The sequence below is a fragment of the Ensifer sp. ENS02 genome (genome assembly GCF_014851885.1).
Classification (GTDB): domain Bacteria; phylum Pseudomonadota; class Alphaproteobacteria; order Rhizobiales; family Rhizobiaceae; genus Ensifer; species Ensifer adhaerens.
Genome location: NZ_JACVAO010000015.1, coordinates 110,730 through 165,160, shown reverse-complemented (window position 1 = coordinate 165,160; position 54,431 = coordinate 110,730). Strand labels below are relative to the sequence as shown.

Sequence of the window (54,431 nt, the reverse complement as noted above, 5' to 3'; positions counted from 1 at the left end):
TCGAACACAATCGCAAATACCAGCTGGAGATGGGCGGCAAGAACCCGTTCGTCGTGCTTGACGACGCCGATCTTGCGGTCGCGGTCGAGGCGGCGGTCAACTCCGCCTTCTTCTCGACCGGCCAGCGTTGCACCGCATCTTCGCGCCTCATCGTCACCGAGGGCATTCATGATCGGTTCGTGGCGGCCATGGGCGAACGGATGAAGGGGCTTGTGATCGACGACGCCTTGAAGGCCGGCACCCAGATCGGCCCAGTGGTCGATGAGAGCCAGCTCAACCAGGACACCGACTATATCGCCATCGGCCGCCAGGAAGGCGCCAAGCTTGCCTTCGGCGGCGAGCTTCTGAAGCGCGACACGCCCGGCTTCTACCTGCAGCCGGCGCTGTTTACCGAAGCGACGAACGCCATGCGCATCAGCCGGGAAGAGATCTTCGGGCCGGTCGCGTCCGTCATCCGCGTCAAGGACTACGATGAGGCGCTCACGGTCGCCAACGACACGCCCTTCGGTCTGTCCTCGGGCATTGCCACCACCAGCCTCAAGCACGCGACCCATTTCAAGCGCAATGCCGAAGCCGGCATGGTGATGGTCAACCTGCCGACGGCGGGCGTCGATTTCCACGTGCCCTTCGGCGGGCGCAAGGGCTCGTCCCATGGCTCGCGCGAGCAGGGGCGCTACGCCGCCGAGTTCTACACCACCGTCAAGACGGCCTACACGCTCGCCTGAAGCACGCCGTCATCGGGCCCGCGTGAACGGTGCGGGCCGCATAAGGAAGGAAGAGATGAAGAAGAAAGCTGAATGGCCGCGCAAGCTGCGTTCGCAGGATTGGTTCGGCGGTACCGGCAAGAATGCCATCATGCACCGCTCCTGGATGAAGAACCAGGGCCTGCCCGCCGACACCTTCGATGGCCGGCCGATCATCGGCATCTGTAACACCTGGTCGGAGCTGACGCCGTGCAACGCGCATCTGCGTGATCTCGCAGAGCGGGTGAAGCGCGGCGTCTACGAGGCCGGTGGCTTCCCGGTCGAATTCCCGGTGTTTTCCGTTGGCGAAAGCACGCTGCGGCCCACGGCGATGATGTTCCGCAATCTTGCGGCCATGGACGTCGAAGAGGCGATCCGCGGCAATCCGGTCGATGGCGTCGTGCTGCTCGGCGGTTGCGACAAGACCACGCCGAGCCTGCTGATGGGGGCTGCCAGCGTCGACATCCCTGTCATCCTCGTTTCTGGCGGCCCGATGCTGAACGGCAAGTGGCGCGGCAAGGATGTCGGCTCGGGCACGGCGATTTGGCAGTTTTCGGAAATGGTGAAGTCCGGCGAGATGTCGCTCGCCGAATTCATGGATGCGGAGCAGGGCATGGCCCGCTCGGCCGGCAGCTGCATGACCATGGGCACGGCCTCGACCATGGCCTCGATGGCCGAAGCGCTCGGCATGACCCTGCCCGGCAATGCGGCGATCCCTGCCGTCGATGCCCGCCGCCGGGTGATCTCCCAGCTCTCCGGCCGCCGCATCGTCGACATGGTCAAGGAGGATCTGAAGCCTTCGGATATCCTGACGAAGCAGGCCTTCGAGAACGCCATTCGCGTCAACGGCGCTGTCGGTGGCTCGACCAACGCCGTGCTGCACCTCTTGGCGCTTGCCGGCCGTGTCGGTGTCGACCTCAGTCTCGACGATTGGGATCGCCTCGGCCGCGACGTGCCGACGATCGTCAACCTGCAGCCGTCGGGCAAGTACCTGATGGAGGAGTTCTATTATGCCGGCGGCCTGCCGGTCGTGATCAAGGCCGTGGGCGAAATGGGCCTCCTTCACAAGGATGCTGTGACCGTCACCGGTGACACGATCTGGAACGACGTCAAGGATGTCGTCAACTACAATGACGACGTCATCGTGCCGCGCGACAAAGCGCTGACCAAGTCCGGCGGCATCGCGGTGCTGCGCGGCAATCTTGCGCCCAAGGGCTGCGTGCTGAAGCCGTCCGCCGCATCGCCGCACCTGATGCAGCACAAGGGCCGGGCGGTCGTGTTCGAGAGCATCGAGGACTACCACGCTCGCATCAATCGCGATGATCTCGACATCGACGAGACCTGCGTGATGGTACTGAAATATTGCGGCCCGAAGGGTTACCCGGGCATGGCCGAGGTCGGCAACATGGGCCTGCCCCCGAAGGTGCTGAAAAAGGGCATTACCGACATGATCCGCATCTCCGATGCGCGCATGTCCGGCACGGCCTACGGTACGGTCATCCTGCACACGGCGCCGGAAGCGGCCGATGGCGGCCCGCTGGCACTGGTTCAAAACGGCGACATGATCGCCGTCGACGTGCCGGCCCGCACCATCCATCTCGATGTCTCCGACGAAGAACTGGCCCGTCGTCGCGCTGCCTGGGCGTCGCCGGTGATGCCGCTCAAGGGTGGTTATGCCGGCCTCTACGTCAAGAGCGTTATGCAGGCCGACACGGGCGCGGATCTCGACTTCCTCGTCGGTCCGCGCGGCGCGGAAATTCCGATGAACCGCGACAGCCACTGACGCTGTCGGCGCGAGAGCGGACAGTTCGCTCTTGTCTTTGGCGCTCAACACAGCTTGCGTCATAACAGACGCGCAAAGGCCGCCGTCGCACCGTAATTGCGGTGCGACGGTCCCAGGTGCCAGCGTCGAGGAGGCCGCTGCGAGCTGAGCAGGCTTGGCGCACCCGCAAGCATCGTCGCGGGACGGGACCTGTAACTTTTATGCTCGCACTGACCCGCGACCGTCTTCATCGCTGCAATCAGCCCTAGTCGGCGGGCCTGTTCATCTTCCCTTACCTTTGGGTAACCACTGACCGCGCGGTGCGTATTGGCCTCGCAGCGTCGACGTCATAGTTTTCTCCCGCGACGTTGCGTGCCTGCAGGTGGGCGGCCGCGGCAGTGCTCCATTGATCGGAGACGATCGAAGGATAAATGCAACAGCCGAACAGCCGTCAGCTATCTTGCGGCGAGAAGGAGCATGCGCCTCGGCTTGGCCGTCGGAGCGTGTCGGAACCTATGATCTAAGGGAGTGAAGAAGCGTGCCGTTAACAGATCTTATCGATTCGTATTGCGCTGCCTGGTCGTCGGAGGACGCCGAGCAGAGGCGGGCGTTGCTGGTGCCGATCTGGGCCGATGGCGCAACGTACACGGACCCGACGGTTCATGCCGCCGGTGCAGAAGAACTGCTCGCGCACATTGCAGGTATTCAGGCTGGGCACCCGGGCGCGCGTATTACTCGGACAAGCGACGTGGATGTTCATCATGGGATCGCACGCTTCGCCTGGCGATTTGTGATGCCCGACGGATCATCTTTCCCCGAGGGTCTGGACATCGCATTCCTCGATCCCAACGCGACGCGCATTACGCGCATCATCGGTTTTTTCGGGCCATTGGCCAGCCTTCCAGCGTCATCAGACGTCCTTTGATCGGCTAAGAGCCTCAGAGCGATCACCGCACCACTTTCGGTGCGGCGATCCTGTTTGGGTGCCAAGGCCATCGTTTCGAAAAGACACGCCTTCGGCCGCATCTTTGCCCTGTGTTATCCACACCGGGCAAAACCCTCGCTTTTCGGCTGATCCGCTGCAACCGGCAGCAACCCTGCGACGTATCCCCATTGTCGGGGCCATTCCGACCCTGACCTTGTTAGGAGGACGATCATGCGGAGGAATGTACTTGCGTTGTCGCTCGGTCTTCTTGCGACGGTGGCGCTGTCCCAGCCGGCATTTTCACAGAGTGCGAACGGTCTTGGCGTCGGCGTGTCCGTCGGTGGCCCGAGCGGGCTGAACGCCAATGTCGGACTTGGTGGCTCGAACGGCCTTAAGGCCGATGTCGACGCATCGCTCGGTGGCGCAAACGGCGTCAATGCCAACGCAAACGCCTCGATCGGCGGTGCGCAAGGCGTCAACGCCGATGTGCAGGCGAGCGCCGGCGGCGCCAATGGCATCAACGCGGATGCCGATGTCGGCCTTGGCGGCGGAAAAGGGCTCAACACTTCGGTCAATGCCACGGTCGGTGGACGGAATGGCCTGACTGCTGGTCTCAAGGCCAATGCAGGCGGCGGCAACGGCGTCGGGCTTGGGCTCGGCGTGGGAATTGGAACGGGATCCGGCGGCGGGAGCTCCGGGGGTGGCGGCAGCGTTGGCGGTGGAACCGGAGGCGGTTCGGGAGGCTCGGTTTCACCAGGCGCTTCGATGGCCGCGTTCAATGCACTGCCCGCCGGCGAGCGGGTCAAGCTGATCAAACGCTGTCGCGATGTCGTTGGCGGCGGTTATGACAGCGGGCTGGTTTCGCTCTGCCGCATCCTGCAGGCGAGCGCCTCGCGGTAGTTGCAACACCCTGCAGCTTCGGCGGGGCGTCGCCGCCGCCCCGTCTCCGACCTACTGACTCTGATTTTGGCTCTGGCCCCGGGCCTGGCTTTGATTCTGGCTTTGGCTTTGCTGCTGCTGTTCGACCGTGACCGACACCTTCAGCGTCTCCTTCGCCTCGCCGTGGATCAGCCCGGAGATGGGGGCGGCGTCGCGGTAGCAGAGGCCGGAGGCGATGCGGACATAGCGATCATCTGGGCAGATCTTGTTGGCTGCATCGAAGCCGACCCAGCCGAGCCCGTTGAGGTGCACCTCGGCCCAGGCGTGGCTGGCCGTCTGTTCGGGGTGTCCCTCCATCATCAGGTAGCCCGAGATGTAGCGCGCCGGTAGATCGAGCGAGCGCGCCGCTGCGATCAGGATATGGGCATGGTCCTGGCAGACGCCCTGGCCGCTTTCCAGCGCATCCTCGGCCGTCGTTTCCGCATGAGTCTCGCCGGGTTTGTACGTCACCGCCTCGTGGATCGTCTCCATCAGCGCATGCATGCGGGCGAGGGCGGTGTCACCTTCGGCGGATTTTGCGAGCTCGCGGATGAGCTTTCCGGCCTTGGTAAGCGGTGTTTCGCGTGCAAAGAGCCACAGCGGCACATAGGACTGGTGCGGGCCGAAGACGCCGGCGCGGTCCTCCGTGTGGACCTCGCCGGAGGCCGTGATATGGATCGTTTCGCGGTCGCCGTCGATGCTGACGAGGTGAACACGGTTGCCGAAGTGGTCGTCGTAGTTCACTTCGATCGCAGCGCCATCGACGAGGGTTTCCCAGCCGAGCACGGTCTGGCCCACCTGGGTGAGCGGCGTCAGCCGCAAGCGCTGCAGGGCATACTGCACGGGCTCGTCATAGTGATATTCGGTCGTGTGGCTGATCTTCAGGTGCATGCCATCCTCCGATCTAGAACGCTTCCGATCAAAACGGAGTTGTGAAAGCGCTCTATCTCCTTGTTTTTACGCAATTCCAAACGCGAAACGGCGTTACACTTTCGCTGAAACTGCTCTAGTAGAATCGGTAGCCGTCGGAGATTTCCTGTCCCAGACGGTTGTTGTGGCTGATGAATTCTTCGAGATACTCATGCAGCCCCTGATCCATGATGTCCTTGATCGACTGGCTGCGCAGCGACGCTAGCGTCCGGTCGGCCGTCTCGTGGGCGGCATGGCGTTCGCCATACTCCCGTTCGAGGTAGCCGAGGTTGCTGGCGATCTTCTCGTAGCAATACGCAAGCGAGCGCGGCATGCGGCCGTTGGAAATCAGGAAGTCGGCGATGTTGGCGGGGCGAAGTTCGGCGTCATAGACCCAGCCATAGGCGCGATGCGCCGAGACCGAGCGCAGAATCGATTCCCATTGCACATTGTCCATCGACGAGCCGACGGCTGCGACCGCCGGCAGAAGCACGTAGTACTTCACGTCAAGGATGCGGGCGGTGTTGTCGGCCCGTTCGATGAAGGTGCCGATGCGCGAGAAATTGAAGATCTCGTTTCGAAGCATGGTGCCGTGGAAGGCACCACGGATGAGGCCGGCGCGGCGCTTGATCATGTCGATGATCTCCGGCATGTCCGTCGGGCGCGCCTTCTTCGACAGCATTGCCCTCATCTCGAGATAGCACTCGTTGGTGGCTTCCCAGGTTTCGCGCGTCAGCGCCGTGCGCACCATGCGGGCATTGTGACGGCCCGCCTCGATGCAGGACATCACGCTTGAGGGATTGGCCCGGTCGCGCAGCAGGAAGTCGATCGCGTCGATGCTCGTCAGCGTCTCGTGCACCTCGTCATAAAGTTCGCGCACGCCCGCACTTTGCAGCACTCCGTCCCAGTCGCCCTCCGTTGCCTCGCTGCGGGTCAGCGCCATGCGCAGGCCGGCATCGATCAGCCGGGCGCTGTTTTCGGCGCGTTCGATATAGCGGAACATCCAGTAGAGGCCGTTTGCAGTTCTTCCCAGCATCTCTCAGTCCTCCAGCACCCAGGTGTCCTTGGTCCCGCCACCCTGGCTGGAATTCACGACGAGCGAACCGGCTTTCAGCGCCACGCGCGTCAGTCCGCCGGGGATGATCTGGACCTTGTCGGAGACGAGGACATAGGGGCGAAGGTCGACGTGCCGGGGCGCGATGCCCTTGTTGACGAGGATCGGCACGGTGGAAAGGGAAAGCGTCGGCTGGGCGATGTAATTGGTCGGGCGGGCTTTCAGCTTCTCGGCGAAGACGGCGCGTTCCTTCCTGGTCGCCGTCGGGCCTACCAGCATGCCGTAGCCGCCTGAGCCGTGGACCTCCTTGACCACCAGCTCTTCCAGATGCTCGAGCACGTATTTGAGGCTCTGCGGCTCGGAACAGCGCCAGGTCGGGACGTTTTCCAAGAGCGGCTTGCGGCCGGTATAGAACTCGACGATCTCGGGCATGTAGGAATAGATCGCCTTGTCGTCGGAAATTCCGGTGCCGGGCGCGTTGGCAATGGTGATGTTGCCGGCGCGGTAGACGTCCATGATGCCAGGAATGCCGAGGGCGGAATCCGGTCGGAAGGTGAGTGGGTCGAGGAAGTCGTCATCGACGCGGCGGTAGAGCACGTCGATCGCCTCGTAGCCGCGGGTGGTGCGCATCTTCACCTTGCCGTCGATCACCCGCAGGTCCGATCCTTCGACGAGCTCGACGCCCATCTGGTCGGCGAGGAACGCGTGCTCGTAGTAGGCCGAATTGTAGATGCCGGGCGTCAGCACCGCGACGCGCGGCTTGCCGCTGCAGCCGGGAGGTGCGAGCGAAGAAAGGCTCTGGCGCAGCAGGTAGGGGTAGTTCTCGACCGGGCGCACGCGGTTTTGATGGAAGAGTTCCGGGAACATCTGCATCATCGTTTCGCGGTTCTCCAGCATGTAGCTGACGCCGGATGGGGTACGCGCGTTATCTTCGAGAACGTAGAACTGGTCTTCGCCGGTTCTGACGATGTCGGTGCCGACGATATGGGTATAGACGCCGCCCGGCGGGCGGAAACCGATCATCTGCGGCAGGAAGGCTTCGTTCTTTTCGATCAGTTCGCGCGGGATGCGGCCGGCGCGGATGATTTCCTGCTTGTGGTAGATGTCGTCGAGAAAGGCGTTGAGCGCGATGACCCGCTGTTCGATGCCCTGGGCGAGCTTGCGCCATTCGCGGCCGGAGATGATGCGGGGGATGAGATCGAAGGGGATGAGCTTTTCGGAACTGTCTGCGTGTCCGTAGACCGCGAAGGTGATGCCGGTTTTCCGGAAGATGTTCTCGGCGTCCTTGGATTTCGCTATGAGCCGATTTCTGTCCTGGCTGGCATACCAATCATGATAGGTCGAATATGGCTGGCGCGGACTGCTGTCCGCATTCATCATTTCGTCAAATGCCAAAGGCGTGGTCCCCTTATTTTTGACCATTTGAGTACAAGGCTGGTTGCAATGCAAGAAGCGTGCTCAGTCGCCTGAAAAGAAAGTTGGCCACGCCAGAAGCGCCCGTTCGCGGGGAAATCTGCCCAACGACAGGGCAGCCGCATCCGGTCGCAGAAAGTGGTTGCGACCGGGTGGGCAAGAAATATGCACTTGCTCTAAATTTGGACGCGGGCGCCGAAGCTAGCCGAGACCCAGGCAGACGATCGCGAGGACCGCGAGGAGACAGAGCACCAGCAGCGACAATGTGGCGGCAGCACTTGCACGCGGCCCGCAATGGGCGAGCGCGCGGATGTCGACCTCAAGGCCGAGGGCGGCCATCGCGATGACCGTCAGCCAGGTGGAGACCGTCACGGCGTCGGTCGCGAGTGTGTCGGAGATTGCGCCGCTGTTGCGGGCGATCGCAACGGCGAGGAAACCCAGAATGAACCAGGGAACGAAATGGAGGATCGTGGCGAGGCGCGACTTCCGTTGTCTGGGCGCTTTGCATTCCGGCTCGGTATCGCGGCTGCCAATTAGCGAGAAGCAGAAGACGACGGGGCCGAGCATCAGCACGCGCACGAGCTTGACCAGCGTGCCCACCTGGACCGAGAGCGGGCTGAAGGGGCTGGCCGCGGCCAGGACCTGGGGTACGGCATAGACGGTCATGCCGGCAAAGACGCCGTAGCCCTGGGGCGTCATGCCGAGCCAACCGCCGACGAAGGGCAGCGACAGGACGACGGCGATGCCGAGGATGGCGGTAAAAGAAATTGCAGCTGCGACCTCCTCGCCGCGGGCACCGATGGCCGGTGCGACGGCGGCGATCGCCGAGTTGCCGCAGATGGCGTTGCCGCAGGCAATCAAGGTCGCCAGGCGTTTCGGCAGCCCGAGCATGCGCGCAATCAGGTAGCCGGTGGAAATCGACAGAAGAACCATGGCGACGATGGTGACGAGCAGGGTCGGCCCGCTCGCTGCGATCGCGTCGAAGCTCAGCATCGCGCCGATCAGCACGATCGCTGTCTCCAGCAGGACTTTCGCCGAGAAGTGGATGCCGGAGAGGAAGCGGGGGCCGGGTGTCCAGAGGCTGCGGACGATAGCGCCGAGAAGGATCGCGAGAACGAGCGCTTCCAGCCAGGCGCGGCCGGTCCAGCGCCGCTCGATCCATTCCAGACCGATGGCCGCAAGTGCGACGAGACAGCAGAGAAAAAGGCCCGGAAGAATGCACGTCAGGCGGGAGGCGACTGAGGAAAATTGGGAGCGAAATGGGGAATGCGATCTGGACATGGGCGCAACCTACGCTCATCCATGAATCAGTCTAACGGATTATTCTTGTCATTCTGATCGATTTTTGCGATTGATCTTCCATGACACTCGATCAGCTTAAAATCTTCGTCGCGGTCGCCGAGCGGCTGCACATGACCAAAGCCGCCGAGGCGATGAACGTCACGCAGTCGGCCGCAAGTGCGGCCATCGCGGCGCTCGAAACCCAGCACGACATCAGATTGTTCGATCGCGTCGGCCGCGGCCTGACGCTGACCGATGCCGGCAAGATCTTCCTGCCGGAGGCAAAGGCGGTGCTCGCCCGGGCGCTCGCCGCCACCGCCTGCCTGCGCGATCTCTCGGAGCTTCGCCGCGGCGAACTGTCGATCGCCGCCAGCCAGACGGTCGCGAGCTATTGGCTGCCGTCGCGCCTTGCCCGCTTCACCCACGACTATCCCCAGGTTGATGTGAAGCTCACCGTGCGCAACACGGCCGTCGTCGCCGAGGCGGTGGAAGAGGGCACGGCGCAGCTCGGCTTCGTCGAAGGGCGCGTGGATGGCGCCAAGCTCGACCATCGCCGCGTCGCCGTCGATCGCATCGCCGTCTATGCCGCGCCCTTGCACGCGTTCGTTGGGGCTGCCGTCAATCTGGCAATGCTGCTTTCTGCGCGCTGGGTGCTGCGCGAGGAAGGCTCCGGGACGCGGGCAATGTTCCTGCAATCGATGAATGATCATGGAGCAGACGTCGATCGGCTCAGGATCGAGCTTGAGCTGCCCTCGAACGAGGCGGTGCTGACGGCGGTCGAAAGCGGTCCTTTCGTCACGGCCGTTTCCCGGCTCGCAGCACAACCTTTCGTCGATAGCGGCCGGCTCGTGGAACTGCCGTTCGAACTGGCTGAGCGCAGCTTCGAGCTTTTGACCCACCGCGAGAGGCAGTTCAGCCACGCGGCGCGGGCCTTCGTGGAACTGCTTTGAGGCAAATTCCGTTTTGCTCCAGGGCTTGCCATGCGGGAGACCCCTGGCAATCGCTGCAGGATCTCTTTTTTAAGAGGCGACCATGGTGTTCGAAATTGTCGAGAGACCCGCACAGCGCATTTCCGGATCGTTCTGGGAGGGCACCTTCGGCGAGGCGGCCGATGGTGCCGTTCGCCGGCTGATCGCCGAAATGCAGGGGCATCACCAGCATCTTCATCCAGGCGATCATGCAGCCTTGGTCGGCATCTCCTGGAACGATCGCCCGGCTGGATTCCGCTATCTCGTCGGCTATGTTTCCGACAAGGCCGAGACGACCGTGCATCCAGGCTTTGTCGACCTGCCGGCCATGCGCTTCGTCACGGCCCTGCATCACCCTGACAGCGGCGACGTCTTTGCCCATTACCAGAGAATGTTCGACTGGATCGCGGCCGAAGGCCACGCGGTCGATACCGCCTTGCTGCACTATCGCGAGGAGTACGATCCCGGTTTCGTCTCGCTGTCGCTATCCTCGCTCAGGCTGATGGTTCCGATTGGCTGATGCTTCCCATCAGAAAAATTGCTTTGACGATCAATACCGGCGCGGATACTTGCATGAGTGCTTAAATCGGAGGGATTTGAGCGCGAAATCAGCGGCAGATCAAAGCGTTACAACGGCCCGACGCGCTTCAGCGAAGGCGGTTCATTGCTTCCACCTGCCGCCGTCATTCCGATAGGCTCACCATGCTCGCCCGTCTGGCTCCCGCCATCTTCGTTCTGCTCTGGTCAACCGGCTGGGTGGTGGCGAAATATGCTGCGGTCTACGCAGATCCGCTGACCTTTCTCGTGTTGCGCTACACGCTGGCGATCGCGCTCTTCATCCTGTTCTGCGTCGTCACCGGCGCACGATGGCCGAAGTCCTGGAAAATGGCCGGTCATGCGATCGTGTCCGGCATGTTCCTGCACGGGCTCTATCTCGGGTCGGTCTGGTGGGCGATCGGCGAGGGCGTGCCGGCCGGCATTTCCGGCATCATCGCCGGCCTGCAGCCGCTGATGACCGCGGTCGCCGCGGCCTTCGTCATCGACGAGAGGCTGAGCACGCAGCAGAAGCTCGGGCTGGTGCTCGGCTTCTTCGGCATTGCGCTTGCCGTCCTGCCGAAGGTGCTGGCGATCGACACGGGGGCGACGCCGATCCACTTTCTGCCTGTGATCATCAATGTGCTCGGCATGGGTGCCGTCACCTATGGCACGCTCTACCAGAAGCGCCATCTGCAGAGCGGTGACATCCGCACCATCGCAGCGCTGCAATATCTCGGCGCGCTGATCGTGACGATCCCGCTGGCGCTGATGCTCGAAGACCTGCACGTCACCTGGAACCTCCAGGTGGTTCTGGCACTTGCCTGGTCGGTTCTCGGGCTCTCGATGGGCGCGATCGCGCTGCTGCTTTATCTGATCCGTCGGGGGCAGGTGTCGCGCGCAGCGTCGCTGATCTATCTCGTGCCGCCGCTTGCCGCCGTGCAGGCGTGGCTCTTCTTCGGCGAAGCGCTGACGCTGCCGATGGTCATCGGCACCATCATTGCCGTTGCCGGCGTCTATCTCACCAACCGCAAGCAGGCGTGAAGCACGACGCGCGAAAGTGTGAAGTGGTTTGCAATAGCGACATGCGCATGGCTCAAAACTAAAACGGCGGGCCGAAGCGACCCGCCGTTCACATTTCAAAGTTCTACGCTGGCTTTTGCGCGCCCGGTTGACGCGCAGCGCCTCGGTCAGCCCTGGTGGCCGCGATTGCCGCCATTGCCCCGACGCTGGCCCTGGCCACCTTCGCGACGCTCGCCACCGCCACGGTTTTCGTTGCGGCCGCCATGGTTGCGGTCACGACGTTCGCCCTGCTTCTGGCCGGGACGTCCGTGGTGCTTCTTGCCTTCGTGGTTGCGGTTGCCTTCGCCACGGCCGTCGGTCTGCGGATGGCCGTGATCGCGGCGCTCCTGGCGCTGCGGGCGACGCTCGTCGCGCAATAGGTCGTCACCGGTGAAGCCGCTGGTCGCAGCAACCGGCTCGCCGGCCGGACGCTCACGGCGCGGCGGACGGCCGCCGTTCTGGTGGTGACCGCCGCCATTGCCCTTGCGGTGGCCGGCGCCGTTGTTGCCACGGCCGCCGCGGCCCTTGGCCGGACGCGCCTGGTCGGCGGGAGCCTCGCCGCTGGCAACGGCAATGTTGATGCCCATCAGCTTCTCGATGTCGCGCAGCAGGCGGATTTCGTCCGGCGCGCAGAAGGCGATGGCGATGCCGTCGCGGCCGGCGCGCGCGGTGCGGCCGATGCGGTGAACATAGGCATCCGGCACTTCCGGCAGGTCGTAGTTGTAGACGTGAGTAACGCCGGGGATGTCGATGCCGCGGGCGGCGACGTCGGTCGCGACCAGCACGCGGATCTCGCCGTCACGGAAGGCCTTGAGCGCGCGCTCGCGCTGGCCCTGGCTCTTGTTGCCGTGGATCGAGGCGGCCTTGAAGCCGACGTGGTCGAGATGCTTCATCAGCTTCTCGGCGCCATGCTTGGTGCGGCTGAAGATCAGCGACAGGCCGTCCGGGTTCTCTGTCAGCGTCTTCTTGAGGATGGTCGTCTTCAGGTCCTTGCCGGGAACGAAGTGAACATACTGTTCGACCTTGTCGGCAGCCTTGCCCGGAGGCGTGACTTCGACCTTGACCGGGTTGGTCAGGTACTCGCCAGCAAGCTCGGCGATCTGCTTCGGCATGGTGGCCGAGAAGAGCAGCGTCTGGCGGTTCTTCGGCACCAGCTTGGAGATCTTGCGCAGGTCGTGGATGAAGCCGAGGTCGAGCATCTGGTCGGCTTCGTCGAGAACCAGGTAGCGGCCCTGCGTCAGCGTCACGGCCTTGCGGGCAACGAGGTCGAGCAGGCGGCCGGGGGTTGCGACCAGGATGTCGACACCGCGGGCGAGCTGTTCGGTCTGCTTGTTGATCGAGACGCCGCCAACGACAACGCCGATCTTCAGCGGTGACTTCTTGACGAACAGCTTGAGGTTGGCGGCGATCTGGTTGACCAGTTCGCGGGTCGGCGCCAGAACCAGGGCGCGAATGTTGCGCGGATCGGGGCGCTTGCCTTCGGCAACGAGCTTCTCGATCATCGGCAGGCCGAAGGCGGCCGTCTTGCCGGTGCCGGTCTGGGCGAGACCGATGAGATCGTTGCCCTTCAGCACCAGCGGGATCGCCTGAGCCTGGATCGGGGTCGGCTTTTCGAAGCCGTTGGCAGTCAGGGTTTCCAGAATGTGCTCGGAGAGGCCGAGATCTTTAAAGGTGGACAAATGCATATACCTTTTGGGGGCGCCAAACGCATTCGCCGGAACCGCATTGTTGCTGTTCCGGTGTCGTTCGGCGTCAAGAACCCCGCGTGAATTGGGAACTTGTGGGTTGAATTAAGTCGTCAAGCGCCTGTGCTGTACCGCCTATCGCGGTGATATGTGCGCTATCCTTCTTCACGGCTTTCGATGTCTGCCGAGGGCGCGCTCACGCGGCGGCCGGAAGGTGACGCTGGGCACCATGTCGTTGGTTTGGACGAAAAAGTCAAGGTCCATCTTTTCGCAGGTGCGAAATGAGATCTACTCAAGCGCGAGATCGAAGCCCGCTTCTGCCGCTTCCTGGCCGTTGACGAGGATGACGATGCGATGCGCGCCCGGGTAATAGCGACGGGTCGTAATGGGCCGGATCGCATGGCGTTTCTCGATCTCGATCGAGCCGCCGGGGACAAGCGTCGCGGATGTCCACTTGAAGACTTTCGGCGAGGTCGCACCGTTTGCCTTGCGATGGTGCACAGCGTAGTCGATCATCACCTTCTGGCTCGTCTCGGCGTCATGGCTGACGGCGAGGCGCAGGCCGAGGCTTTCGCCAAGCACGATGTCCGAACGATCGAGCGAAAAGCGCGCATTGATGCCGGCCGGGGGAGCGAAACCGAAATTGCCGAGCGCGTCCGCGTGCCCCTGCTTCAGCAGCGTGCGCGAGGCGTGGCGCAGAAGCTGGCGGCGCTCCGGCGATGCGTCGCCGATCTGTTCGGCGACGAAAGCAGCCACCAGATCCGAATGGTCCTTGGCGATGTCGTTGAGGCTGTTGGCAACCGAGCGGCGCACATACTCCTCGGGGTCGTCGAGAAGCGCGGTCAGGATCGGCAGGATCGGCTGCGGATCGCGGATGAGCTGCAGCAGTCGCATCGCCCAGGGCAGGCGCGGGCGGGTGCCTTCGCTCGCCAGTCGCCGGACGTGATGGTTGGGATCCTTCGTCCAGTCCCGGATCGTCGCGAGGGCGCGCTCCTGGTCGCGATCGATGAAGACGCGGATGCCGAACTCGGCTGTGAAATGCGGCGTCAGCGCCCGCAGCAGCGACAGCGAAAGGTCGAAGTCGTCGAGGCCGCGCAAGGCGACGTACTGGCTGAAGGGCAGGAGCGACCAGCCGCTGATGCCGTCGGCGCCTTCGCGAGGAAGGCAGGCGTGGAGGTTGGCGGCCGCCTCCGGAAACGCCTTCGGCAGCGTCTCGACCAGCGCGTCGCGGATCTGCAGCGAGCGCTGCATCAGCTCCAGCGCCTCCAGCCCGTCACCCGCAAGCGCCACGAACCTCTTGCGGTCGAAACCGGCGGCGTTGCGTTCGAGCGCATCGGCGATGGCGATGACGACACCGGGGTGCAGCAGATTCTTCAGTGGTTCGGCCATCGCTCAGGCAGTCCTTTGCTCGTCCAATTCCGGGCCGGTCAGATCCTCTGGCCGCCGCTAAAATGCTGCACGAGCATTACCGCGCTGATCGTCGCTGCGTAAGGTGCGAACTCCGGATCGACCCGGACGCGCTCTCCGGCCGATTGCGCAGCCTCCAGTGTCTCCCATTCGACCAGGTCTGCGAACATGCCCGAGGTCTCGCAGGAATCGACCGCACGCCAGGAGACGAAGCCCGGATAGCGGGAAACGGCCTGCATCGCTCGCTGGCGCGTGGCTGTGGCCGCCGGCCTGTCGGTGACGATGCAGACGGCGAGTTCAAGGATGTGATCGCTGGTCATGATGAGGCTCCCTGTGAGTTGTCGCTTGATTTAACACAGGGCAACTGACAGCCTTATGGCCATTATCGACGGTGCCGTGCTTGTGGACACGCGAGGCGCGCGGTAGCCCTTTTGAACGAAGTCTTGCCGCGGGGAGGCCAGGCATGAGACCCGCCGACCGGCTGTTTCGCATCATCCAGCTCCTGCGCGCGAGCGGCCGGGTGATGACGGCGCGCGAGATCGCCGAGAAGATGGAGGTCGCCCAGCGCACCATCTATCGCGACATGGAGCACCTGATCGCCTCCGGCGCGCCGATCGACGGCGAACGCGGTGTCGGCTATCTCCTGCGCGGTGCGTTCGATGCGCCGCCGCTTGCCTTTACCTTCGAGCAGCTGGAAGCGCTCGCTTTCGGCGCCCGCGCCGTGCAGATGCTCGGCGACGGCAGGCTCGCCCAGGCGGCGCGCGAGGCGATGGAGAAGATCGCCCATGGTCTGCCGCCCGAACATCGGCAGCGGCTGACAGCCGCGCCCCTTCGCGCCTTCCGCTCTTCGCTCCAGCCGGAACCGCCGGCGCTGCTCGGCGAGATCCGCCTGGCGATCGCCGGTCGCCGCAAGCTTCGCCTGGCCTATGACAGCCTCAAGGACGAACATTCCGAGCGCACCATCTGGCCGCTCGGCCTCAGCGTCTTCGGCCACTTCTGGCTGCTGACGGGCTGGTGCGAACTGAGGTCGGATTTCCGCGATTTCCGGGTCGACAGGATCAGCACGCTTCATGTCCAGCGCGAGCGTTACGAGGTGACGCCGGAACGCAGTTTCGAAGCCTATATCGCGCGGATGTGAGCGGCGCATCCGGCCAAATAATCAGCATCATCGGCACCTTCCGATGGAACCGGATCGCCGCTCGCTCGTTTCCTTTACAGGGTCTTCATGACCCTTCGCGATCCACACCTTTCACTGGGAGACAATCGTGCAGAACCGGACTTGGATACTGGCCGCGGATGGCAACACCGCGCGCATCGTCAAGGGCGTGAACCTGTTGAAGGAAGAGCGCCAGCGGCCGGAGGAGGAGACCTTTCACACCGAACCGAAGCGCGTTCAGGATATCATGGCCGACAAGCCGGGCCGGTCGCATTCGTCCGTCGGACACGGACGCTCGGCCATGGAATACAAGAGCGATCCCGTTCGCGAGGAGCAGCAGCGCTTTGTTGCGGACGTGGCCGGAAGGCTGGAGAGCTACGCCGCCAACCATGCCTTCGACAGCCTGGTGATTTGCGCAGCACCCCGGACGCTTGGCGATCTCCGCAAGCAGCTTTCCGCCCATGTCCGCGAGCGGACAGTCGCCGAGATCGACCGCAACTGCGTGGCTGCAACCACCGAGCAACTGATCGCAACGGCACGGGCCGCGGTGTTCCCTTAAGGCTCGGCCGCAGCCGGACTTCGTAACGCTTTCCGGTTTACCCAAGGCGTCCCGTCAGAAGTCGGTGGGGACGCCGCCCTCGGCCTTGCGCTTGGCGACAAAGGCATCGAGTTCCTCCTCGATCGCCGGATCGAGGGGCGGGCGCTCGTATTCGTTCAGCTTCTGTTTGAAGATCCGGTTGGCGTGATCGTATGTCGTCGGCCGCCCGGCTTCGGTCCAGGTCTCGAAGTTGCGCCAGTCCGACAGGATCGGTGAATAGAAGGCGGTCTCGTAGCGCTGCAGCGTGTGCAGCGTGCCGAAGTAATGGCCGCCCGGGCCGACGTCGCGCACGGCGTCGAGGCCCAGCGCATCTTCGCTGACATCAAGCGGGGTCAGGTATTCCGCCACCATCTGCAACATGTCGACGTCGAGAATGAACTTCTCGAAGGAGGCCGTAAGCCCACCTTCGGTCCAGCCGGCGGCATGCATGACGAAATTGCCGCCCCCTTGCGTCAGCGCCCAGAGCGACATGGCGGATTCGTAGGCCGCTTGAGCGTCCAGCGTATTGGCGGCGTTGGTGTTCGAGGTGCGGTAGGGGATGTTGTAGCGGCGGGCGAGCTGGCCCCCGGCGACCACCGCCTTCATGTATTCCGGCGTGCCGAAGGCGGGCGCTCCGGTCTTCATGTCGACGTTGGAGGTGAAGCCGCCATACATCACAGGTGCGCCGCGCCTGACCATCTGGGTGAAGGCGATGCCGCAGAGCGCTTCGGCGTTCTGCTGGACGAGCGCACCGGCGATCGTCACCGGCGCCATGGCGCCGGCGAGCGTGAAGGGCGTGACGACCACCACCTGGTTGCGCGAGGACATCTCGATGATGCCCTGCAGCATCGGCCCGTCGAGCCGGAGCGGCGAGGAGGTGTTGATGATGGTGAAGAGCGACGGCTCGCGCTCCATCTGCTCCATCGTGATGCCACGGCCGATGCGGGCGATCTCGATGCCGTCGGTGTTGCGCTGCTTGCCCAGCGAATAGACGTGGAACACCTTGTCGGTGAGCTTCACCATGTCGGAGAGGCAATCGAGGTGGCGCACCGAGGCATGGATGTCGACCGGCTCGACCGGATAGCCGCCGGTCGTGTGGACGATGTCATAGGACTGCGCGAGCTTCACCAGCTTGCGGTAATCTTCCTGGTTGCCGGTGCGGCGGCCGCCGTCCCGGTCTGCGACGAACGGCGCGCTGGCGATCTGGGCGAAGACGAGATTGTTGCCGCCGATCGCGACATTGCGGGCCGGGTTGCGGGCGTGCATGGTGAAGGCCGGAGGAACAGAGGCGATCATGTCCATGATCAGGCCGCGGTCGAAGCGCACCCGGTCGGTGCCGGGCGTCAGGTCGGCGCCAGCCGCCTTCATCCGCTCGCGCGCCTCCGGCAGGATAACGTCCATGCCGATCTCTTCGAGGATCGTCAGCGATGCCTCATGCACCGATTCAAGTGCATCATCCGAAAGTACGGTGGATTTCGCCAGCGTATTGACAAGATTGAGATATTTCCCGCCGGGAGACTTGCGCACACGCTCGGCGCTGCGCCCGCCCGGGCGGCGTCGGCGCTCCAGCGGGGTCGAGGTTGCGTCGCCGGTTGCTGCATCGGGAAACTGATCGTCGTTCATGAAAGACCCACCGTGTTGCCGATGGGGAGTGTGTCGCAGATTCGAGGCGGCGATGGCCCGCCATTTGCGACAGTTCAGTTCTCTTGTGGAGTAAAACGCTTGCGCTGACGCATTTCTGCAGTCGGGTGGCGCAACCGTTCAAGACAGGCCGCAATCGCGACCAGCGCTAGGCTCGGTCGCCCCGCAGCATCTCGCGTTTGCCGGCAAAACCCTTGCGCTTCTCGACGGCAAAGCCTGCGGCCTGCAAATTGCGTCGGACGAAACCGGCGGCGGCATAGGTGGCGAAGCTGCCGCCGGGCGTGGTCTTTTCAAAGACCAGCCGCATCAGTTCCTCCGACCACATGTCGGGATTGCGCGACGGCGCGAAGCCGTCGAGATACCATGCTTCGAACGGGTCTTCCGCGCGGGCGACGCCGCCGAGTGCCGCGCCGCAGACGACCGTGAGGCTGACGCCGTCACCAAAGTCGATCTGGACATCACCATCAGGCTCGGCCGGCCAGCGCGAGGCCAGCGCCTGGCGCTCCGTGTCGATCTCCGGCCAATGGCTGAGGGCGCGCGAAATCTCTTCGGCCGCCATCGGAAAGCGCTCGAAGGACACGAACTGCAGCTGGTCGCCAGCGGCCGCGGTCATCTTCCACTGGCGCCACGTCTCGCAGAAATTGAGCCCGGTACCGAAGCCGAGTTCGCCGATGCGGAAGGTGCCCGCACCGACCCAACGATCGGGCAGGCCGTTGCCCGACAGGAAGACGTGGCCGCACTCCAGCCGCCCGTCGGTGCGGCAATAAAAGTGATCGCCAAACTCCCGGGAATAGGGCATATCGCCCTCGTGCCAATCAAGGTTCTGGTGCGCCGGGGGCTCGATCGGGTCTGCGGATCCTGTCATGGCCAAGGCGATAATCCGCCGGCCGGAGAAGGTCAATCGATGAGCGAGCTTTTGGTCGTCGGCTGCGGCATCATGGGGCTGTGGGCCGCCATTTGCGCCACGCGCAGGGGCATGACCGTGCGGGTCGTCGAGCAACAAGCGATCGGCGCAGGTGCCAGCGGTGGCCTTTTGGGCGCGCTCATGCCGCATATGCCGGATCGCTGGAACGATAAGAAGCAGTTCCAATTCGACGCGCTTGTGACGCTCGAGGAAGAGATCGCGGCGCTCGAGGCGGAGACAGGCCTTTCGACCGGCTATCGGCGGACGGGTCGTTTGATCCCGCTTGCCAAGCCTCACCTGCGCGATATCGCCCTCCGGCACGAGCAGGATGCACGGAGCCATTGGCGCGCGGCCGACAGGCAGTTCCACTGGCACGTAAAGGACGACGGGCCTGAGGGCTGGCCGGGTGCTGCCGCGGCGGCGCATGGCATGGTCTTCGACACGCTCGCCGCACGGGTTTCGCCGCGTCGCATGCTCGCTGCGCTCCGCACAGCGCTCCTGCAGGCACCGAACGCCTATTTAGACGAGGGCAGGGGCGTGCGCCGGATCGAGCCGGAACACGGCCGGGCCGAACTCGACGATGGCACCCGTATCGATTTCGAGCATTGCATCATCGCGGCCGGCGTCGGCAGTTTTCAACTGATCGACGACGTGTCGGTGCCGCTGGCGGAAACGAGCGGCACGGCTGTCAAGGGGCAGGCGGCACTGCTGCGGGCGGACATCGATCCGGCGCTTCCGGTGATCTTTGCCGACGGCGTCTACATTATTGCCCATGACGACGGCCATGTGGCGGTCGGCAGCACCAGCGAAAACAGTTTTGCCGATCCCCTGTCGACGGACGAGCAGCTGGATGAGCTGCTTCGGCGCGCCGTAGCGCTCGCGCCGCGCCTGGCGGGTGCCGAGGTGGTGGAGCGATGGGCAGGGTTGCGCCCGAAAGCGACGGGGCGCGAGCCGATGGCAGGCCGGCATCCGGACCATCCGAACGTCTCGGTCCTGACCGGCGGGTTCAAGGTGAGCTTCGGCATCGCCCACCGCCTGGCGCGTTTCGTCGTCGAAGAGATCGCCGGTTCTCCGGCGATCGATATTCCCGATTCTTTCTTCTGCCGGAATCACATAACCGCACTTCGCGAGAAACGTCTTTAGGGCCGGACATGCGAAGGGCCCCGCCCGCGGCGGGACCCGAAAGATCGAAAGTCAGGCATTACATCCAGTAGGGCGGCACGCCGTAGTAGTCGTAGACACGGCGTCCGTTTTCCGCGTTCCAGTCGTATTCTTCGGTGCCGTGATATTTCGGCGCGTTTTCGACCTGATCGCGAGTCACATCAGTGCGATAGCCGCCGAGCTTCTCGTCATAGGTCAGCTTTGCCCAAGGCAATGGATAGTGGTCTTCACCGAGGCCGAGAAAACCGCCGAAGCCGAGCACCGCATAGGCGACGCGCCCGCTGCGCTTCTCGATGATCACGCGCTCGATCGAGCCGATGTGTTTGTCGTCGGGGCCATAGACCCTCGTGCCTTCAACCTTGTCGCTTGCGATCAGGTCGTGGGTCTCCTTGATCCGGGCGTCCTGAAGGTTCGCATTGTGATAGGTCACGCTTCTTCTCCATCCTTGTTTTCCTACCTTTTAGGAACGGGCGATGGCCCGGATGGTTCCGAAAAACGAGGGGCGACGTTCGGACCGCTGCCGCGCTCATCCCCGGCCGACTTCGTCAATCTGTCACGCAAATCACCTAAGACGCGGCCATTGGACAAGTCGGGGTGAGGGCGGAAAACCGCAGCTATTGCTCATCCTGCGCTGACGGATACCCGGAGCCAGCCGATGCGCTATGCCATTTGTTTTACGCCGCCGATGGCCGACCCGCTTTCCGCGACCGCTGCAAGCTGGCTGGGGCGCAATGTCTATTCCGGGGAACCTGCCGAATTGCCGTCGGTCGCGGGCTTGAGCGCCGCGGATGTCGCCTATCACACGGCGGTTCCGCGACGCTTCGGCTTTCATGCGGTGATGATGTCGCCGTTCCGCCTGCATCCGGACATGACGGAACCGAAGCTTCTGAAGGCGCTGATGCATTTTGCCGGCGCCCAGACTCCGTTCGAAATCGATCGCCTGGAGGTCGCCCGCATCGGCCGGTGCTTCGGGCTGATGCCGCAGGTGCCGAGCACGGCCATGCATCTGCTTGCGGCCAACGTCGTCCAGGAGTTCGACGCCTTCCGCGCGCCGCTCAGCGAAGACGAGATCGAGCGCTCCGATCCGGATCGGCTGACCGCGCCACAGTTCTCCAACCTGCACCGTTGGGGCGATCCGCATGTGATGGACGAATACTGTTTCCACATGATGCTGACCGGTCCGCTTGCGCCAGACGCGATGCGGCGGGTCGAGGCGCCGCTTCGTGACCTGTTCGAGTCCTGCCTATCAAAACCGCTTTCGATCGGCAGCCTTGCGCTGTTTGTCGAGCAGGAGACGGGCGCACCCATGCGGGTGCATTCGCAGCACCCGCTCGGCAAGATCTCGACGAACACGCGCGCAGAGCGGGCGAAGCGGGCCGCCGCCGACCCGTCGCTGGCGCCGCAAGGCGCGGTCCGGCCGCTGCCGCTGATCGTCGCTGCGCTGATGGCGCAGCGCTAACCGGAAACGGACGCGGGCGAAGCTGCAAAGAGCAGCGCTTTCGGATAGGGCAGGCCGAGGTCCGGCATGTCCGCCGGCGCGAAGTAGCGCAGCGACTTCGTTTCGCCATCGGTGATCGGCTGCTGGGAACCGACGATCCGGCATCGATAGAGGGTAACCACATATTCGACGTGGTCGCCGTTCGGGTAGGTGTAGCGAAACGCTTCTCCGCCGAAGACGCCCAGTATCCGCTCGACCGAGACCGGATAGCCGGTTTCCTCCATAACCTCGCGGATGACCGCATCGACAGGCGTCTCGCCCGGCTCGATCGCGCCGGCCGGCAGGCTCCAGCCTTCGCCACTTGCTTTCTCCTGCAAGAGGACCCGGCCGTCGCAATCGACAATGACCGCCGCCACTGACGGGCAGAGAAGCAGGCCGGAACCGACTTTTTCGCGGAGCGCTTGAATGTAGGATTTTCGATGAGGGCCGTTGTCCTTGCCGATCCATTCAACGCTGTTTCGAAAAATCTCTCAACCTCGGGCTCAGCCGAATTTTTCTGGTAATTTCCGTCAGGGCCGTGGCGCTGCCGCTGCCCTGCCTCACGTCATTTCGGTATCGACAATCCGGTCGGCGGTGATACCGTTCCTAAAAATTCGAAGGGTGATTTGATGTCTGAGACTAAGTATCCGCGCGACCTCGTTGGCTACGGCCGCAATCCACCGAAGGCAAACTGGCCGGGCGATGCGCGCATCGCCGTGCAGTTCGTGCTGAACTACGAAGAGGGCGGCGAAAGCTGCATTCTCGATGGCGACCCAGCGTCCGAATGCCTGCTGTCGGAAATTGTCGGCGCGCAGCCCTGGGCTGGCCAGCGTAACCTCAACATGGAATCGATCTACGAATACGGTGCCCGTTCCGGCTTCTGGCGGCTGTGGCGCATGTTCACCAGCCGCAACGTCCCGCTGACCGTCTATGGCGTGACGCAGGCCATGGCGCGCAATCCGGAAGCGGTCGCTGCCATGAAGGAAGCCGGCTGGGAAATCGCCAGCCACGGTCTGCGCTGGCTGGAATACAAGGACGTGCCGGAAGAGGTCGAACGCGAGCATATCCGCGAGGTCGTCCGCCTGCACACGGAGCTCACCGGCGAGCGGCCGCTCGGCATCTACCAGGGCAAGCCTTCGGCCAATACGCTGAAGCTGGTGCTGGAGGAAGGCGGGTTCCTTTACTCCTGCGACAGCTACGCCGACGAACTGCCCTACTGGGTGCCGGGTCTTTCGGCCGACAAGCCGCACCTGATCATTCCCTATACGCTTGATGCCAACGACATGCGCTTTGCGACGCCGCAGGGCTTTAACAGCGGCGACCAGTTCTTCAGCTACCTCAAGGACACATTTGACGTGCTCTACGAGGAAGGTCGCCAGGGCGACGCCAAGATGATGAATATCGGCCTTCACTGCCGTCTCGTCGGCCGCCCGGGCCGCGCTGCTGCGCTCGCTCGCTTCATCGACTACGTCATGTCGCACGACAAGGTCTGGGTGCCGCGTCGCATTGACATCGCCAACCATTGGTACCAGCACCACAAGCCGGAAGGGGCGCTCTGATGACCGACCGTGATGCCTTCGTTGCCCGTTTCGGTGGCGTGTTCGAGCACTCGCCCTGGGTTGCCGAACGCGCCTACGACCGAGCCGCGGCGACCGGGCTGACGGCGGGCACGGTGCATTCGGCGCTCTGCCAGGCCTTTCGCACGGCGCTGCCGCGCGAGAAGATGCAGGTGCTGCGCGCGCACCCCGATCTTGCCGGCAAGCTGGCGATCGCCGGTAAGCTGACGGCGGACTCGACGGCGGAGCAGGCGTCTGCCGGCCTCGACCGGCTGACACCAGAGGAGCATGAGCGCTTCACCGCGCTCAACGACGCCTACACGAAAAAATTCGGCTTCCCCTTCATCATCGCGGTGAAGGGGCTGACCAAGGGGCAAATTCTTGCCTCCTTCCAAAGCCGCATTGACAATTCGCCCGAAGAGGAATTTGAAACCGCTTGCGCACAGGTCGAGAAAATCGCCCGCCTGCGCCTGCAGTCGATGATTCCTGGAGACGAAAATGCCTGACAAAACCGTTCGATGCCTGTCCCCGCTCATGAGGAGGGCCCTCGAACTGGATCGGACATCCGCAAGCGCAAAATCGTCCTGCGAGGTCTCCGCATAATGTCGCGCCTGCTCGAAATCGAACCGCTGACACGCGAGGCCTTCGCTCCCTTCGGCACCATCATCGAAGCCGATCCGGCAACGATGCGCCACATCAACGGCGGCAACACGGAACGTTTCCACGGTCTTGCGCGTGCCGATGTCGTCGGCGACGGCGCCAATGTCATCATCAACATCTTCCGCGGCCAGCCGCGGTCTTTCCCCTATTCGGTGACGATGATGGAGCGCCACCCGCTCGGCAGCCAGAGCTTTTCGCCGCTCGACGACCGCCCATGGCTCGTCGTGGTGGCGGACGACGAGGACGGGCGCCCGGGCACGCCGCGCGTTTTCCGGGCGAACGGCCGGCAGGGCGTCAACTACGGCCGCAATATCTGGCACCACCCGCTGATGTCCGTCGGCGCCGTCAGCGATTTCCTCATCGTCGACCGCGAAGGGCCGGGCAACAATCTCGAGGAGTTCTTCTATGACGAGCCCTTCGTCATCGAGAGCGCTATCTAGCAGGACGTGCGCGCGGCTTCTGACAGCATCCCGCGCCAATGTGTGAAAGAGAGAAGCCATGAGCAGCGCCGGCCGCCTGACCACCCATGTTCTCGATACCGCTCTCGGCAAACCGGTCGAGGGTCTGCGCATCGACCTCTACTGGCTGGAGGGGGAAGAGCGGCAGCTGATCCGCACCGTACATACCAACAGCGACGGCCGCGTCGACGGTCCGATGGTCGAAGGCATCGGCTTCATGGCCGGCAACTACGAGCTGGTGTTCCATGCCGGCGACTATCTGCGCCGGTCAGGCGTAACACTGCCGGAGCCGGCCTTCCTCGACCGCATCCCCTTGCGCTTCGGCATCGCCGATCCGGCGAGCCATTATCACGTGCCGCTGCTTCTCTCGCCCTACGGCTATTCGACCTACCGGGGTAGTTGAGGCTTAGGAGGCTTGCGCTCGCATCGCGTTTTGCCGGAAGGGTCACTCCAAGCTCCCTCATCCTCGCCCTTGTGGCGGGGATCCAGCGGCCCGACGTCCGTCGGGTCAAAAGACCTTTCAGCCCAAGGACTTGTGCTGGTCCCGCAGTTCCAACGGAACTGCTAGAGATTCCTGTGACAAGCACAGGAATGAGGGCGGGAGTGGCTGGTGCCGCGGCCTATTCCGCCAGAATGCTACGATCCACGTCGTTGATATCGCGCTTGCCGCAGAGGGCCATGGTGATGTCCATCTCCTTGCGGATGATTTCCAGCGTCTTGGTGACGCCCTCCTTGCCCATGGCGCCGAGGCCGTAGAGGAAGGGGCGGCCGATATAGGTGCCCTTGGCGCCCATGGCGACGGCCTTCAGCACGTCCTGGCCGGAGCGGATACCGCCATCGATATGCACCTCGATCTGGTGGCCGACCGCATCGACGATGCGCGGCAGCATGCTGATCGAGGAATGGGCGCCGTCGAGCTGGCGGCCGCCGTGGTTGGAGACGATGATCGCGTCGGCACCGGTCGCCGCTGCCATCTTGGCGTCCTCGGGGTCGAGAATGCCCTTGAGGATCAGCGGTCCGCCCCAGCGTTCCTTGATCCAGGCGACATCCTTCCACGAGAGCTGCGGGTCGAACTGTTCCGCCGTCCAGGCGCCGAGCGACGAGAGGTCGGTGACGCTTTTCGCGTGGCCGACGATGTTGCGGAAAGTGCGGCGCTTGGTGCCGAGCATCTTCATGCACCAGCCGGGGCGCGTCGCCATCTGCCAGAGGTGCTTCGGCGTCATCTTCGGCGGTGCCGAGAGGCCGTTGCGAAGATCCTTGTGACGCTGGCCGAGGATCTGCAGGTCGAGCGTCAGCACCAGCGCCGAGCACTTCGCCGCCTTGGCCCGGTCGATCAGGTTCAGCACGAATTCGCGTTCGCGCATGACGTAGAGCTGGAACCAGAAGGGTTTGGTGGTAACCGAGGCGACGTCCTCGATCGAGCAGATGCTCATCGTCGAGAGCGTGAAGGGCACGCCGAAGGCTTCCGCCGCCTGGGCTGCCAGCATCTCGCCGTCGGCGTGCTGCATGCCGGTGAGGCCGGTCGGGGCGAGTGCCACCGGCATCGACACCTTCTGGCCGATCATCGTCGTTTCCAGCGACCGGTCGGTCATATCCACCAGCACGCGCTGGCGCAGCTTCACCTTGGCGAAATCCTCCTCGTTGGCGCGATAGGTGCCTTCGGTCCAGGCGCCGCTGTCGGCGTAGTCGAAGAAGAGTTTCGGCACCCGGCGCTTGGCGAGCGCCTTGAGATCGCTGATTTCGAGGATTTGCGTCATGGATAAGGCCTTCGTCCAAGGGAGATTGAACGAGCCATTACCATGTTTGGCAGAGGCTTGTTAATAGCCAGAAAGCAGAGAGGTCAATTTTCTTGACCTCTCTGCTTTTGGTCGGTCATGCGGCGGCAAGCGCCGATTTTGCCGGCTTGCCGGCGACATAGGTTTCGACGATCGACCGGTCGTCGCCCATGGTCTGCAGCAGGAAGAGTTCGTCTGCCAGAGAGTTGACCACTTCGGCCCGAAGCGCCATCGCCGGCGTCGCGGCCATGTCGAGCACGATGAAATCGGCATCGGTGCCGGCTTCCAAGGTTCCGATCTTGTCGACCAGCGATAGCGCCTCGGCATTGCCGCGGGTCATCATGAAGAAGCTGTCGAACGGGTTCAGCCGCTCGCCCTGCAGCTGCAGGATCTTGTAGGCCTCGTCGAGCGTCTTCAGCATGGAATAGCTGGTACCGCCGCCGATGTCGGAGGCGACCGACGTGCGCACCGGCTTTTCGCGGCGGCTGAGCGCGCGCAGCGGGAAGAGGCCAGAACCGAGAAAGAGATTGGAGGTCGGGCAGAAAACGGCGACCGAGCCGGTCTCGCTCATCACATCCGCCTCGCGCTCAGACAGATGGATGCAGTGGCCGAACAGGCTCTTGGGTCCGAGCAGGCCGTAGCGGGCGTAGACGTCTGTGTAGTCCTTGGCTTCCGGATAGAGTTCGCAGGTAAAGGCGATCTCGTCGCGGTTTTCCGAAAGGTGCGTCTGGACGTGCAGGTCGGGGAATTCGTGCACCAGCGACTTCGCGACGTCCATCTGCTCCGGCGTAGAGGTGATGGCGAAGCGCGGGGTGATCGCCACATGATTGCGGCCCTTGCCGTGCCATTCGCGGATGACCGCGCGGGTTTCGTCGTAGCCCATCTGCGGCGTGTCGAGCAGGCCTTGCGGGGCGTTGCGGTCCATCATCACCTTGCCGGCGACCATGCGCATGTCACGGCGCAGCGCCTCGGCGAAGAAGGCATCGGCCGACGCCTTGTGAACCGAGCAATAGGCGGTTGCTGTTGTCGTGCCATAGCGCACCATCTCATCGAAGAAGCGCGTCGCGATGCGCTCCGCATGGGCGGTCTCGACGAAGCGGCACTCCTCGGGGAAGGTGTAGGTGTTCAGCCATTCAAGCAAGTTGGAGGCATAGGAGGCCATGACCTGCATCTGCGGGAAATGCAGATGCGTGTCGATGAAGCCGGGCACGATCAGGTGCGGGCGATGGTCCACTTCCGCGACGCCGTCAGGCGCGCTTGCCTTGACCGCAGCATAGGAGCCGCTCGCGGTGATCTGTCCACCCTCAATCAGAAGCGCACCGTCGCTCTCGTAGCTGTAGGCGGCGCTGTCGTCGATCGACGTTGGCGCGCGGTTGAAGCTCAGCAATCGGCCGCGGATGAGGGTGGTCGTCATTGTGTCTTGCCTTCCTCGACGGCGCTTTCGAACCAGGCTGTCAGAAGCTGGCGCTCGTCCGTCGTCATGTCTGTCACGTTGCCGGGCGGCATCGCATGGCTGCGCCCGGCCTGGATATAGATTTCGCGGGCATGGGCGGCAATCTCCGCGTCGCTTTCGAGCATCACGCCCTTCGGCGCCTGGGTGATACCCTCATAAACCGGTTCTGCCGCATGGCACATGGAACAGCGTGTCGAGACCGTGTCCTTGACTGCAGGGAAGTGGGCATTGGCGGCGAAGCGGCTGAAGGCGGGCGCAACCTCGGCCTTTTCGCCGCCGGTCAGCACCTTCGGCACGGTCGAAAGCCACATGATCAGGATGAAGAGGAGGGCGGTGACGAGCCAGGTCCAGGTCGGCCGGCCCTTGCGGGCGTGGGTGGTGTTGAACCAGTGGCGGATGGTGACGCCCATCAGGAAGACGAGTGCGGCGATGATCCAGTTGAACGCGGTGGCAAACGCAAGCGGATAGTGGTTCGACAGCATGAAGAAGATGACGGGCAGCGTCAGGTAGTTGTTGTGCAGCGAGCGCTGCTTGGCCTGCGCGCCGAGTTTCGGATCCGGCGTGCGGCCGGCGATCAGGTCGGCGACGACGATCTTCTGGTTGGGGATGATGATGAAGAAGACGTTGGCCGACATGATCGTCGCGGTGAAAGCGCCGAGATGCAGGAAGGCGGCGCGGCCGGTGAAGACCTGCGTATAGCCCCAGGCCATGACAACCAGCGCCACATAGAGCAGCGCCATCAGCCCCCAGGTGTTCCTGCCGATCGGCGACTTGCAGAGCAGATCGTAAAACAGCCAGCCGATGCCGAGCGAGGCGAGCGAAATCAGGATCGCCGTGGTCGCCGAGATGTCGAGCACGTGGCGGTCGATCAGGAACAGATCGGCGCCGCCATAGTAGACGACACAGAGCATGGCGAAGCCAGAAAGCCACGTCACGTAGGATTCCCATTTGAACCAGGTGAGATGCTCGGGCATCGAGGCCGGTGCGACCAGGTATTTCTGGATGTGATAGAAACCGCCGCCATGCACCTGCCATTCTTCGCCATAGGCGCCGACGGGCAGGTGATCGCGCTTCACGAGACCCAGGTCGAGCGCGATGAAATAGAAGGATGAGCCGATCCAGGCGATGGCGGTGATGACGTGCAACCAGCGCACGGCAAAGGCCAGCCATTCCCAGGCGATGGCGAACTCGTACATTCAGATCCCCTTTGTCTCCGTTGCCTCACTTTGCGCATAAACCGCGGAGGGGAAAAGGGGCTTGCGCGCTCCTCAAGCGCTATTTGCTTGCAGGAAGTTCGGCGCGCAAAGTTCGCCGAGGATCCAGTCGCGGAAAATCCTGATCTTGGGTGTGTTGCGGCGGGCGTGCGGATAGGCGAGCCAATAATCGCAGCCGTCGCTGCAGCGCAGCTCGAAGGGCTGGTAGAGCCGACCGAGCGCCACGTCGTCGGGGTAGAATTCCGGCGTCAGGATCGCCACGCCCTGGCCAGCGATGGCGGCGCGCGCCTCGAAGGACTGCGCACCGAGGCGGCTGTGCGGCCGTCCTTCGAGATCGGGATCCTTGACGCGGCGGCCTTGAACCACATCGGCCACCAGGGGTCACCGGGATCGATGATGCGTAGCTTCAGCAGGTCGCGCGGCTCGTGCACGCCGCCAATGGTCTCGGCAAGCGCCGGGCTCAGCATCGGGCTGAATTCCACCCGCATCAGCGGATGCGTGTCGAGGCCGGGCCAGACGCCGGCACCGGAGCGGATGGCAAGGTCGGCCGGCTCTCGGGTAAAATCGGTGAGCGAGTCGCTGGTCGTCAGCCGAACGGCGATGTTCGGATGGGCGAGCTGGAAGCTGCCGATGTTGCGGGCAAGCCATTGCGAGGCGAAGGTCGGCGTCGAGCTGATCAGGAGCGCGCTGTCGACATCGCCACGGGCATTCGAAACCACTTCCTGCAGCATCTCGAAGGCTTCGGTGACGCGCGGCGCCATGCGCTGGCCGACTTCCGTCAGCGAGATCTGGCGCGGGCGGCGCAGGAACAGCGGCTCGCCGACATTCTCCTCGATCAACTTGACCTGGTAGCTGACGGCCGTCTGGGTCATGCCCAACTCTTCACCGGCCTTGGTGAAGCTGCCGAGCCTTGCGACCGCCTCGAAGACCCGCAGCGCATTCAGCGGAAACTGCTTCGACATCTTCATGGATAAGTTCTCTTGATGCATCCAGACGGATGTTCGATTGGATTTCGATCCTCCTCCACGGCATCCTTCAAGTCAACTTCCCAAGACGAAACAGGTGCTGAAATGACTTGCGACACTTACGAACGTACTGAAAGAAAAGCATTTCTTTCATTCGAGCCGGTCGCCCGGCTCACAGCCGCCCTGTTCGGCGGCCTTGTTGCCCCCAAGCCGATGCTCGATGTCAACGCGCTCTCCGATCATATCAAGAGAGACATGGGTTTCATGGATGTCCATAGCCCACACCGCGACGACGAGGAGGCGATGGCCAACGCTCGCCGCCTGTTCAGCATCAATGAACTGCCGCGGATCTGAGGCAAATCGTGATGGCCGTCAGCGATTGCGCAGACGCTCGACGGCCATCAGCACACGCTCCGGTGTTGCCGGAGCATCGAGCCGCGGGCACTCGCGGTAGTCGGCGACACTCGCCACCGCCATCGACAGGGCTTCCAGAACCGAGATCGGCAGCATGAAGGGCGGCTCTCCCACCGCCTTGGAGCGGCCAATGGTCTTCTCGGCGTTGCTCGACCATTCGGCAAGCTTGACGTTGAAGATCTTCGGCCGGTCGGAGGCAAGCGGGATCTTGTAGGTGGAGGGGGCGTGCGTGCGAAGCCGTCCCTTGTCGTCCCACCAGAGCTCTTCCGTCGTCAGCCAGCCCATCCCTTGCACGAAGCCGCCCTCGATCTGACCGAGGTCGATCGCCGGATTGAGCGAACGGCCGACGTCGTGCAACACGTCGACCCGGTCGACCATGTATTCGCCGGTCAGCGTGTCGATCGAAACCTCCGAAACCGCAGCGCCATAGGCGAAGTAATAGAAGGGTGTGCCGCGGCCGCTGGCGCGATCCCAGTGGATCTTCGGCGTCTTGTAGTAGCCGGCGGCCGAAAGCTGGATACGGCCCATATAGGCCTGCTTGATGAATTCAGGGAAGGGGATCAGCTCCTCGCCGATCTTCACGTGGTTGGCGACGAAGCTGACATTCTCGGGCGTCGTCTGCCAGCGCTCGCAGGCGAAACCGACGAGACGGTCCTTGATCTGGCGCGCGGCGTCGAAGGCGGCCATGCCGTTCAAGTCAGAGCCCGAAGAGGCGGCGGTCGCCGACGTGTTCGGCACCTTGCCGGTCGTCGTCGCAGTGATGCGAACGCGGTCGAGGTCGACCTGGAAGCTGTCGGCGATCACCTGCGCGACCTTGATGTAGAGGCCTTGGCCCATCTCGGTGCCGCCGTGGTTGAGGTGGATCGAGCCGTCCTGGTAGATATGCACAAGCGCGCCCGCCTGGTTGAAGGCGGTCATGGTGAAGGAGATGCCGAACTTCACCGGCGTCAGCGCGATGCCCTTGCGGATGACGCGGCTTTCCCGATTGAACGCGAGGATCGCCTGACGGCGCGCCTGATAGTCGGCGCTTTCTTCCAGCTCCGCGACGATCTGCGCGATGATGTTGTCTTCGACCTGCTGATGGTAGGGCGTGACATCGCGGCCGGAGCCCTTGTCGCCATAGAAATTCAGCTTGCGGATTTCGAGCGGATCCTTGCCGAGCTGGTAGGCGATTTCCTCGATGATGCGCTCGCCGCCGACCATGCCTTGCGGGCCGCCGAAGCCACGATAAGCGGTGTTTGAGACGGTGTTGGTCTTCAGCGGCTGTGAGGTGAGCTTCACATGCGGATAGAAATAGGAGCTGTCCGCATGGAACAGCGCACGGTCTGTGACCGGGCCGGAGAGGTCCGAAGAGTAGCCGCAGCGCGCCGCGTAGTTGGCATGGACCGCGTGGATGCGGCCCTCGTCGTCGAAACCGACGTCGTAATCGACGAGGAAGTCGTGGCGCTTGCCGGTTGCCGTCATGTCCTCGTCGCGATCCGGGCGGAACTTGACGGCGCGATTGAGCTTCTTCGCCGCGACCGCGGCAAGGGCTGCGAACTGGTTTCCTTGCGTTTCCTTGCCGCCGAAGCCACCACCCATGCGGCGCACGTTCACGGTCACCGCATTCGAGGGCACGCCGAGCACGTGCGAGACCATGTGCTGGATCTCGCTCGGATGCTGGGTCGAGGACCAGACGGTGACCTCGTCGTCCTCGCCGGGAATGGCAAGGGCGATATGGCCTTCGAGGTAGAAATGCTCCTGTCCGCCGATGCGCATGCTGCCTTTGAGCCGCCGTGGCGCCTTTTCCAGCTCCGCCTCGGCATCGCCGCGCTGCAGCGTGAGCGGCTGGGTGACCAACTGCCCGCCATGGGCGACGGCATCGAGAATGTCGGTGAAATGCGGCAGGTCGCGATAGGTGATCTTGGCGAGCCTTGCCGCCCGACGGGCGATGTCACGCGTTTCTGCAATCACGGCGAAGGCCGGCTGGCCATGAAACTGCACGAGGCCATCGGCAAGCACCGGCTCGTCATGCAGGTGGCTCGGGCTGATGTCGTTGGAATGCGGCATGTCCTTGGCGGTCAGCACCAGCATGACACCGGGCACGGCGGCGACGGCCGAAAGGTCCATGGCGGTGATTTCCGCATGCGCCCGGTCGGTCATGCCAAGCGCGCCATGCAACGTGCCCGCGGGCTCCGGCATGTCGTCGATGTAGTCGGCGGTGCCGGAGACATGCTTGTGGGCGCTGTCGTGACGCTGGGAAACATGCATCTCGCCGCGGATCGTCTTGCGTTCCTCGAAGGTGGATTTGTCCATGATTATCGGCCTCCCGCAGCAAAGCGAACCAGTTGCGCCGGCTCGCCGCCGCTTTCCAGGAAGAAACGCATCAGAAGGTTCTTCGCCGCAAGCATGCGGTAGTCGCTCGTTGCCCGCCAGTCGGTGAGCGGCTGGTAGTCGGTCTCGAAGGCGGCTTGCGCGGCGCGGACCGTTTCCTCGGTCCATGGCTTGCCGATCAGCGCCGCCTCGACGTTGCTGGCGCGCTTGGGCGTGGCGGCCATGCCGCCGAAGGCGATGCGGGCGGAGCGGACGATGCCGCCATCCACCGATAGACGGAACGCGCCAAGCAGCGCGGAGATATCTTCGTCGCGGCGCTTGGAGATCTTGTAGGCGGCAAAGAGATCGCCCGCCGGCAGGCGCGGCACGAAGATGCTTTCGACGAATTCGCCGGGTTGGCGATCCTGCTTGCCATAAGCGATGAAGAAGGATTCGAGCGGCAACGTCCGCCGACCGGCGGTCGAGCGCAGGGTCACCGTCGCGCCAAGCACGATCAGGGGCGGCGGACTGTCGCCGATCGGTGAGCCGTTAGCGATATTGCCGCCGATCGTGCCCATGTTGCGCACCTGTTCGCCGCCGATGCGGTTGATCAGCGGACCGAGCCCGAGAAACGTCTTGGCGAGGGCGGCATAGGCCATGGTGTAGCTGACGCCGGCCCCGATAATGAGACCGTCCGCGGTTTCCTCGATCTGCTGCAATTCGGTGATTCCGTTGATGAAGATCACCGGGTTGATCGTCCGCATTTGCTTCGTCACCCAGAGGCCGACATCGGTGGAGCCGGCAACGACCGTCCCCCCGGGATGGTCGGCGAGCGCTTCCGCCAGGCCACTGCCGTCGGCCGGCACGATCAGACAATTTTCGCCCTGGCGGAGTGTGATCGTTTCCGTCGGTGCCAGCGCCTTCAGCCTGATGGTGATCGTTTCCCGCTCCCTGGTGATCGGATCGAAGATGTTGGAGGGGCGCGCCTCTGCCGCCGCTTCGGCCGCGCGCACGATCGTCTCATAACCGGTGCAGCGACAGAGATTGCCCTGCAGCGCCTTTTCGATATCGGCGCGGCTGGGGCTGTCGTTGCCAAGCCACAGGCCATAGAGCGACATGACGAAGCCGGGCGTGCAGAAGCCGCATTGCGAGCCGTGAAAATCGACCATCGCCTGCTGCACCGGATGCAGCGTGCCATCCTGACCGGCGAGATGCTCGACGGTGACGACATGGGTTGCCTGCAGCGAGCCGAGGAAACGGATGCAGGCGTTGACGCTTTCATAGACGAGCCGGTCGCTGACCAGCCGCCCGACCAGCACGGTGCAGGCGCCGCAGTCGCCCTCCGCACAACCTTCCTTGGTGCCGGTCAGCCGGCGTTCCAGCCGCAGATAGTCGAGCAGCGTCGTTGTCGGTGCGATGTCGGAAAGAGCGACCTCGCGGTCGTTGAGGATGAAGCTGATTGAACCGGTCGGTTGGGGCATGCCATTCATTCCCTGCTGCTGCATACGTCCTGAAATCACTTTGATCTTAGGTGGTTATGCAGAAAAGCAAAGGGCTGGGCGGACTTTTGCACGCCATGCGGGCAGCGCGGGGGCATCCGGTCCGCGCTGCCGACCACTTGACGGATGTCGGCCGTTACTGCGCCGTCCAACCGCCGTCCATCGACACATGGGTGCCGGTGATCTGTGCCGCGTCGTCGCCGGCGAGATAGACGGCGAGGGCTGCGACCTGTTCGACGGTGATGAACTTCTTCGTCGGCTGCCCCTTCAGCATCACGTCGTTGATCACCTGCTGCTCGGTGATGCCGCGGGTGCGGGCTTGATCGGGGATCTGCTTTTCGACGAGTGGCGTCAGCACGTAGCCCGGGCAGATCGAGTTCGCGGTGATTCCGCTTTCGGCCACTTCGAGCGCCACGGTCTTCGTCAGGCCGAGCACGCCGTGCTTCGCCGCCACATAGGCCGCCTTGAAGGGCGAGGCGACGAGGCCATGGGCCGAGGCGATGTTGACGATGCGGCCCCAGCCTTTCGCCTTCATGCCGGGAATAGCGGCGCGGATCGTGTGGAAGGACGAGGAGAGGTTGATCGCGATGATGCGGTCCCATTGCTCGATCGGGAAATCCTCGACCTTCTCGACATATTGGATACCGGCATTGTTGACGAGGATATCGACGCCGCCGAAGCGGGTCGTCGCCGTGGCGATCAGATCGGCGATCTCGGCTGGCTTCGTCATGTCGGCAGCATGATAGACGACCGTTCCTGTCGTCAGCGCGCTGACCTCGTCCGTCGCCTTCTTGATTTCGTCCGGGCTACCGAAGCCGTTCAGCACGATATTGGCGCCACCCTTGGCGAAGGCCTTGGCGATCGCAAGCCCGATGCCGCTCGTCGAACCGGTGATGACCGCTGTTTTCGTCATTGCTGCTCTCTCCCTTTGTGGCGCCGCGCACTGCTTTGTTGCGGCGCAACAGCGCCAGCCTACGCGGAAAACGCCGGCGCTGACAATTGTGTTTTTGGGTTGCGGGCCGCAGAGTTGAGGAGGGGAATGGCGAAGTCGACGGTTGCGTTTTGTTTTCGTTTGACATTCGTTTTGCCATCGTATTGAAGTTTTCGAAATGAGATCCCGCCTTCAAGGCCGGGTGAACAAACATGCGTGTGGCCGGGGAGGGGCATATGGGCGGATATATTCTCGCGATCGATCAGGGTACGACCTCGAGCCGGGCGATCATCTTCGACGGTCAGCAGCAGATCGCCGGGGCCAGCCACAAGGAATTCAAGCAGTATTTTCCGAAATCCGGGTGGGTCGAACACGATCCCGAGGAAATCTGGCAGACGGTGCTTTCGACGGTTGAGGACGCTATCGCCAAGGCCGGCATCAAGGCCGGCGACCTTTCGGCGATCGGCATCACCAACCAGCGCGAAACCGTCGTCGTCTGGGATCGCGAGACCGGCAATCCCATTCACAACGCGATTGTCTGGCAGGACCGTCGCACCGCCTCCTATTGTGATCGGCTGAAGAAGCAGGGGCTGGAAAAGACCTTCACCCGGAAGACGGGCCTGCTGCTCGATCCCTATTTCTCCGGCACCAAGCTCAACTGGCTGCTGACCAACATCGACAGGGCGCAGGCCCGCGCCGCCAAGGGCGAACTCTGCTTCGGCACCATCGATACCTTCCTCATCTGGCGGCTGACCGGCGGCAAATCCTTCGTGACCGACGCGACCAACGCCTCGCGCACGCTGCTCTATAACATCGCCGAAAATGCCTGGGACGACGAGCTTCTGAAGATCCTCAAGGTGCCGCGCGCCATGCTGCCCGAGGTCAAGGATTGCGCCGCCGATTTCGGCGTTACCGATACCGCACTTTTCGGCGCGGCGATCCCGATCCTCGGCGTTGCCGGCGACCAGCAGGCGGCGACCATCGGCCAGGCCTGCTTCAAGCCGGGCATGTTGAAATCCACCTATGGCACCGGCTGCTTCGCACTGCTCAACACCGGCAAGGACATGGTGCGTTCGAAGAACCGGTTGCTCACCACCATTGCCTACAAGCTTGATGGCGAAACCACCTATGCGCTCGAAGGCTCGATCTTCGTCGCGGGTGCTGCGGTGCAATGGCTGCGCGACGGGCTGAAGGTGATCAAGGCTGCGCCCGATACCGGGACGCTTGCCGCAAGCGCCGATCCGACGCAGGACGTCTATCTCGTGCCGGCCTTCACCGGGCTCGGCGCGCCGCATTGGGATCCGGACGCGCGCGGCGCGATCTTCGGCATGACCCGCAACACCGGTCCGGCGGAGTTTGCCCGCGCGGCACTCGAAGCCGTCTGTTACCAGACGCGCGACTTGCTTGAGGCGATGCACAAGGACTGGCGCAACAACGGCAAGGAGACAGTTCTGCGCGTCGACGGCGGCATGGTTGCCTCCGACTGGACGATGCAGCGGCTTTCCGACCTGCTCGACGCGCCGGTCGATCGGCCCGTCATCCTGGAAACGACCGCGCTCGGCGTCGCCTGGCTTGCCGGCAGCCGCGCCGGCGTCTGGCCGAAGCAGGAAGACTTTGCCAAGTCCTGGGCACGCGACCGCCGCTTCGAGCCCGCCATGGACGAAAAGACGCGTAAGGCCAAGTTCAAGGGTTGGCGCAACGCGGTCAAAAGGACGCTGAGCTAAGAGCCGGGCGAGCGGCGATTTTCGCCGCGCGTCCGTTTCTCCCGACCATACTCTGCCTTCCGGGCCGACGGGCGGTGCCGCAAACCGGGCCGCCGTCAGTCGATGACAGCGACCGCTTCCACCTCGAACAGCATGCCGTCGACCGCCAGCTTGGGCACGGGTACCAGTGTCTGCGCCGGCAGCGTCGCGCCGAACATTTCCTTGACGCTGCCGGTCAGGACCTCGAGCTTGGACATGTCGTGGTCGACCACGAAGATGGTGAGCTTGGCGACCTGGTCCGGCCTTGCGCCGAGCCCCTCGAGCGCTGCGCCCAGATTGGCATAAGCCTGCTTGACCTGAACCGCGAAGTCGGGAGACAGGCCGCCGGTGCTATCCTGGCCGCCCTGTCCTGAAATGTAGGCCACCCGTGCCCCGGCAGGCACGATCACCGCGGTGCTATAGCCATGCGGCGTCGGGTCGTAGAGGTTCTTGGGGTTGACGATCGTCAGCTTGGCCGCCTGCTCGCTCGCGGTCGCCGCCGTGGAAACGCCCGTGGTCATGATGATGAGTCCTCCGATCATGAGATGTCTGATTGTGCGTGACATGGTGTTCTCTCGTCTCCGAGGCCCGCGCGCGACGCCGCTTGCAGGCCTGCAGGTTTGACCTTTCGCCGTCGCTCTTGCTATTGACTCGTACGGCGTACGATTCATTTACATCGTACGCCGTACGAGTCAATCGTTCAGGATCGACATCCGGCGCGTTGTCGGCGTAAATCGACACTCCAATCAGCAAGGAAGACACATGGCGGCGAAAGGGAACGGCGGGCAGGGCAAACGCTCCCAGCGGGTAGAGCCGGCCGCCCAGGCCGGGAAGAAGCCGGGCGGCGAGCCGTCCCTGTCTCTGGAGCGCATCGTGGCGACCGCGGTCGAATTGCTGGACGCCGAGGGTATCGACGGCTTGAAGATGCGCCGTCTCGCCGACCGTCTCGGTGCGGGCGTCATGAGCCTCTATTGGCATGTCGCCAACAAGGAGGAGGTCTTCGACCTCGCGCTCGATGCGGTGTTTGCCTATCGCGCGCCCCCGCAAAGGATCGAGCCCGAGGACTGGCGCAGGGATGTGGTTCACAAGCTCGAAGACTGGCGCGCAATCATGCTGCGCCATCCCTGGTCGGCGTCGCTGCTGCCGCGACGGGCGCTCGGCGCGAATGTACTCGGCCGCCTGGAAACCATGAGCGAGGTGCTGTCGAGAGCCGGCGTTGTCGACGCGGATATGAATGTCGCGATCTGGTCGCTCTGGAACTATGTGCTCGGCGCCACCGTCACCCGGGCGAGCTTCGCGCTTTCGCACGCCGACCAGGCTGCCGGACAGAAGCGCCTCTCGGCGCTCAGCGAACGCTATCCGACGATCGAGCGCACGCGCCTGCTCCTGGACAGCGATTGGGATGGCACGTTCCGGAAGGGCCTCGATGTCCTGCTTGACGGTCTACCGAGAGGGTAAGGTCTCGTTCGTATGCATCCGGGAAACACAGCGTTTCCCGGATGCGCATTTGCTGCTCATGTGTGCGCCAACTATCTGTTGTGCATACAGAAAAAGGACAGACCTCATGGAACTCGGGCTTTACACATTTGCGGATGTCGATCCGAACGCGGATCACAAGGGCAGGGAGGGCCAGCGTCGCCTCAAGAACCTTCTCGAGGAAATCGAGCTTGCAGATCAGGTTGGCCTCGATGTTTTCGGGCTCGGCGAACACCATCGGCCTGACTACGCGGCCTCCGCGCCGGCGGTCATCCTCGCGGCCGCAGCGGCAAAAACGAAGAATATCCGGCTGACCAGTGCCGTCACGGTGTTGAGCTCGGACGATCCCGTACGCGTCTTCCAGCAATTCTCGACCCTTGATCTGATCTCGGGCGGCCGCGCCGAGATCATGGCCGGTCGCGGGTCGTTCATCGAATCCTTCCCGCTCTTCGGTCAGTCGCTCGATGACTACGACCAGCTCTTTGCCGAAAAGCTCGACCTCCTGATGGCGCTGCGCGAAAGCGAGAAGGTCTCGTGGGCCGGCGAGATGCGGTCGGCGATCCATGATCGCGGCGTCTATCCGCGGCCGCTGCAGGAGGTGCTGCCGCTCTGGATCGCCGTTGGCGGCACGCCGCAATCGGTAGCGCGCGCCGGCGCGCTCGGCCTGCCGGTGGCGCTTGCGATCATCGGCGGCGAGCCGCGCCGGTTTGCGCCGCTCTTCGACCTCTACCGCGAGGCCGCGCGCCGCGCCGGTCAGGACCCGGAAAAGCTGAAAACCAGCATCAACGTGCACGGCTTCATCGCCGATACGACCGATCTTGCCGCCGACCAGTTCTACGGGCCGCAGGCGGAAGTGATGAACCGCATCGGGCGCGAGCGCGGCTGGGGACCGACGAACCGGGCGCATTTCGACCAGGCGCGCAGCCCCTCCGGCAACCTCTTCCTCGGTGATCCGGAAACGGTGGCCGAGAAGATCGTCGAGAACTGGAAGCTGTTCCGTAACGATCGCTTCCTGCTGCAGATGGCGATCGGTCCGATGCCGCACGACCAGATCATGCGCGGCATCGAGCTCTACGGCACCAAGGTGGCGCCGCTGGTGCGCAAGGCCGTGGCGGAAGAAAAGGCAGCGGCACCCGCTATCGCCTGAGTGTCGAGGGTCGGGGGGCGGTCACCCCCGGCCGTTCCGCTGCGTGCTGGCATAACGCGTCATGACACGCTACATGTGAGCGCGAAAGCGAGATACGGATGACCCTCAACAACGAAGAAGACCTGCTGCGGCTGAAGGAAATCGGCCGCATCTGCGCCAATGCCCTGCAGACGATGGGCGAGGCGCTCGAGCCCGGCATTACCACTGCGGAACTCGATGCGATCGGCCGCAAGGTACTGGAAGAGGCCGGCGCACGCTCGGCGCCCGAACTCTGCTACCAGTTTCCTGGTGCCACATGCATCAGCGTCAACGAGGAAATCGCCCACGGCATTCCCGGCAACCGCGTGATCAAGGCCGGCGATCTCGTCAACATCGACGTCTCGGCCGAAAAGGACGGCATCTTTGCCGATACCGGCGCCTCGTTCCCGGTACCGCCGGTCACCGCCGCGATCGACCGGCTTTGCCGCGATGGCAAGCGGGCGATGTGGGTCGGCCTCAAGCAGGTGCGCCCCGACCAGCCGCTGGCTGCCATCGGCAATGCGATCGGCGACTTCGCGCGCAAGAACCGCTATTCGCTTGTCACCAATCTCGCCAGCCACGGCATCGGCCGCTCGCTGCACGAGGAGCCGACCGAGATCGCCACCTGGCCGGATCCGCGCGAACGTCGCCGGATGACCGACGGCATGGTCTTCACCGTCGAACCCTTCCTGTCGATGGGCGCCCAATGGGCCGAGGGCGGCAACGACGACTGGACGCTCTACAGCGACCCGCGCGCACCGACGGTGCAGTATGAGCACACAGTTGTCGTCACCCGCGGTGGGCCGCTGGTGGTGACACTACCGGGCTGACCCAGGGATACGGCGGCGGCCTGCAGCCTCCGTCGTCCTCCAGACGATTTTTTGCTCCATCGCCGCGGTGCATGATCTGCCGCCGTGATGTGGTGCACCTCACCTTTCCGGCGACTGGTCTAAGCCATTGAAATCGGCGATCGTTCGATTTCTTCAATAGATCCTTCAATTATTGTCGTTTGTCGTGCGTCGTGTTGCGGCGCAATAAAATGATATGACCACGCTCGACAAACCGCTGCAGACCAACATCTCCGCCACGGCAACCGCCGGCGCCATCGCCATGGCCGTCGCCATGGGCTTCGGACGCTTCTCCTATACGCCGATCCTGCCGGCGATGATGGTGGATCTCGGCCTGTCGCCGGGTGATGCCGGGCTCATCGCCTCGGCCAATTTCGTCGGCTATCTCGCTGGCGCCATTCTTGCCGCCTATGGCTGGGCCCATGGGCACGAGCGGCGGATCGGTCTGCTGTCCCTCGTCGCCACGACGGCTCTGCTGGCGGCCATGGGCCTCTCGTCCTCCGTCGTCGTGCTGGCGCTGATCCGTTTCCTCGCCGGCCTTGCCAGCGCCTTTGCGATGATCTTCATCTCCGGCATCGTGCTCGGCCATGGCGTGCTTGCGCGCTCGGAACACGTGCCGGCCGTTCACTTTGGCGGCGTCGGCCTCGGCATCGCGTTTTCATCGCTTTGCGTCTGGGCGAACCCGATCGCGGGTCACGCCGGCCTGACGACCTCCATGGGCGACTGGTTTACCGGCGCGCTGGTCGGATTGGTCGGGACGATCGTCGTTGCCGCATTTCTTCCCGGCGTTCCGTCGTCCGGTTCTGGTCCGGTGCGCGAAAGGCCGCTGCGCTGGACGCGGCCGCTGACCGTAGTGACGTTCACCTATGCGCTCTTCGGCTTCGGCTATGTGATCACCGCCACGTTCCTCGTCACCATGGCGCGCGATCCGAGCGGCGGCCACAGCATCGAATTTCTCGCCTGGCTGCTAACGGGGCTTGCCGCAGCGCTCTCCGTCTATCTCTGGCGCTTTGCCGTGCCGCGCTTCGGTCTTGCCGGTGTCTACGCGATCGGCCTTCTGGTCGAGGCGGTCGGGCTGGTGCTGACGGTCAGCCTGCCTTTGCCCTATGCGCCGCTTGCCGGCGGCCTGATGCTCGGCGCAACCTTCATGATGATCACTGCCTATGGCCTGCAGATCGGCCGGAAGCTGGCGCCCGAGAGCCCGCGCAAGGCGCTTGCGTTGATGACGGCTGCTTTCGGTATTGGGCAAATCGTCGGTCCGCTGGTCGCCGGCTGGCTTGCGGAGCGCACCGGCAGCTTCGCCGCACCAACCTTGATCGCGGCTGCCGTTCTTTTCCTGTGCGGTGGGGTCATCGTCGTCGAGCTGAAGCGGATTTCACAGGCATTGAGGGCCTGAGCAGCGGCGAAAAAAGACCCTCCGGCACCGGCGCGCGCCTGGATGAAATAACAGTAACGTTTACATTACCCGATTGTTGACGACGGCGCTTTGCCCTAGTTTCGGCGCTTCGGGAGGCGAGTTGTTCGTCTCCACCGAAACGAGAGTGCCGCACTTGTTCCTATCCTTCTTTCCGAAGCCGAAGCTCTTCTTCATTTCCTTTGTCGTCTGGTCGCTGGTTGCCATCGCCTTCTGGTATGGGGAAGGCGAGCAACTGGGCGCAGTCTTCGGCATGCCGCCTTTGCCGTCCGACGCGCCGCCGATCGTCGGCATTTCCGCCTTCTGGTCTCCGGCCTTCCTCTGGTTCTACATCTATTTCGCGCTGGTCACGGGGTTATTTGCGGCGTTCTGGTACGTCTACTCACCGCATCGCTGGCAGAATTGGTCGATCCTCGGATCCGCCCTCATTCTGTTCGTCACCTATTTTCAGGTGCAGGTCAGCGTCGCCATCAACAACTGGTATGGGCCGTTCTGGGACCTGATCCAGGCGGCGGTTTCCAAGTCAAAGGTCGTCACCGCGGAAGAGTTCTACGGCGAAATCGCCACCTTCCTCGCGATCGCGCTCGTCGCCGTGGCCGTGGCCGTCATGACGCGCTTCTTCGTTAGCCACTATATCTTCCGGTGGCGCACCGCGATGAACGAGTACTACATGGCCCATTGGGGCAAGCTGCGCCATATCGAAGGTGCCTCGCAGCGTGTGCAGGAAGACACGATGCGCTTTTCCACGACCGTGGAAGGTCTCGGCGTCAGCCTGATTGACAGCGTGATGACGCTGATCGCGTTTACGCCGGTGTTGATCCGGCTGTCCGCAAACGTCACCGAACTGCCGATCGTCGGCGCTATTCCCTATCCGCTGGTCACCGCCGCGGTGCTCTGGTCGCTGTTCGGCACCGTGTTCCTGGCTGTCGTCGGCATCAAATTGCCGGGGCTTGAGTTCCGCAACCAGCGCGTCGAGGCGGCCTACCGCAAGGAACTGGTCTATGGCGAAGATCACGCCGATCGCGCCCAGCCGCCGACCGTTGCCGACCTTTTCGAGAACGTGCGCCGCAACTATTTCCGGCTGTACTTCCACTATCTCTATTTCAACATCGCCCGCATCTTCTACCTGCAGATCAACAACATCTTTTCACTGCTGATCCTGGCGCCGTCGATTATCGCCGGTAAGATCACGCTTGGCGCGCTGAACCAAATCTCCGGCGCCTTCGGCCAGGTCACCTCGTCGTTCCAGTATCTGGTTTCTTCCTGGCCGACGATCGTCGAGCTTCTGTCGATCTACAAGCGCCTGCGCGCGTTCGAGGCGACGATCGACGAAGAGCCGCTGCCGCATATCGATCAGAAGTTCATCGAGGTCGGTGGTGAAGAGGAACTGGCCTGAGCTTGGCCGAACGCATAGCAATCAGAAGGCGGTTCGACCCGCCTTCTTTTTTGCCTGCTCGATCAGCGGCAGCGCCTGGGCGTAGCTGACGCAGGCGACGTCGGGCTTGCCGCAGACTTCGCCCAACAGCCGATCGAGCGCGCGCCAGTAGGCGCCGCCGTTCATTTCGACGAAATGGAAGCCGAGCTGCAGCGGGATGCGGTCGCCCGCATATTCCCGGTCGAAGGCTTTCCTGTAGGCCTCGTAGGTGCGCTCCTCGAAGCGGGCGCTGTCCTTCTTGTTCTCCACACCCATGGAGTGGCGGACGAAGAGATTGTAGTCCATGCCGATGACAGGGCGCTGCGACGGCCCTTCGGGGATCAGCGGCAGTCCGAAACGCGGCAGGCCATCCTTTGTCGTCGGCCAGCCCGGACCCTTGGTCACCAGGCTTGCGTCATAGGTGAAGTTGTCCGCCTTCAGCGCCGGCAGCAGGCCGTCGCTCAGCGACAGATAGGGGGCGCGGAATCCCTTGATCCCGGTTGCGGCGAATTCGGCCCAGCCGGCCGGCTCGGCCTCGGGCTTGTCCGCCTTCTTCCAGGCGTCCTTGAGCGCCGCGTTGAAGGTCGAAAACTCGCTTTGCCAGTCGGCTTTGCTCCAGCCCTTGCCGTCGAAGTGGCCGCAGGCGTGGCTGGCGATGTCGTGGCCGTCGAGATGGGCCTGCCAGATGTGGCCGACGCGGGCCGCGATCTCTTCACGGCTCTGCGCGAAGCCGACATTCGAGCGGCCTGCCTTCTGGCCCGGCGGCTTGTAGAGCGTCTTGCCGTCCGCCCGGGTCATCAGAAAGGTGCAGGAGAGGAAATAGGTGAAATGCGCACCGGTGCGCTTGGCCATCGCCAGGCTTTTTTCCCATAGCGCGTTGTCATGCGCGCCGTCGAACGAGACGATCACCAACTGCCTGTCACCGGCGGGCGCGGTGGCCGGCGACGCCGGCTCGGCCCTGGCAAGAGCGGGAAGAAGGGCGAGCGAGAGGGCAAGCGGAATACGGATCATGATCAACTGCACTGTTTTGGTTTTGTCGCAAATGGTTCGAAAATGCGGCAATCCTTTGATCGGTCTGGAAAAAACGCGCTATCAAGGCTACTCCATAGCAACCTGGGCGGAATCGGTCCGGGAACCGAATACACTGGAAATCAACACGCTTCAGCGGCCAGCTCCCGTCTTTTCCGACGCGCGGCGCTGAGTTTGCCCGATACTCGAACAAAGCGGTGGCCCCATGGCGATACTCGTTCTCGGCATCATTCTTTTTCTCGGCCTGCATCTCATCCGCGTCGTCGCGCCCGGTTTCCGCGCCGGCGTCATCGAGCGCCGCGGCAAGGGCACCTGGATGGGGATCTATGCAATCCTCAGCCTCATCGGCCTCTGTCTGATCATCTATGGCTTCGGCCAGGCCCGCAGCGAAACGGGCATGCTCTACGATCCGCCCGTATTCATGCGCCACATCGCACTGCTTCTGATGCTTTTTGCCTTCATCTTCCTTGCTGCCGGCTTCCTCCCGGCCGGGCGCATCGCGGTTGCGGTCAAGCATCCTCAGGTGCTTTCGATCAAGGTCTGGGCACTTGCGCATCTGCTCGCCAATGGTGAGACGTCCTCCGTCCTGCTGTTCGGCTCGTTTCTCGCCTGGGCGGTGATCCTGCGCATCTCGCTGAAACGCCGCGAGCGGGCAGGCGAACGCGTACTGCCGGTGTTCAAATCGGCCTCCAACGATGTGCTCGCCATCATCATCGGGCTTGTCGCCTACGTGCTCTTCATCTGGAAGCTGCACGAATGGTTGATCGGCGTTGCACCGGTCGTCATGGGCTGATGCAATTTCCAGCAAAAGTGCGCTGCGGTTTTGCGTCCGGAATTGCAGTAACAGAAAATTTAGAGCGACGGAGTCGGCCTCGTGTCGGCCATAGGCGCTCTAAATCGCGTCGGCCCCCTTACAAGCGCCGCAAAATCGGGTAGAAGGCGCAAAATCCATGAGAGTGCGGCGGGTGCGGCAAGGACCCCTCGTGCATGCTCGAACAGTTTGAGAGTGTCCGTTTCGCCGATCGTCATGTGACCGTTGGCGCGACGGGCCAGTGTGCAGGCAAGGCCGGGGCAATAGATGGCGAACCAAGACGACAGCTTTATCCGCGAGGTCAATGAGGAACTGCGTTCCGACCAGATGAAGAGCATCTGGGCCCGCTTCGGCGGCGTCATCGTGGCCATCGCCGTGCTTATCGTACTCGGCACCATCGGCAAGGTCGGCTTCGATTACTGGCAGGATGGCGCCTCCTCGAAGTCGGGCGATGCGTTCCTGCAGGCGTTGAACCTCGCCAAGGAAAACAAGACAGACGAGGCGCTCGCCGCCTTGAACACGCTGGAGAAGGACGGCTACGGCGCCTATCCGGTGCTGGCGCGTCTGCGCGCTGCCACGCTGCAGGCGCAGAAGGGCGAGACAGAGGCGGCTGCCAAGGCCTTCTCCGCCATCGGCAAGGACAGCAGCGTCCCGGCAGCTATCCAGGAGGCAGCGCGTCTGCGTGCAGCCTACCTGCTCGTCGATACCGGCGGTTACGACCAGGTTTCGGCCGAGGTCGAGCAGCTTGCTACGCCGCAGAACAACATGCGCCACTCGGCGCGTGAAGCCCTTGGTCTCGCTGCTTACAAGTCCGGCGACTACGCCAAGGCGAAGACCTGGTTCCAGCAGATCGTCGACGATGCGCAGAGCCCGCGCAACGTCACCGGTCGCGCCCAGATGCTGCTCGACGTGATCGCCGCGAGCGGCAAGGCATAAGACGACAGCCCATCCCACCGGAAGGGCACAGGGTGAAAGACCCTTTCGAATCAGCGCATGATGCCAATGTCGGTCTCGACCTTGGGATTGTGCGCTAAAGCGTTTAAAGCAGTTTCAGCAAAAGTGCTCAGCGGTTTTGCGTCCGGAACTGCGAGAGACAAGGCAAGCAGTTTCAGCAAAAGTGCTTGAGCGGTTTTGCGTTCGGGATTGCCGAGTACAATCGGAACAGTTCCTGCTGGAACTGTCGCTGCCCGATGCGGCAGAAAACGAATTTATGAGCGCAGCCGCCTTGTTGGCAGCAGCGCTCCAAGCGGAAACGGATAGATCCATGAGCTTCACCGTCGCCATCGTCGGGCGTCCCAATGTCGGCAAGTCCACCTTGTTCAACCGTTTGGTCGGCAAGAAGCTGGCGCTCGTCGACGATACGCCGGGTGTCACCCGCGACCGTCGCCCGGGGGACGCCAAGTTGATCGATCTGCGCTTCCGCATCATCGACACGGCCGGTCTCGAGCAATCGGGACCCGACACGCTGCAGGGGCGCATGTGGGCGCAGACCGAGGCCGCGATCGACGAAGCCGATCTTTCGCTGTTCCTGGTGGACGCCAAGGGCGGCCTGACGCCGGCCGACGAGACGCTTGCCGCAATGCTGCGCCGCCGCGGCAAGCCGGTGGTGCTGGTCGCCAACAAGTCGGAAGCACGCGGTTCCGACGGTGGCTTCTACGATGCCTTCACGCTCGGCCTTGGCGAGCCGTGCCCGATCTCGGCCGAACACGGCCAGGGCATGCTCGATCTGCGCGACGCGATCGTCGCTGCGATCGGCGAAGAACGGGCCTACCCGCCGGAAGACGACGTGGCCGAAACCGATATCGATCTGCGCCCCACGTTCAAGGACGACGGTGAAGACGAAGAGGTGGAGACCGCCTATGATGAGACCAAGCCGCTGCGGGTGGCGATCGTCGGCCGGCCGAACGCCGGCAAGTCGACCCTGATCAACCGCTTCCTCGGCGAAGATCGACTGTTGACCGGCCCGGAAGCCGGCATCACCCGCGATTCCATCTCGGTCGAATGGGACTGGCGCGGTCGCACCATCAAGATGTTCGACACTGCCGGCATGCGCCGCAAGGCCAAGGTTCAGGAGAAGCTCGAGAAGCTCTCGGTCGCAGACGCGCTGCGCGCCATCCGCTTTGCCGAAACGGTGGTCATCGTCTTTGATGCAACCATTCCCTTCGAGAAGCAGGATCTGCAGATCGTCGACCTCGTGCTGCGCGAAGGCCGGGCGGCCGTTCTCGCGTTCAACAAGTGGGACCTGGTCGAGGATTGGCAGGCGGTGCTTGCCGATCTTCGCGAAAAGACCGAGCGGCTGTTGCCGCAGGCCCGCGGCATCCGTGCCGTGCCGATTTCCGGTCACACCGGCTACGGCCTCGACCGGCTGATGCAGGCGATTATCGAGACCGACAAGACCTGGAACCGCCGCATCTCCACCGCGCGGCTCAACCGCTGGCTGGAATCGCAGACGGTTCAGCATCCGCCACCGGCCGTTTCCGGTCGCCGGCTCAAGCTCAAGTACATGACCCAGGTGAAGGCGCGCCCGCCGGGCTTCATGATCTCCTGCACGCGGCCGGACGCGCTGCCGGAATCCTATGTGCGCTACCTGATCAACGGTCTGCGCAACGATTTCGACCTGCCGGGCGTGCCGATCCGCATGCACTTCCGTTCGGGCGACAACCCGTACGAGTCCAAGGCGAAGAAGCGCCGCTAAAGAGGGAGCGGAAAACCAAACAGGCTTTCCGTCTGCATCCTTCCTAAAGTTCCTGAAAAGTGACCTCGCCGCTCACGCGGCAGGCAGCTTCTCCCGCGCCACGAGCGCGCCGTGATGGCCGATGACGCCGGCAGCGACGCTTGCCGCAAAGGCGGCGGCCTGGGCCGGCTTGTCGCCCGCCACCAGGCGGGAGACGAAGGCGCCGTTGAAGCTGTCGCCGGCACTGGTCGTATCGACGACGCGCTCGACCGGGGTCGCCGGCACATGCTCAACCGGGGCATCGCCGAAGGCGAGCGTCACACCCTTCTCGCCATCCTTGACGACAAGGTTGGTGGCGCCCAGGCTCTTGTAACGGGCAATCGTCGCGTCGATCGATGCATCGCCGAAATGGGTCATCTCGTCGTCGAAGCTCGGCATCACCAGGGTCGCGGCGCGGGCACCGCCGGTCAGCGTGCGGCGCATGCGCTCGGCATCGTCCCAGAGACGCGGGCGAATGTTCGGGTCGAAGACCACCGTCTTGCCGGCAGCCTTGGCGCGGCGCAGCTCCGACAGCAGCGTTTCTACGGCATCGGGCGCAAGGATCGCCAGCGTGATGCCGGAGAAGAGGATGAGGTCGGAGCTTTCGATCGCGCGTCTGAGGTGCTCGGCGTCGTCGGCAAGCAGCTTGGCAGCCGAGTGCGAGCGCCAGTAGGAGAAGCTGCGCTCGCCGTCCTTTAGATGGATCATATAGAGGCCTGCCGAGCGGTTCTCGATGCGGCGGACGGCCGAGGTGTCGATCGCTTTTTCCGCCATGAAGGCCAGCATCTCGTCGGAAACCGTGTCGGTGCCGACGGCGGAGCAATAGGCGACGGTCCAATCAGCAGGCATGAAGAGCTGCGCATAATAGGCGGCGTTGAACGTGTCGCCGGCATAGCCTTTGCGCAAGAGCCCGCCTTCCGCCTGCATGAGCTCGACCATGCACTCTCCGATCGCAAGCATCTTTCCGGCCAACGACTTTCCTCCTCACAAGATTTCGTCTGAGACGGGATAAGGGTCTCGATCGTTCTCGGCAAGAGATAGTTTCCGGCTGTTTGGTGGCGATCCGTGCGTGGCGGTGAATGGCGTTTACTCCGGCGCCGGGCAACGCTACACCTTTGCGCGACAGACCGTCTTCAGGGGGCTTACATGGCGTCTCGGCAGGTATCGGGTGACGATTGGTGGCGCGGTGCGGTGATCTATCAGGTCTATCCGCGCTCGTTCCAGGATACCGACGACGACGGCATCGGCGATCTCAAGGGTGTCACCCGCAGGCTGCCGCACATCGCCTCGCTCGGCGTCGATGCGATCTGGCTGTCGCCGTTCTTCACCTCGCCGCAGGCCGACATGGGCTACGACGTTTCGGATTACTGCGACGTCGATCCGATGTTCGGAACACTCGCCGATTTCGACGAGATGCTTGGTGAGGCCCATCGTCTTGGCCTGAAAGTGATCATCGACCAGGTGATCTCCCACACCGCCGATCGCCATCCCTGGTTTGTCGAAAGCCGCTCCAGCCGAACGAACGGGAAGGCGGACTGGTATGTCTGGGCCGATCCTAAGCCGGACGGCACGGCGCCCAACAACTGGCTGTCGATCTTCGGCGGACCGGCCTGGGAATGGGACGGGGTGCGCAAGCAATATTACATGCACAACTTCTTAGGCTCGCAGCCGGACCTCAACTTTCACAATCCCGAAGTTCAGGATGCGGTGCTCGATGCTGCCCGCTTCTGGCTGGAGCGGGGCGTCGACGGCTTCCGACTAGATACGGTCAACTTCTACTTCCACGACAAGCACTTGCGGGACAACCCGCCGCTCGTGCCGGATCCGGATGCCACCAGCAACGATGCGCCCGACGTGAACCCCTACGGCATGCAGGACCATCTCCACGACAAGAGCCAGCCGGAAAACATCGCCTTCCTCGCGCGGTTCCGGGCGTTGCTTGATCGCTACGAAGGCCGCATGACCGTCGGCGAGGTGGGCGACGGCGCCCGCTCGCTGAAGACCGTGGCCGCCTATACCAGCGGCGGCGACAAGCTCAACATGTGCTATACGTTTGACCTCCTGGGGCCGGACTTTACCGCGGCCCATATCCGCCGCTGTGTCGAGAATTTCCAGGAGGCGGTGACCGATGGCTGGGTCTGCTGGGCCTTTTCCAACCACGACGTGACGCGCCATGTCAGCCGCTTTGCCCGCAATGAAGCGGAGCGGGAGAGGGTGGCGCGGCTGGCGATCACACTGCTTTCCAGCCTGCGCGGCTCGATCTGCCTTTATCAGGGCGAGGAACTGGGGCTGCCGGAGGCGGAGCTTGCCTTCGAGGATCTGCGCGATCCATATGGCATCCGCTTCTGGCCCTCCTATAAGGGCCGCGACGGATGCCGCACACCGATGGTTTGGGAGCAGGCAGCGGCCAATGCCGGCTTTACCGCCGGCAAGCCGTGGCTGCCGGTGCCCGAGGACCATCGGCGGCTTTCGGTCGACGCCCAGCAAACCGGGGACACGGTGCTCGATCACTATCGCGCGACGCTCGCCTTCCGCCGATCGCAGCGGGCACTCAGCGATGGCACGATGCGGTTCCTCGACACGAACAGCGATCTCCTGGCCTTTGTTCGCGAGAAAGACGGCGAGCGGCTGCTCTTCGTCTTCAATCTCACCCGGGAACCGCTGGAGTTTCTGGCGCCGTCGGCGGTTGAGCCCCTGGAATTGCCCGGATATCCGGCACGGCTTGAAGCCGGTAGCATCAGGGTTGCCGGACTGTCGGCCTTCTCAGGGAAGTTCTGATGCGCGTATTGTTGATGGATGGCGAAACCATCGGCCGCTGGGTCGAGATGCGTCTGGCGCTCTGGCCGGATACACCGGCGGCGGATCATCGCGCCGAAGTCGAATCCAGTCTCGCGGAGCGCGACCGCTACGCTTCGTTCCTTTGCGAGGACGAAGCCGGCGTCGCTGCCGGTTTCGCTGAAGCGTCGATCCGCCACGATTACGTCAACGGCTGCGAGACCTCGCCCGTCGGCTTCCTCGAAGGCATTTACGTCTTGCCCGCCTACCGCCGTCGCGGCGTGGCGCGCGCCCTGATCACCGCGGTCGAACGCTGGGCGACAAGCCGGGGCTGCCAGGAACTCGCCTCCGACACGGCGACCGACAATCTGAGGAGCCAAAGCCTGCACATGGCGCTTGGCTTTGAGGAGACGGAGCGCGTCGTCTATTTCCGCAAGGAACTGGCGCCCGCCGTGGCCGACAACTGAGTGCCGCCGCCAATCACCCGATCAGCATGAACTTGTCGACATCGACCAGCCCGCGATCCGAGATCTTCAGATGCGGGATGACCGGCAGCGGCAGGAAGGCGAGCTGCAGGAACGGCTCCTCCAGCGTTGCGCCGAGCGCGAAGGCGGCGTGGCGCAGGTCGTGCAGCGTGTCACGGACGCTCTCATAGGGCTCGAGGCTCATCAGGCCTGCGACCGGAAGCGCGATCTCGCCGGTCACCTTGCCGTCCTCGACGACGACGAAACCGCCCTTGATCTCGCCGAGCCGGTTGGCGGCGATCGCCATGTCCTCGTCGTTGACGCCAACGACGCAGATGTTGTGGCTGTCATGGCCGACGGTCGAGGCGATCGCGCCTTTCTTCAGCCCGAACCCCTGCACGAAGCCATTAGCATGATTGCCGTTGACGCCGTGGCGTTCGATGACGGCGACCTTGATGATGTCGCGGCCGAGATCGACGCCGGTCTGGTTGCCGACCGCCGGCAGGCGGTAGCGGCGGTGCTCGGTGATGATCTTGCCGGGCAGAACGCCGATGACCGAGGTGTCGCCGTCTGCGACCGGAATGCCGAAGGCGCTGGCATGGACTTGGCCGGCCTTGACGCTGTCGAGCCCGACGGGGGCGACCGTCTTGCGGGTGGCAAAGAGCGCGTCGGTGACGCGGCGACCACCGGAGAACACCGTTTCGGCCTTGCAGTTTTCCAGGCTGTCGATGACCACGAGATCGGCGCGCCAGCCGGGCGCGACCAAGCCGCGGTCGCGCAGACCGAAGGCGCGGGCGGCCGAGATCGAGGCGGCGCGGTAGATCGCCAGCGGCTCGACGCCGGCGGATATCGCCGTGCGGATCATATGGTCGAGGTGACCCTGCTCGGCGATGTCGAGCGGGTTGCGGTCGTCGGTGCAGAGCGCCAGGTGCGGCGACAGCCGCTCGGTGATGATGGGCATCAGCGCATGCAGGTCCTTGGAGACCGAGCCCTCTCGCACGAGGATGTGCATGCCCTTGCGGATCTTCTCCATCGCCTCTTCAGCGCTGGTGCATTCATGGTCGGTGCGGATACCGGCTGCCAGATAGCCGTTCAGGTCCTTGCCCGAAAGCAGTGGAGCATGACCGTCGATATGGGCGCCCTGGAAGGCATCGAGCTTGGCGAGGCAGACCGGGTCCTTGTGCACAACACCCGGAAAGTTCATGAACTCGGCAAGGCCAATGACTTTCGGATGGTGGCGGAAGGGCAGGAGACGTTCGATCGGCAGGTCGGCGCCCGACGTTTCGAGATGCGTCGCCGGCACGCAGGAGGAGAGCTGGACGCGGATGTCCATGATCGTCTCGAGCGCCGAATCCAGGAAATACTCGATGCCCTCGGTGCCGAGCACGTTGGCGATCTCGTGCGGATCGCAGACGACGGTGGTGATGCCGAGCGGCAGGACGCAGCGGTCGAACTCGTGCGGCGTGACCAGCGAGGATTCGATGTGCAGATGGGTGTCGATGAAGCCGGGCACGACGATGCGGCCCGTGATGTCGATTTCCTCGCGCCCCTCGTAGCTGCCGAAGGTGCCGACGATGCGGTCGCCGGAGATCGCGATGTCGGAGGCGACCAGTTCGCCAGTGACGAGATCGAAGAACTGCCCGCCCTTCAAGACGATGTCAGCCGGCTCGCGTCCAACGCCCTGATCGATATAGCGTTCCAGCGCTTCGGACATGAGGCAACTCCATTTCTTATACGCGCCCCGGATGCTCTCTCGGCGGGACGACGCTTGGTTTCATTGTTGCGGATAAGAGTAACCCTTCCCCCGTTGCCGGGGAAAGGGTTCTGACGGTCTCGACGAGGCCTGCTTAGATATTGCTGTTGAGAACGGCGCGCAGCTTGCCGAACAGCTCGTCGATTTCTGCCTTGCTGATGATCAGCGGCGGTGACAGCGCAATGATGTCGCCGGTGGTGCGGATCAAGAGGCCGCTCTCATAGGCCTTGAGGAAGGCGGAGAAAGCGCGCTTCGTCGGCTCGCCGGCGATCGGCTGCAGCTCGATCGCGCCGATCAGGCCGAGATTGCGGATGTCGATGACATGCGGGCAGTCCTTCAGCGAGTGCAGGCCCTCTTCCCAATAGGGTGCCAACTCGGCGGCGCGGGTCAAGAGGCCCTCTTCCTTGTAGGTATCGAGCGTGCCGAGGGCGGCGGCCGAGGCGATCGGGTTGCCCGAATAGGTGTAGCCGTGGAAGAACTCTATCATGTGCTCCGGGCCATTCATGAAGGCATCATGGATCTCGGAGGTGACGAAGACCGCACCCATCGGGATGACGCCGTTGGTGAGCCCCTTTGCGGTCGTAATGATATCCGGCTTCACGTCGAAATACTGCGCGGCAAACGGCGTGCCGAGGCGGCCGAAACCGGTGATGACTTCATCGAAAATCAGCAGGATGCCGTGCTTGGTGCAGATCTCGCGCAGTTTCTGCAGGTAGCCCTTCGGCGGGATCAGCACGCCGGTGGAGCCGGCCACCGGTTCGACGATGACGGCTGCGATGGTGGAGGCGTCATGCAGCGTAACGATCCGCTCGAGTTCGGTCGCGATATCGCCGCCATGCTCCGGCTCGCCGCGGGTGAAGCCATTCTGGGCCGGCAAGTGGGTGTGCGGCATATGGTCGACGCCGGTCAGAAGCGTGCCGAACATCTTGCGGTTGGAGACGATGCCGCCGACCGAAATGCCGCCGAAGTTGACGCCGTGATAGCCGCGCTCGCGACCAATCAGGCGGAAGCGCGAGCCGTCGCCCTTGGCGCGGTGATAGGCGAGTGCCACCTTCAGCGCGGTTTCTACCGATTCCGAGCCAGAGTTGGTGTAGAGAACGTGGTTCATGCCCTCGGGCGCGATGTCGACCAGGCGGTTTGCCAGTTCGAAGGCCTTGGGGTGGCCGAGCTGGAAGGCCGGCGCATAGTCGAGCTCGCCCGCCTGCTCACGGATCGCCTCGGTGATCTTCGGGCGACAATGGCCGGCGTTGACGCACCACAGACCCGCCGTGCCGTCCAGTACCGTGCGGCCGTCATGGGTCGTGTAGTGCATGTCCTTGGCGCCGACGAAGAGGCGCGGTTCCTTCTTGAACTGCCGGTTCGCAGTGAACGGCATCCAGAAAGCACGCAGGTCGTTCGGCGTGTTAAGGCGGTTCGACATTCCAGTTCTCCTCGGTCTCTCTTGTCGTCCGGGCGGTGCTGCCGCCCAAATTTTTACCCTTTGGTCAAACTATCAGGGCGCCGAGGCGCGTCAAGCCTCGCACCGGTCCGCCAGACAGGTCGCGACGGGTCTTGGCGACAGCGAAATTTCGCCGCGCCGCCGGATCTTTTCTCAAGCTTAACTTGTTTGCGGCAACGCTCTGCTGCCATGGCTTGTCGGCTCCGTGGCGCCTTTTGAGTGGCCGGCGAGTTCGGAGTTGGAAACGTGTCGAGGTTCGGGATAGCACACGCGGCGATTGCCGCGCTCTTCCTGCCGGGCCTGTCAAGGGGCGCCGAACTGATTGCTGACGGCCACTTTGACAAAAGACAGGACACGTTCTGGGCGAGCGACGGGCTGGCGTTCGCGCGCGAGAACGGCCGGCTTTGCGTCGAGGCTGCGCGGGGCGGTGAAGCCTGGAGCCAACTCATCGGCACCAATGGCTTGAAGCTCGAGCCCGGTCGCATCTACCGTTTGTCGATGAGGGTGATCGCCGAGCCGGCGCGCAGCGTCCAGGCAAGGGTGCAGCGCGCCGCCGATCCCTGGACCATGGTGGACGAATTCACGATGGAAGGCA

51 protein-coding genes and 1 pseudogene (1 of these 52 only partly in view) are annotated in these 54,431 nt (G+C 63.5%); 29 read left to right on the top strand and 23 right to left on the bottom strand.

Translation table 11 applies throughout. The features are described from left to right. The 4 genes from IB262_RS27900 to IB262_RS27885 form a co-directional block, all read left to right on the top strand. Positions 1-725 (top strand): aldehyde dehydrogenase family protein (locus IB262_RS27900; protein WP_192494004.1); only part of this gene is annotated, 725 nt, incomplete at its 5' end. Between the two features lie 55 nt (positions 726-780). Continuing rightward, positions 781-2,526 carry an L-arabinonate dehydratase gene (araD, locus tag IB262_RS27895; RefSeq protein ID WP_112975125.1) on the top strand — a complete coding sequence of 582 codons (1,746 nt, stop codon included), beginning with the start codon at positions 781-783 and terminating at the stop codon, positions 2,524-2,526. 517 nt (positions 2,527-3,043) lie between these two features. Next, positions 3,044-3,430 carry a hypothetical protein gene (locus IB262_RS27890; protein WP_089045052.1) on the top strand — a complete coding sequence of 129 codons (387 nt, stop codon included), beginning with the start codon at positions 3,044-3,046 and terminating at the stop codon, positions 3,428-3,430. A 231-nt stretch (positions 3,431-3,661) separates the two neighbouring features. Next, positions 3,662-4,330, top strand: a complete 669-nt coding sequence (locus IB262_RS27885; RefSeq protein WP_112975124.1) for a hypothetical protein — start codon at positions 3,662-3,664, stop codon at positions 4,328-4,330. 51 nt (positions 4,331-4,381) lie between these two features. On the opposite strand, the gene IB262_RS27880 is transcribed toward IB262_RS27885, so the two are convergent. The 4 genes from IB262_RS27880 to IB262_RS27865 all read right to left on the bottom strand — a co-directional run bounded on the left by IB262_RS27880 (position 4,382) and on the right by IB262_RS27865 (position 9,005). After that, positions 4,382-5,239: a transglutaminase family protein gene (locus tag IB262_RS27880; RefSeq protein ID WP_089045050.1), complete on the bottom strand. Its 858-nt coding sequence runs from the start codon at positions 5,237-5,239 to the stop codon at positions 4,382-4,384. A 115-nt stretch (positions 5,240-5,354) separates the two neighbouring features. Beyond that, a complete protein-coding gene (locus IB262_RS27875; protein WP_034803460.1) occupies positions 5,355-6,293 on the bottom strand; it encodes an alpha-E domain-containing protein in 939 nt (312 codons plus the stop codon). Between the two features lie 3 nt (positions 6,294-6,296). Then, positions 6,297-7,691 carry a circularly permuted type 2 ATP-grasp protein gene (locus IB262_RS27870; RefSeq protein WP_034803477.1) on the bottom strand — a complete coding sequence of 465 codons (1,395 nt, stop codon included), beginning with the start codon at positions 7,689-7,691 and terminating at the stop codon, positions 6,297-6,299. A gap of 234 nt (positions 7,692-7,925) precedes the next feature. After that, positions 7,926-9,005 (bottom strand): YeiH family protein, encoded by a 1,080-nt coding sequence (locus tag IB262_RS27865; protein WP_112975123.1) that lies wholly within the window; start codon positions 9,003-9,005, stop codon positions 7,926-7,928. 80 nt (positions 9,006-9,085) lie between these two features. Here IB262_RS27865 and IB262_RS27860 point away from each other — a divergent pair, with 80 nt between their 5' ends. From IB262_RS27860 to IB262_RS27850, 3 genes are all read left to right on the top strand, one after another. Continuing rightward, positions 9,086-9,955, top strand: a complete 870-nt coding sequence (locus IB262_RS27860; protein WP_112975122.1) for a LysR substrate-binding domain-containing protein — start codon at positions 9,086-9,088, stop codon at positions 9,953-9,955. 82 nt (positions 9,956-10,037) lie between these two features. Continuing rightward, the gene (locus IB262_RS27855; RefSeq protein ID WP_112975121.1) at positions 10,038-10,493 is read left to right on the top strand and encodes a GyrI-like domain-containing protein; all 456 of its coding nucleotides are present in this window, start codon (positions 10,038-10,040) and stop codon (positions 10,491-10,493) included. Between the two features lie 182 nt (positions 10,494-10,675). Continuing rightward, a complete protein-coding gene (locus IB262_RS27850) occupies positions 10,676-11,551 on the top strand; it encodes a DMT family transporter (protein WP_034803471.1) in 876 nt (291 codons plus the stop codon). A 146-nt stretch (positions 11,552-11,697) separates the two neighbouring features. Here IB262_RS27850 and IB262_RS27845 read toward each other — a convergent pair whose 3' ends face one another. The 3 genes from IB262_RS27845 to IB262_RS27835 form a co-directional block, all read right to left on the bottom strand. After that, entirely contained in the window at positions 11,698-13,248 is a 1,551-nt protein-coding gene (locus tag IB262_RS27845) for a DEAD/DEAH box helicase (protein WP_060528915.1), read from the bottom strand. A gap of 294 nt (positions 13,249-13,542) precedes the next feature. After that, positions 13,543-14,643 carry a DNA alkylation repair protein gene (locus tag IB262_RS27840; protein WP_112975120.1) on the bottom strand — a complete coding sequence of 367 codons (1,101 nt, stop codon included), beginning with the start codon at positions 14,641-14,643 and terminating at the stop codon, positions 13,543-13,545. A 38-nt stretch (positions 14,644-14,681) separates the two neighbouring features. After that, a complete protein-coding gene (locus IB262_RS27835) occupies positions 14,682-14,981 on the bottom strand; it encodes a hypothetical protein (protein WP_034789021.1) in 300 nt (99 codons plus the stop codon). A 143-nt stretch (positions 14,982-15,124) separates the two neighbouring features. Between IB262_RS27835 and IB262_RS27830 the strand changes: the two genes are divergently transcribed. Both IB262_RS27830 and IB262_RS27825 read left to right on the top strand, forming a co-directional pair. Further along, positions 15,125-15,799: a YafY family protein gene (locus IB262_RS27830; protein WP_090298358.1), complete on the top strand. Its 675-nt coding sequence runs from the start codon at positions 15,125-15,127 to the stop codon at positions 15,797-15,799. A 127-nt stretch (positions 15,800-15,926) separates the two neighbouring features. After that, positions 15,927-16,376 (top strand): host attachment protein, encoded by a 450-nt coding sequence (locus tag IB262_RS27825; RefSeq protein ID WP_034789016.1) that lies wholly within the window; start codon positions 15,927-15,929, stop codon positions 16,374-16,376. A gap of 54 nt (positions 16,377-16,430) precedes the next feature. On the opposite strand, the gene IB262_RS27820 is transcribed toward IB262_RS27825, so the two are convergent. Both IB262_RS27820 and mnmD read right to left on the bottom strand, forming a co-directional pair. Next, the gene (locus tag IB262_RS27820) at positions 16,431-18,017 is read right to left on the bottom strand and encodes a trimethylamine methyltransferase family protein (RefSeq protein ID WP_060528880.1); all 1,587 of its coding nucleotides are present in this window, start codon (positions 18,015-18,017) and stop codon (positions 16,431-16,433) included. Positions 18,018-18,183: 166 nt separating this feature from the next. Then, on the bottom strand, positions 18,184-18,900 hold the full coding sequence (gene mnmD, locus IB262_RS27815) for a tRNA (5-methylaminomethyl-2-thiouridine)(34)-methyltransferase MnmD (RefSeq protein ID WP_112975119.1): 717 nt from the start codon (positions 18,898-18,900) through the stop codon (positions 18,184-18,186). 39 nt (positions 18,901-18,939) lie between these two features. Between mnmD and IB262_RS27810 the strand changes: the two genes are divergently transcribed. Further along, complete coding sequence (locus tag IB262_RS27810) at positions 18,940-20,082, top strand: FAD-binding oxidoreductase (RefSeq protein WP_112975118.1); 1,143 nt, start codon at positions 18,940-18,942, stop codon at positions 20,080-20,082. Between the two features lie 58 nt (positions 20,083-20,140). On the opposite strand, the gene IB262_RS27805 is transcribed toward IB262_RS27810, so the two are convergent. Beyond that, a complete protein-coding gene (locus tag IB262_RS27805; RefSeq protein ID WP_034789006.1) occupies positions 20,141-20,530 on the bottom strand; it encodes a PRC-barrel domain-containing protein in 390 nt (129 codons plus the stop codon). 225 nt (positions 20,531-20,755) lie between these two features. On the opposite strand from IB262_RS27805, the gene IB262_RS27800 reads away from it, so the two are divergent. After that, positions 20,756-21,559 (top strand): DUF1045 domain-containing protein, encoded by an 804-nt coding sequence (locus IB262_RS27800; RefSeq protein ID WP_089045045.1) that lies wholly within the window; start codon positions 20,756-20,758, stop codon positions 21,557-21,559. Here the strand turns inward: IB262_RS27800 and IB262_RS27795 are convergent. Beyond that, positions 21,556-21,954, bottom strand: a complete 399-nt coding sequence (locus IB262_RS27795) for an NUDIX domain-containing protein (protein ID WP_348646591.1) — start codon at positions 21,952-21,954, stop codon at positions 21,556-21,558. The genes IB262_RS27800 and IB262_RS27795 overlap by 4 nt on opposite strands. A gap of 252 nt (positions 21,955-22,206) precedes the next feature. Here IB262_RS27795 and puuE point away from each other — a divergent pair, with 252 nt between their 5' ends. From puuE to uraH, 4 genes are all read left to right on the top strand, one after another. Beyond that, a complete protein-coding gene (gene puuE, locus IB262_RS27790) occupies positions 22,207-23,136 on the top strand; it encodes an allantoinase PuuE (RefSeq protein ID WP_034789000.1) in 930 nt (309 codons plus the stop codon). Further along, a complete protein-coding gene (uraD, locus tag IB262_RS27785; RefSeq protein ID WP_060518819.1) occupies positions 23,136-23,639 on the top strand; it encodes a 2-oxo-4-hydroxy-4-carboxy-5-ureidoimidazoline decarboxylase in 504 nt (167 codons plus the stop codon). The genes puuE and uraD overlap by 1 nt, the downstream gene beginning before the upstream one ends. Positions 23,640-23,735: 96 nt before the next feature. Continuing rightward, entirely contained in the window at positions 23,736-24,233 is a 498-nt protein-coding gene (locus IB262_RS27780; RefSeq protein WP_112975116.1) for an ureidoglycolate lyase, read from the top strand. A 58-nt stretch (positions 24,234-24,291) separates the two neighbouring features. Further along, positions 24,292-24,654 carry a hydroxyisourate hydrolase gene (uraH, locus tag IB262_RS27775; protein WP_112975115.1) on the top strand — a complete coding sequence of 121 codons (363 nt, stop codon included), beginning with the start codon at positions 24,292-24,294 and terminating at the stop codon, positions 24,652-24,654. A gap of 217 nt (positions 24,655-24,871) precedes the next feature. Here uraH and IB262_RS27770 read toward each other — a convergent pair whose 3' ends face one another. From IB262_RS27770 to IB262_RS27755, 4 genes and pseudogenes are all read right to left on the bottom strand, one after another. Beyond that, on the bottom strand, positions 24,872-26,008 hold the full coding sequence (locus IB262_RS27770; protein ID WP_060518813.1) for an alpha-hydroxy acid oxidase: 1,137 nt from the start codon (positions 26,006-26,008) through the stop codon (positions 24,872-24,874). A gap of 115 nt (positions 26,009-26,123) precedes the next feature. Next, positions 26,124-27,440 carry a guanine deaminase gene (gene guaD, locus IB262_RS27765; protein WP_112975114.1) on the bottom strand — a complete coding sequence of 439 codons (1,317 nt, stop codon included), beginning with the start codon at positions 27,438-27,440 and terminating at the stop codon, positions 26,124-26,126. Then, positions 27,437-28,675: a urate hydroxylase PuuD gene (puuD, locus tag IB262_RS27760; RefSeq protein WP_034788980.1), complete on the bottom strand. Its 1,239-nt coding sequence runs from the start codon at positions 28,673-28,675 to the stop codon at positions 27,437-27,439. The genes guaD and puuD overlap by 4 nt, the downstream gene beginning before the upstream one ends. 72 nt (positions 28,676-28,747) lie before the next feature. Next, positions 28,748-29,661 (bottom strand): annotated as a pseudogene (locus tag IB262_RS27755) (LysR substrate-binding domain-containing protein). 102 nt (positions 29,662-29,763) lie between these two features. Between IB262_RS27755 and IB262_RS27750 the strand changes: the two are divergent. Next, the gene (locus IB262_RS27750; protein WP_060518807.1) at positions 29,764-30,012 is read left to right on the top strand and encodes a hypothetical protein; all 249 of its coding nucleotides are present in this window, start codon (positions 29,764-29,766) and stop codon (positions 30,010-30,012) included. Positions 30,013-30,030: 18 nt separating this feature from the next. Here IB262_RS27750 and xdhB read toward each other — a convergent pair whose 3' ends face one another. From xdhB to IB262_RS27735, 3 genes are all read right to left on the bottom strand, one after another. Continuing rightward, entirely contained in the window at positions 30,031-32,367 is a 2,337-nt protein-coding gene (gene xdhB, locus IB262_RS27745; protein WP_060581689.1) for a xanthine dehydrogenase molybdopterin binding subunit, read from the bottom strand. A gap of 2 nt (positions 32,368-32,369) precedes the next feature. Then, a complete protein-coding gene (xdhA, locus tag IB262_RS27740; RefSeq protein WP_060518962.1) occupies positions 32,370-33,845 on the bottom strand; it encodes a xanthine dehydrogenase small subunit in 1,476 nt (491 codons plus the stop codon). Positions 33,846-33,999: 154 nt separating this feature from the next. Continuing rightward, positions 34,000-34,776, bottom strand: a complete 777-nt coding sequence (locus IB262_RS27735) for a 3-hydroxybutyrate dehydrogenase (protein ID WP_112975112.1) — start codon at positions 34,774-34,776, stop codon at positions 34,000-34,002. Between the two features lie 254 nt (positions 34,777-35,030). Here IB262_RS27735 and glpK point away from each other — a divergent pair, with 254 nt between their 5' ends. Beyond that, positions 35,031-36,518 carry a glycerol kinase GlpK gene (gene glpK / locus IB262_RS27730; RefSeq protein ID WP_060518801.1) on the top strand — a complete coding sequence of 496 codons (1,488 nt, stop codon included), beginning with the start codon at positions 35,031-35,033 and terminating at the stop codon, positions 36,516-36,518. 95 nt (positions 36,519-36,613) lie between these two features. Here glpK and IB262_RS27725 read toward each other — a convergent pair whose 3' ends face one another. Next, the gene (locus tag IB262_RS27725; protein WP_060581693.1) at positions 36,614-37,102 is read right to left on the bottom strand and encodes a RidA family protein; all 489 of its coding nucleotides are present in this window, start codon (positions 37,100-37,102) and stop codon (positions 36,614-36,616) included. Positions 37,103-37,298: 196 nt separating this feature from the next. Between IB262_RS27725 and IB262_RS27720 the strand changes: the two genes are divergently transcribed. The 5 genes from IB262_RS27720 (at position 37,299) to sbmA (ending at position 42,835) form a co-directional block, all read left to right on the top strand. Further along, entirely contained in the window at positions 37,299-37,994 is a 696-nt protein-coding gene (locus IB262_RS27720) for a TetR/AcrR family transcriptional regulator C-terminal domain-containing protein (RefSeq protein ID WP_112975111.1), read from the top strand. A 106-nt stretch (positions 37,995-38,100) separates the two neighbouring features. Then, on the top strand, positions 38,101-39,159 hold the full coding sequence (locus tag IB262_RS27715; RefSeq protein WP_112975110.1) for an LLM class flavin-dependent oxidoreductase: 1,059 nt from the start codon (positions 38,101-38,103) through the stop codon (positions 39,157-39,159). Positions 39,160-39,257: 98 nt separating this feature from the next. Beyond that, positions 39,258-40,007 carry a type I methionyl aminopeptidase gene (gene map, locus IB262_RS27710; RefSeq protein ID WP_034788960.1) on the top strand — a complete coding sequence of 250 codons (750 nt, stop codon included), beginning with the start codon at positions 39,258-39,260 and terminating at the stop codon, positions 40,005-40,007. Positions 40,008-40,221: 214 nt separating this feature from the next. After that, a complete protein-coding gene (locus IB262_RS27705) occupies positions 40,222-41,421 on the top strand; it encodes an MFS transporter (RefSeq protein ID WP_192357214.1) in 1,200 nt (399 codons plus the stop codon). Positions 41,422-41,575: 154 nt separating this feature from the next. Further along, entirely contained in the window at positions 41,576-42,835 is a 1,260-nt protein-coding gene (gene sbmA, locus IB262_RS27700) for a peptide antibiotic transporter SbmA (protein ID WP_060581794.1), read from the top strand. 21 nt (positions 42,836-42,856) lie between these two features. Here the strand turns inward: sbmA and IB262_RS27695 are convergent, their stop codons facing one another. After that, positions 42,857-43,864 carry a polysaccharide deacetylase gene (locus IB262_RS27695; RefSeq protein WP_034789068.1) on the bottom strand — a complete coding sequence of 336 codons (1,008 nt, stop codon included), beginning with the start codon at positions 43,862-43,864 and terminating at the stop codon, positions 42,857-42,859. Between IB262_RS27695 and IB262_RS27690 the strand changes: the two genes are divergently transcribed. From IB262_RS27690 to der, 4 genes are all read left to right on the top strand, one after another. Continuing rightward, complete coding sequence (locus IB262_RS27690) at positions 43,863-44,054, top strand: hypothetical protein (RefSeq protein WP_060581700.1); 192 nt, start codon at positions 43,863-43,865, stop codon at positions 44,052-44,054. The genes IB262_RS27695 and IB262_RS27690 overlap by 2 nt on opposite strands. A gap of 33 nt (positions 44,055-44,087) precedes the next feature. Then, on the top strand, positions 44,088-44,675 hold the full coding sequence (locus IB262_RS27685; protein ID WP_112772291.1) for an NnrU family protein: 588 nt from the start codon (positions 44,088-44,090) through the stop codon (positions 44,673-44,675). Positions 44,676-44,960: 285 nt separating this feature from the next. After that, positions 44,961-45,629 carry a tetratricopeptide repeat protein gene (locus IB262_RS27680; RefSeq protein WP_034788954.1) on the top strand — a complete coding sequence of 223 codons (669 nt, stop codon included), beginning with the start codon at positions 44,961-44,963 and terminating at the stop codon, positions 45,627-45,629. Positions 45,630-45,957: 328 nt separating this feature from the next. Beyond that, entirely contained in the window at positions 45,958-47,388 is a 1,431-nt protein-coding gene (gene der / locus IB262_RS27675) for a ribosome biogenesis GTPase Der (protein WP_112975109.1), read from the top strand. 72 nt (positions 47,389-47,460) lie between these two features. On the opposite strand, the gene IB262_RS27670 is transcribed toward der, so the two are convergent. Further along, positions 47,461-48,378: a sugar kinase gene (locus tag IB262_RS27670; protein ID WP_112975108.1), complete on the bottom strand. Its 918-nt coding sequence runs from the start codon at positions 48,376-48,378 to the stop codon at positions 47,461-47,463. 174 nt (positions 48,379-48,552) lie between these two features. Between IB262_RS27670 and IB262_RS27665 the strand changes: the two genes are divergently transcribed. Both IB262_RS27665 and aac(6') read left to right on the top strand, forming a co-directional pair. Beyond that, complete coding sequence (locus IB262_RS27665) at positions 48,553-50,184, top strand: alpha-glucosidase family protein (protein ID WP_112975107.1); 1,632 nt, start codon at positions 48,553-48,555, stop codon at positions 50,182-50,184. Beyond that, the gene (gene aac(6'), locus IB262_RS27660) at positions 50,184-50,648 is read left to right on the top strand and encodes an aminoglycoside 6'-N-acetyltransferase (RefSeq protein WP_090298396.1); all 465 of its coding nucleotides are present in this window, start codon (positions 50,184-50,186) and stop codon (positions 50,646-50,648) included. Before IB262_RS27665 ends, aac(6') begins: the two co-directional genes overlap by 1 nt. A gap of 13 nt (positions 50,649-50,661) precedes the next feature. Here the strand turns inward: aac(6') and ade are convergent, their stop codons facing one another. Continuing rightward, complete coding sequence (gene ade / locus IB262_RS27655; RefSeq protein WP_060528885.1) at positions 50,662-52,359, bottom strand: adenine deaminase; 1,698 nt, start codon at positions 52,357-52,359, stop codon at positions 50,662-50,664. Between the two features lie 133 nt (positions 52,360-52,492). After that, positions 52,493-53,818, bottom strand: coding sequence for an aspartate aminotransferase family protein (locus IB262_RS27650; RefSeq protein ID WP_060581709.1), 1,326 nt, complete (start codon positions 53,816-53,818; stop codon positions 52,493-52,495). A 264-nt stretch (positions 53,819-54,082) separates the two neighbouring features. On the opposite strand from IB262_RS27650, the gene IB262_RS27645 reads away from it, so the two are divergent. Next, positions 54,083-54,431 carry the 5' portion of a glycoside hydrolase family 9 protein gene (locus tag IB262_RS27645; protein ID WP_112975132.1) on the top strand. The gene runs 1,904 nt beyond the window's last position, so 349 of the gene's 2,253 nt are visible here — the first part of the coding sequence; the start codon lies at positions 54,083-54,085; its stop codon lies off the right edge, out of view.

Bases quoted from the DNA above. Each gene is read 5' to 3' on its own strand.
- xdhB (WP_060581689.1), bottom strand. From the start codon at position 32,367: ATGGACAAATCCACCTTCGAGGAACGCAAGACGATCCGCGGCGAGATG.
- IB262_RS27720 (WP_112975111.1), top strand. From the start codon at position 37,299: ATGGCGGCGAAAGGGAACGGCGGGCAGGGCAAACGCTCCCAGCGGGTA.
- IB262_RS27780 (WP_112975116.1), top strand. From the start codon at position 23,736: ATGTCGCGCCTGCTCGAAATCGAACCGCTGACACGCGAGGCCTTCGCT.
- IB262_RS27725 (WP_060581693.1), bottom strand. From the start codon at position 37,102: ATGTCACGCACAATCAGACATCTCATGATCGGAGGACTCATCATCATG.
- IB262_RS27840 (WP_112975120.1), bottom strand. From the start codon at position 14,643: ATGGCCGAACCACTGAAGAATCTGCTGCACCCCGGTGTCGTCATCGCC.
- glpK (WP_060518801.1), top strand. From the start codon at position 35,031: ATGGGCGGATATATTCTCGCGATCGATCAGGGTACGACCTCGAGCCGG.
- IB262_RS27820 (WP_060528880.1), bottom strand. From the start codon at position 18,017: ATGAACGACGATCAGTTTCCCGATGCAGCAACCGGCGACGCAACCTCG.
- IB262_RS27810 (WP_112975118.1), top strand. From the start codon at position 18,940: ATGAGCGAGCTTTTGGTCGTCGGCTGCGGCATCATGGGGCTGTGGGCC.
- ade (WP_060528885.1), bottom strand. From the start codon at position 52,359: ATGTCCGAAGCGCTGGAACGCTATATCGATCAGGGCGTTGGACGCGAG.
- IB262_RS27880 (WP_089045050.1), bottom strand. From the start codon at position 5,239: ATGCACCTGAAGATCAGCCACACGACCGAATATCACTATGACGAGCCC.
- uraD (WP_060518819.1), top strand. From the start codon at position 23,136: ATGACCGACCGTGATGCCTTCGTTGCCCGTTTCGGTGGCGTGTTCGAG.
- IB262_RS27650 (WP_060581709.1), bottom strand. From the start codon at position 53,818: ATGTCGAACCGCCTTAACACGCCGAACGACCTGCGTGCTTTCTGGATG.
- IB262_RS27770 (WP_060518813.1), bottom strand. From the start codon at position 26,008: ATGACGCAAATCCTCGAAATCAGCGATCTCAAGGCGCTCGCCAAGCGC.
- IB262_RS27800 (WP_089045045.1), top strand. From the start codon at position 20,756: ATGCGCTATGCCATTTGTTTTACGCCGCCGATGGCCGACCCGCTTTCC.
- IB262_RS27875 (WP_034803460.1), bottom strand. From the start codon at position 6,293: ATGCTGGGAAGAACTGCAAACGGCCTCTACTGGATGTTCCGCTATATC.
- IB262_RS27860 (WP_112975122.1), top strand. From the start codon at position 9,086: ATGACACTCGATCAGCTTAAAATCTTCGTCGCGGTCGCCGAGCGGCTG.
- map (WP_034788960.1), top strand. From the start codon at position 39,258: ATGACCCTCAACAACGAAGAAGACCTGCTGCGGCTGAAGGAAATCGGC.
- IB262_RS27830 (WP_090298358.1), top strand. From the start codon at position 15,125: ATGAGACCCGCCGACCGGCTGTTTCGCATCATCCAGCTCCTGCGCGCG.
- mnmD (WP_112975119.1), bottom strand. From the start codon at position 18,900: ATGACAGGATCCGCAGACCCGATCGAGCCCCCGGCGCACCAGAACCTT.
- IB262_RS27715 (WP_112975110.1), top strand. From the start codon at position 38,101: ATGGAACTCGGGCTTTACACATTTGCGGATGTCGATCCGAACGCGGAT.
- guaD (WP_112975114.1), bottom strand. From the start codon at position 27,440: ATGACGACCACCCTCATCCGCGGCCGATTGCTGAGCTTCAACCGCGCG.
- IB262_RS27735 (WP_112975112.1), bottom strand. From the start codon at position 34,776: ATGACGAAAACAGCGGTCATCACCGGTTCGACGAGCGGCATCGGGCTT.
- IB262_RS27695 (WP_034789068.1), bottom strand. From the start codon at position 43,864: ATGATCCGTATTCCGCTTGCCCTCTCGCTCGCCCTTCTTCCCGCTCTT.
- IB262_RS27865 (WP_112975123.1), bottom strand. From the start codon at position 9,005: ATGTCCAGATCGCATTCCCCATTTCGCTCCCAATTTTCCTCAGTCGCC.
- IB262_RS27665 (WP_112975107.1), top strand. From the start codon at position 48,553: ATGGCGTCTCGGCAGGTATCGGGTGACGATTGGTGGCGCGGTGCGGTG.
- IB262_RS27870 (WP_034803477.1), bottom strand. From the start codon at position 7,691: ATGATGAATGCGGACAGCAGTCCGCGCCAGCCATATTCGACCTATCAT.
- IB262_RS27690 (WP_060581700.1), top strand. From the start codon at position 43,863: ATGATCAACTGCACTGTTTTGGTTTTGTCGCAAATGGTTCGAAAATGC.
- puuE (WP_034789000.1), top strand. From the start codon at position 22,207: ATGTCTGAGACTAAGTATCCGCGCGACCTCGTTGGCTACGGCCGCAAT.
- xdhA (WP_060518962.1), bottom strand. From the start codon at position 33,845: ATGCCCCAACCGACCGGTTCAATCAGCTTCATCCTCAACGACCGCGAG.
- IB262_RS27835 (WP_034789021.1), bottom strand. From the start codon at position 14,981: ATGACCAGCGATCACATCCTTGAACTCGCCGTCTGCATCGTCACCGAC.
- IB262_RS27685 (WP_112772291.1), top strand. From the start codon at position 44,088: ATGGCGATACTCGTTCTCGGCATCATTCTTTTTCTCGGCCTGCATCTC.
- IB262_RS27855 (WP_112975121.1), top strand. From the start codon at position 10,038: ATGGTGTTCGAAATTGTCGAGAGACCCGCACAGCGCATTTCCGGATCG.
- araD (WP_112975125.1), top strand. From the start codon at position 781: ATGAAGAAGAAAGCTGAATGGCCGCGCAAGCTGCGTTCGCAGGATTGG.
- puuD (WP_034788980.1), bottom strand. From the start codon at position 28,675: ATGTACGAGTTCGCCATCGCCTGGGAATGGCTGGCCTTTGCCGTGCGC.
- uraH (WP_112975115.1), top strand. From the start codon at position 24,292: ATGAGCAGCGCCGGCCGCCTGACCACCCATGTTCTCGATACCGCTCTC.
- IB262_RS27705 (WP_192357214.1), top strand. From the start codon at position 40,222: ATGACCACGCTCGACAAACCGCTGCAGACCAACATCTCCGCCACGGCA.
- IB262_RS27885 (WP_112975124.1), top strand. From the start codon at position 3,662: ATGCGGAGGAATGTACTTGCGTTGTCGCTCGGTCTTCTTGCGACGGTG.
- der (WP_112975109.1), top strand. From the start codon at position 45,958: ATGAGCTTCACCGTCGCCATCGTCGGGCGTCCCAATGTCGGCAAGTCC.
- IB262_RS27680 (WP_034788954.1), top strand. From the start codon at position 44,961: ATGGCGAACCAAGACGACAGCTTTATCCGCGAGGTCAATGAGGAACTG.
- IB262_RS27850 (WP_034803471.1), top strand. From the start codon at position 10,676: ATGCTCGCCCGTCTGGCTCCCGCCATCTTCGTTCTGCTCTGGTCAACC.
- IB262_RS27750 (WP_060518807.1), top strand. From the start codon at position 29,764: ATGACTTGCGACACTTACGAACGTACTGAAAGAAAAGCATTTCTTTCA.